Source organism: Proteus sp. HMSC14B05, from assembly GCF_001808035.1.
GTDB lineage: Bacteria > Pseudomonadota > Gammaproteobacteria > Enterobacterales > Enterobacteriaceae > Proteus > Proteus mirabilis.
In genome coordinates this window covers 115,344-173,014 of sequence record NZ_KV792000.1, presented here as the reverse complement: position 1 = coordinate 173,014, position 57,671 = coordinate 115,344, and the positions used below count along the sequence as shown (strand labels likewise).

Here is a 57,671-nt window from a genome sequence, read left to right as displayed (position 1 = left end):
AACAAGGCACTTTCTGCAAGGAATAACCAAGAGAACATATCCCCTTTAGCGATATAACTCAGCTTACCGTTCCAGATCACTTCACCCCAACGTAATACCAAGAAGGTGATCAGAAGTACTTCTATGATTTTAGTTAACTTGGTAAATAGCGGTGTTTCATCGTCATTAATAGTACGGCTCGCTTTTAATAAAGAACCTTCAAAAATAACAATAGTGAAACCGAGGATAAAGGCGGTTAATAAAGAGAATAGCGGTAGCATTTCATAAGATTGCCACAGAGGATGCACCTTCCAACCTGCCGAAATCATTAATGATCCCATGGAGGATTGGTGCATGGTTGGCAATAAGGCGCCTAGACCAATAATAAAGAACATCGCTTTATTAAGGCGTCTTAACGAAACTTTCCAACCTAAACGTTCCAGTAGTGCAGGTAAAAACTCTAATGCCATCACCATAATGTAGATGGTCATACAAGTTGCTGTTTCAAACAACACGGAGTTAACGTTAAAGTATTGAGGCATAAAGAAGTGAGGCATGTTCCAGTAACGACCAATATCGATTGCAATGGATAATCCACCTAACGAATAGCCGAACAAGCTCGCTAATAATGCAGGACGTACTAAGGGATGAAATTCACCTTTATTACAAACATAAACAGCCCATGCCAGTGCCCAACCACCACACGCAAAGCCTGTTCCGATAAGTAAGTCAAAGGCTATCCAAATACCCCAAGGATAACCGCCATTTAGATCGGAAACATCCCCAAGACCCAATACCAAACGCTTACCAATAAGAATAAAACCAAGCACAGCAAGCGGTAAAAACACTCTAACAGCTAAAGTAAATAACTTACCGCCAAGTGGACGAGGATCATGACTCGACATCGTTATCCTCCTTATGGTGTTCCTGCTCTTGTTTTTTACTATTACGGTTAACCAAATAAGTAATGCCCGCAAGCGCTGCTATTGGTAAAACCATACCTTTATACAGCGTATGTTGAATATGTTCAGAACGCGCACCCGTTGATAATGGAGCCACTTCTGGCATACCTAGGTTTTCAAAAGGCACCGCGGAAAGTACCATCACCTGCGTACCACCACCTTCAAACTCACCATAGATATGATCTTGATATTCTGGGATCTTATGTAGATAAGTATCGCCACCATTAATGGTTTGGCGTGGATAGTGATATTCTTCACCCGCTTTTTTCGCTAACCGGCGTTTTGCTTCTTCAAGCAACTCTTCACGAGTACCAAAAATCACAGCACCTGTTGGACAAACCTCAACACAGCCGGGTAATAAGCCTTTATCTAAGCGCTCTACCCCTTTTTGGTTACATAGTTCACATTTATAAAGCTTACCGAAGGGATCATCATAATCGTATTTAGGAATGTTATAAGGACAACCCACCATACAGTAACGACAACCTGTACAGATATCTGCATGATAATGCACAATACCGGTTTTCGGATCTTTGGTTAACGCTGAAACAGGACACACAGAAACACAGTTAGCATCAACGCAATGCATACATTGTTTCTTAATAAAGGCATAACCGTTTTCCAGTTGATCTTTATTTTCACCTGTTCCATCACGCCAAATTTGAATAATGTTATTTGTGTAAGGACTTAGTTTGTCATTGTTTGACCAGATCGGATCACCATTAGCATAAGTATCACCACGCTCCATGGGTTCCGGATGATTAATTTCCTGACATTTTGTCACACATGCTTGACAGCCTACACAGAGTGTAGAGTCATAGAGCATACCGAGAGCCCCAGGAATTGGAGGACGGTTCTGCGCCGCAGCATGACTCGCAGTGGGTGCCATTCCCGCAAGGAGAACCCCACCTGATGCCAGCTTAAAGAAATGACGCCTATTCACCGTTTATCCTCCTGTGAGGCTCCTGTGGTATTTTTGTCACGGCCTAATTGACGCACAGCCATCACACTTACCCCAGCAACAGCACCAACAACTGCACCTAATAAGCCTGCTGCACCATAAGAAACACCACCACCTTCTTTGGCGTTAACATCGGGTACTTGTGCTTTTGGTGTTGGCTGATAAACATTCGCAAGTTGGAAAATACCTTTCGTAAACCCGACACCCTCTTCATTACAGCCATAGCAAGGGTGACCAATACCAACAGGCCAAATTCCTCCACCAATATCGCAAAATTCTAATGTTGGGCAGTTACCGTAAGTTTCAGGTCCTTTACAACCTAAATGGTATAAACACCAGCCTTGGCGGTGTCCTTCATCACCAAATTCTTTAGCAAAACGACCCGCATCAAAATGAGGACGGCGTTCACAGTTTTCATGTATTAGACGCTCATATGCAAATAGCGGTCTGTTTTTGCTATCTAACTTAGGTAATGAATTAAAGGTAATAATATGTGCAACTGTAGCTAAGAAGTTATGTGGGTTTGGTGGACACCCTGGAATATTGATAACTGTTTTACCCGGTAAAATAGCTTCCAGTGATTTAGCGCCAGTAGGGTTACCTCCAGAAGCTGGCACACCACCCCATGCAGAACAAGAACCGATAGCAATAATTGCCGCCGCACCTTCAGCGGCTTCTTTGATATGCTCAAGAATAGGTTTGCCTGCCACCATACAGTAAATACCGCCATCTTTGTCAGGGATAGAACCGTCGACAACAAGGACGTATTTACCTTTGTATTTCTCCATCGCATTATGTTTGTTTTCTTCTGCTTGATAACCAAAAGCGGAAGAGAGCACTTCGTGATATTCAAGTGCGATAACATCCAGAACAAGGTTTTCAAGTGTTGGGTGAGTCGCACGTAATAAAGATTCCGTACAACCTGTACACTCTTGAGCACCAATCCAAATAACAGGTGGACGTTCAGGTGATGTCATTGCTTGTGACATTTGCGCGGCTGCTTTGCCGCTTAATCCCATGGTAGCTGATAACGCTGCGCACAATTTCATAAAATCGCGTCGGTTAATACCATGTTGGGAAAAAACATTATTCCCCAAGGCCATATATCTCTCCTGATATGATGATTTTTAATTGGAATAATTTTAAAACACCGCCTTTTTAACACTCCGACACAATAATGACTTGATCATTATCAAGCGATAATTCATTAAAAAATAAATTATTCTTTTATGCGAGAAAAAACGTTTCAGCTATTTAATGTTTAAGATGGATTTTTAATATATATGGTCAATTTAAAATTAATTATTCTTTATATAGTAATGATAAAATAAGTAGTAATAATTCTTATTATCAAAAAATGAGCTAATTAAAAATAATACAAATCATTTAAAATCAACTAGATACAAAAAACACAAAAAACAATCAATTTATAAGACAATATATTTAAAATAATACAAAAATAATAATTTATTATTTCTAATTTTCAACCCACATTATTAGAAATAACTTAATATATTTTTTTAATTATAAATATGATGGTTATTTTCATATTATCAACCTTTGTATTACATTATATAAATTGTTAAAAACTGGATTTTATAAATAATAAATAATTACATTAATATCTCTAATTTCATTACTAGATTGATTAATCAACAAAGTTATCTTCATTACGCTCTTTATTGATGACTTTATCGTAATCAATACTTAAACCGTCTATATTTTAACCATCAATCAACCTGTTTTTCTCATAATTTTTCATATAGTTATAAGTATATTCGTTTTTGGAATAACAATTTAGTGTCGTAAAAACGACTTGTTAGATAAGTAATCCATTATAACAACCGGTGGTTATCTCCCAGAAATACTCCACAATAGCTAATTAATATTATTTTGAAATTATTACTAATGGTTATTTTATAACATTGCGATTTTGCTAGCTGGATAACGCTAACTCAATTTTGATGTTAAATATTGGTAGCAAATTGATGCTTGATACTGACGAAGACAAAGTAATAATGTGTTTTTGGCACCATAGCAGAAAAATGTGTCACAAAATCTAAAAACGCCTCGCTAAGAGTGTTAACAATTTGTTGGTGTAGCAGGTACTTGCATAGATAGATAGAAAGAAAACAACCGATGGTATAAGCGGGCTCTAGACAAGATGAAACACACATTTGCTGCATAATAAAACAAAAAGCCATAGTACCGCGAAGTACTATGGCTTTTAAATTTATTAAAATAATAAAAATGCTATGTGTAGTTCTCTGCCTTTCTCTTTATATTTTACTCACAACCGACAAAATATCCGTTGCAGTATAGATAAGTAAATAAAATCAACTTATCAGTAATTGAATGACTGAAAACAACGATCTACCTGGTGTAATAAAAAAAGTAAGTAACCAAAACGGAAACTTAGATAATAAATAAATTAGGCGTTGTTACAGGTTACAACATGTTTCAATTTGTAACTTGGGATGCATTATATCCAATAGAATTTTTTGCGCAAGTTTTTTTACACTTAAACCAAATAGCAATAAAAACATTATTAATCATGTGGTTATAGTTATATTTACCATAAGAACAAAAATATTTATCAAATAAAAAGTGAAAAAATATGAATAGTTAACGAATATTGATACTATTGGAACTTTAATAATAGTATCTACTTATTATTAATTGATTCAGCACATAATCACTTAAGTAATTTAATTAATACTGCTATACAAAATTTAATCTAAAGACGATTAATAACATTTAACACTAAAGCTAAATTTTATTTTAGCGCAACTATTAATATACTAGAAAAATAAATAGTACAAAAAGATAACCATATTTATATCTTTGGTGAATAAAAAAAGCACTCTATTAATCATTGCAATATGACTGATAGAGTGCTGATATTTTTAAGTATAATATGAGTAAAAAATTAGTTACCCGATGATACGGTTTCCATCCCCACTAGCCCTACTTTGAGGTATCCCGCCTTCCTTAATGAGTCCATTGCCCCCATTAAAGTTTCATAATCGACCGTTTTATCGGCTTGGAAAAAGATAGTCGTTTCTTTATTCGACTGCGTCATAGAATCCAAGACACTGGCCATCGTCTCATGAGTTACCATCTCTTCACCGATAAAAATCTGTTTATCTGATTTAATCGTCAAATAAACAGGTTTTTCTGGCCGAGGTTGAGGCTTGGCACTCGAAGCAGGTAAATTGACTTTAATATCAACCGTCGCTAAGGGGGCTGCTACCATGAAGATAATCAGCAATACTAACATCACATCAATAAAAGGTGTGACGTTAATATCATGCAATTCATTATCTTCACCTGAATCATTACCAAGATTCATTGCCATAATTCATTACCTTGATTTGCTGTTTTCAATATCTAAGTCACGACTGACTAAGGTCACTACACCTGTTGCAATATCGCCAATTTCACCACGATAACCGGAAATCATACGTGCAAAAATATTGTAAATAATGACCGCAGGGATAGCCGCAATCAAGCCGATGGCGGTTGCTAATAATGCTTCTGCGATACCGGGGGCAACCACCGCTAAGTTGGTAGTTTGAGAATGCGCAATACCAATAAAGCTATTCATGATCCCCCAAACCGTACCAAACAAACCGATAAAAGGAGAAATTGCCCCAATGGTCGCTAAATAACCATTACCACGTCCTAATTCACGAATAATAGCCGCGACACGACGCTCCATGCGCATCTCAACACGCTCTTTAATACCAGATGCAACGTGACTATCTTGAGAGTAAGTACGCTCTAATTCAGCATCATTAAAAAAGTCGGCTGTCGCACTTTTATTGCCAAATTTTTGGCTAATCGCTAATGCCTCTTTGAGGGATTTCGCTTCTACTAATTGCGCACTTTCATTTCTTAAACGACGACGTAATGCTAATAAGTAGCTACCTTTAGCAAAGAACAGCGCCCAAGTGACAATAGAGGCGAGTAGCAAACCGATCATGACACTTTTTACCACGAGATCTGCATTGCGATACATTCCCATAACAGAGAGATCTTCAGCAAATCCCCCTCCAGTGACGATTTCAGGTGTCGCACCTTGCGTGGCATTTTCTGGCTCTAGAGCTGTCTGTGCAGCATCTCCTGTACTCGTCGATGTATTCTCTTCTGCCACTGGTGTTTCAGAAGTTGCCGTTTTGGCTGCTTCCCCCGTTGGCGTTGCCGTATTTTCTGCTGTTGGTGCAATCGTTGTAGTCGCCGTTCCCTGTGTAGAAGCGGTTGAAGAAGTGGCCGTAGTCGCAGGTTGCTCAGTTTGCTTAGCCGGTGTCGTATCCGCAAAAGCAGAGCCTGTCAGACCGATTGCCAATATAATAGAAGCTGTCAAATTACGCATCAGTTGGCCTTTTACTCTCTTTCTTATCTAATTATCTATTCAGTAATGAAGTTTCTATTTCACTACTTACCCAAAATCGTTTATTTACAATCATCCTGTTGCCATCAGGAAAAAGAGAAACGCTCAGATGATATCAAACATGAAGCATTTTGATAGTAATTATCATTACTATTTAGCCATTTTTTTTTCATTTGTCGATTTTTAAGACAATTTTTCGTTATTTCATATAACGTGAAATTTTATCAACTGTCGCGATCCTCTTTTGTACTTCAGTAAAAAATGCATTAACTTGGGGTAAACACATCATTACATAACAAGTAGGTATAAAGGATGACGCAAAAAAAACCAGAAACCTCACTGCTATTAAGTGGTCGATCAAAAAAATATTCACAAGGCGCAGTAAACCCTATTATACAGCGAACTTCATCGGTTATTTTTGATACGGTTGCCCAAAAACGTGAAGCCACCCAAAAACGAGCTGAAGGCGCTCTATTTTATGGGCGAAGAGGTACTACCACGCATTTTGCACTACAAGAGGCACTAACCGAACTAGAACAAGGGACCGGTTGCGCATTATTTCCATCAGGTGCAGCGGCTATTACTCAATCTATTCTTGCGTTTATTGAACAAGGTTGTCATATCCTTGTGACTGGTTCCGCTTACGATCCCACGCAAAATTTTTGTGATCAGATATTAAGTAAATTTTCTGTCACCACAACCTATTTTGATCCCTTAATCGGCACTGAAATTAGTCAATTATTACGCCCTGAAACAAAAATTGTTTTTCTAGAATCACCCGGCTCTATTACGATGGAAGTGCAAGATTTACAAGGTATTATCACTGTGGTAAGACACTATAACCCAAATATTATTATAATGATTGATAATACGTGGGCAGCAGGTTTATTACTTAAACCTCTTACTTTAGGTGCTGATATTTCTATCCAATCAGCGACCAAATATATTATTGGTCACTCAGATGGTATGTTAGGTTTTGCTGTTGCTAATCAACGTTGTTGGCCACAATTACGTGAAAACACGTATTTATTAGGCCAGTGCGCAGATCCGGATACAGCTTATATGGCAGCTCGTGGTTTAAGAACCTTAGCAGTTAGAATGAAACAACATGAGCAAAGTGGATTAGAAATTGCGCGTTGGTTAAAACAGCACCCGCTAGTGGATAATGTCTACCATCCAGCACTCTCTTCTTGTCCGGGGCACACCTATTTTCAACGTGATTTTACTGGAAGTAATGGGTTGTTCTCTTTTAGTCTAAAAAAGATCCTCACCACTGAGGAATTATCACGTTTTCTTGATAACTTATCCCTGTTTAAAATGGCCTTTTCATGGGGTGGATTTGAATCTCTTATTTTAGGCTATCATCCCAATGATATTAAAGCGATGCGACAATATGACACTCAGCCCACTCTCGCAGGAACCTTATTTAGAGTACATATCGGCTTAGAAAATATTGATGATTTAATTGAAGATCTAGAGCAAGCATTTTTACGTATTTCTAACTAATTCATCTCTTTTTTTATTAAAAAAAAGCTATCCCTGTGGTTTCACAGGGATTAAATCAAACGATCATCTTCTTTTTACGTTAGAATAGCTCTCATATAGTTTTTTTGTGATGCGAGTTCGCCGAATGGGTACATTAAAAGAGATAATTCACGCGCTACTGCAACATGATTATATGGTGCTAGCTGATCCAAATATTTTGTGGATTATTTATATTGTTCTTTTTGTTATTATTATGCTGGAAAATGGGGTTCTACCTGCCGCATTTCTACCCGGCGATACATTATTAATTCTCTGTGGTGCATTAATTGCCAAAGATGTTTTACATTTCTTGCCAACCATTATTGTGTTAGGTACTGCCGCGAGTATTGGTAGCTGGCTTGGATTTCTGCAAGGCCGCTGGCTAAGTGATACTAAAGTGGTCAAACGTTGGATGGCTCAATTACCCGAACAATATCACCATAAAGCCAATGATCTTTTCCATCGTCGAGGCCTGTACGCACTATTAATTGGCCGTTTTATCGGTTTTGTACGTACATTACTACCAACTTTGGCCGGTTTATCTGAATTACAACAACGTCGCTTCCAACTATTTAACTGGATTAGTGGCTTCTTATGGGTCGGTCTTATTGTCTCATTAGGTTATATACTGAACCTGATCCCTTTTATTCAAAAACATGAAACATTGGTGATGAATATTCTTATGACATTACCAGTATTACTATTAACTGCCGGTTTAATTGGCTCTATTGTGATGTATATTCGTCATCGTAAAAGTAGCAATAACAGCGCCAAATAAGCCATTTCGAGTAACACCAAAAACGCCATTATTTAAAGTGAAAATAATGGCGTTTTTTATGTATTATTCGATGCTGTGACACACGTTCAGTTGTTCATTTTCTTATCTCCTATCCTATTAAGATATTTATAAAACAGATTTATTATTGTAATGGTAATATTTCAACTAATTGATTTATTATATTTTAATGGCTTTCGAAGCAAGAAATGTTGGAATATAACTATCAATTAAAAAACGAGCCTGAGGAGCAAAATCTTCAACAAAATCTTGTAATAAAAAACCTGCTCTTAATTGCCCACCAATCAAATCTGTCAACGAATGACCAAATACAAGTCCGTCTCCCTTTGCAATTTTTTCTTGCAAAATATCTGAAGGTAATGAATTTTGATCACTATAAGGCAAACGATAAGTCGGTCTCATTAATCCTTGTGCACGCAATGCCTGATTTCTGTCATCAACAAAAACTACAGGGTTATAAAAACTCGCCATAAGAACCCCGTTTTTTCTCAATACACGATAACATTCTTGCCAAACAGGATTAACATCAGGTACATAAAGATTTGAAATTGGATGAAAAACAATATCAAAACTTTCATCAGAAAATACCGATAAATCAGCCATATCCCCTTGTTGAGTAGTTAAAGCTAACTGATGTTTTTGTGCTAATTGGCTATCTTTACTCAGTTGCCCTTCAGATAAATCAAAAACGGTCACAATGCCACCAGCAGCAGCTAAAATAGGTGCTTGTTGCCCACCAGCTGAAGCTAAGCAGAGTATGTTTTTACCTTTAATATCTGCTAACCACTCCTTTTTAACGGGATTCGGCGTTAAATGTACTTTCCAGTTTCCTTTTTTTGCCTCGATAATTTCTTTATCGTCCACGGGTTTAGACCATTGATTTTGCATTGCGGCTTGTTTATCCCAATGAGCTTGGTTTAATGTTAAATAATGACTTTTCATACTACTCCTTATAAATTAACTACAATTAATAACTATAGTTATGAAAAAAAGGGTTTAACACTCGCATTCATAACCCCGCTGTTATAGTCATGTCATATTATCCCGTCTATATACAGTGAAATAATTTTTCCTAATGATTTGTCATGCTACAGCATATCAAGAACATAAAATTAAGGTGGAAACAACCATGCAAAATTTCACTTATTACTCCCCCACTCGAATTCATTTTGGTCAAGGACAAATTGCAAAATTACGTTCTGAAATTGGGAAAAATGAAAGAATTTTATTAACTTATGGCGGCGGAAGTATTAAGCGCAATGGGATACTTGATCAAGTGCATGCGGCCTTACCAGGGTATCAAATTCATGAGTTTGGCGGTATTGAACCCAATCCTTCGTATGAAACGCTAATGAAAGCTGTTGCTTACGCTCGTTATCACGGTATTACTCATTTACTGGCTGTAGGAGGAGGCTCCGTTGTTGATGGAACCAAATTTATTGCGGCTGCAATACCTTATCAAGGAGAGCCTTGGGAGATTGTCACTAGCCGAGGTCAGGCAATTGAAAAAGCACTGCCATTAAGCTGTGTACTAACCCTTCCAGCAACTGGCTCTGAAACCAATTGTTTTTCCGTGATCAGTAAAAAACAAACGATGGATAAACAAAGTTTTGCTAGCCCACATGTTTATCCTCATTGCGCTATTTTAGATCCAACTGCAACGTTTTCTTTACCACCAAGACAAACCGCTAATGGCGTTGTTGACGCATTTATTCATATTTTAGAGCAATATCTCACTTATCCGGTAAATGCGCTTGTACAAGATGAGTATGCAGAAGGCCTATTAAGGATCTTAATCGAAGAAGGACCGAAAGCCCTCACCTCACCACAAGACTACGATATCCGTGCTAATATAATGTGGACAGCATCCCAAGCACTTAATGGTATTCTTGGTGTCGGTGTACCGCAAGATTGGGCAACCCATGCATTAGGCCATGAAATTACTGCATTACACGGGCTTGATCACGCACAAACCCTCGCGATTGTCTTACCCGCGCTATTAAACGAAAAACGTCAGGAGAAATACGCTAAGTTGATCCAATATGCACAAAAAGTGTGGGGAATCCATCAAGGCTCTGATGCATTTAAAATCGATAGCGCCATCAATGAGACTCGTAAATTCTTTGAACGCATGGGACTAAAAACACGGCTGTCTGACTTTAATATCAGTGAAGCGGATATTCCAGCCTTAGTGCAAAAACTGCAACAACATGGACAAACCGCACTCGGTGAACATCAGGATATCACCTTGGAAGTCAGCCAGCGTATCTATATGGCAGCACTCTAAGTACTTAAAGGCAACTGGAGGTATATAATGAGTAATCCTAAATTGATCCAACTATCTGATGGCAACACTATCCCACAACTTGGACTTGGGGTTTGGCAAGCAGATAATGATCAAGTTATTAAAGCGGTACATCATGCTTTCGACACAGGTTATCGTCTGATTGATACCGCCGCTATTTATCATAACGAAGAAGGTGTTGGTAAGGCATTAAAGCAAAGCACTATTCCTCGAGACGAATTATTTATTACCACCAAATTATGGAACAACGATCAATCCCATGCTCGTGGTGCATTACTTGAAAGCCTTGAGCGATTACAACTTGATTATGTTGATCTCTATTTAATGCATTGGCCAGTGCCATCTCGCGAGCTATACCTTGACGCTTGGAAGCAGATGATTGTGTTACAAAAAGAGGGACTGGTTAAAAGTATTGGGGTATGTAATTTTAAAGAAGAGCACCTTGAGCGAATTATTACAGAAACGGGCGTTTCCCCTGTCATTAATCAGATTGAAATTCACCCATTGATGCAACAAGCTTCATTAAGAGCTTGGAATACCACCCATAATATTGTGACAGAATCATGGAGTCCTTTAGCACAAGGTGGTGAAGGCGTGTTTGATCAACCAATTATTCAGAAACTGGCAGAAAAATACCAAAAAACACCGGCACAAATTGTGTTACGTTGGCATTTAGATAGTGGCTTGGTTGTTATTCCTAAATCAGTTACCCCTTCTCGTATTGAAGAAAACTTCCATATCTTTGATTTCAAATTAGAAAAAGAAGAAGTTGCTGAAATAAAACAACTAGATAAAGGAAAGCGGTTGGGGCCTGATCCTGATACTTTTGTTGATATCTAGTATTTCACGCTCTATAAGTAAGCCAATAGTACTCTTGCTATTGGCTTTTTATTAACTATACCAATGATATATATTTTATATCATTACACTTTAAAATAAGACAAAGTAAATTTATTGTTTTTTAATATATGATTAGCGCATGTCTAACTAAGTCAAATTAAATCTTTATTTACATTTAAAATTTTCATCTGCTATTTTTTATATATTGTTAAGTTAGTTACTTAAAGTTCAGTTTCTGATATCTAAAAAAACTATAAATACGAAAATCTCATCATTATTTGTTACGATGAGTTTAAAAATGACGACGTTAAATAATGTACCTTCCCCACGCCCCAGTTCTATTACGAGAAAAGTCGCTTGGCTTAATATTTTTATACAATTAGCATTTCCTATTGTGACAACCATGCCTACGCAGACTTTTGCCAATGAGAATAATTTTAAAAAACATAATATTAGCGATATAAATCAACAAAATACTTATCAAGTCAAAGTGGGTGATACCCCAGAATCTATCGCAAAAAAATTTAATATAAAATTATTTAAATTGATTGAAGCTAATCCACAACATGTATCGTTAACGGGTGAGCTAAAAATAAATGATGGAACTATTCTTAATATTCCTAATGAATATTTATTAAAAAAAAAGTGGCTCAATAATCAAGATGAGGCAATCCCCTCAACAGAGGGCGAAGAGCTCGCTAAAATTATTGTTGATAATTCATTTTTACTCAATAAAGATATCGATGTAACACAATATGCAATTAGCCAAATCTCCAGTAAATCCAATCAGAAAATAGAACAATGGCTTAATCAATTTGGGCATGCGCGAGTTTCACTTTCAGCAGATAAAAATCTCACCTTAAAAAATAGCTCAGCGGAATTGTTAATTCCATTATATGAACAAAAAGAAAAGCTGATCTTTGCTCAAACTAACTATCATCGCAAAGATCTTCGTAGCCAATTTAATTATGGTATTGGTTATCGCTATTTTACTGAAAAATTTATGGTCGGCATTAATGGCTTTTATGATCATGATTTAACGCATCATCATAATCGTTTGGGAATTGGCGCCGAAATTTGGCGAGACTATTTCAAATTAAGTTCTAACCATTATCACCGTCTATCAAGTTGGCGAGCCTCTAATAATATCTTAGATTATAGTGAACGCCCTGCGAATGGTTGGGACATTCGAACAGAAGGCTATTTTCCAGCTTATCCACAATTAGGCACTAAATTAATCTTTGAACAATACTACGGTAAAGAAGTTGGTCTATTTGGCAAAGATAAACGGGACAAAAATCCACATACCTACACATTAGGGATTAATTATACTCCGATACCATTAGTCACATTAAATGCCGAGCGTCGTATTGGCTTACATGATCGTGCTGATAATAACTTGAATATCAGCTTGTCCTACCGCATAGGAGAATCACTCGCTTCACAACTTAATCCTGATAATGTCAAAGCAATACGTACATTAGCAGGAAGTCGTTATGACTTTGTTAATCGTAATAACGATATGATTTTAGAATATAAAAAGGAAACTTTAGTTTTCCTTTCTATGGTTGATTCAATAAATGGTTATGCTAAAGAGGAGCGCGATTTACAAGTTCAAGTAAAAACAAAATATCCGTTAGCCAATATTGAATGGTCCGCAAGTAAGTTAAATGCCCAAGGCGGGCAAATAAAACATCATGGTGGAACTCACTACACCGTGATTTTGCCTCAATATCAAATTGGTGCAATTGAGAAAAATAGCTATATCATTAGTGCTGTTGCCATTGATACCCATGGCAATCGTTCAGCGCCTGTTCAAACAACGGTTATTGTAGATAAATCGTTAATCAATACGCGTAATAGCCTATTTTCACCTAAACAGAGCCAACTATTCGCTAACGGTGAAGCAACCCAAAAGTTAATATTATCCATCGTTGATAATGATAATTTACCCGTTGATATTGATAGTAAAGAAATTACTTTACAGCAACAGTCTGATACAGAAAAAGGCAATAGCCGTATTTCTACTTTCTCTCGTTTAGCTGCTGGGAAATATCAATTAACGGTTACAGCAGGAAGCATACCGGAAAAATTAACCCTAACCCCCGTATTCCGTGATAATACCTTCAACTCAGCAACCGTGACACTTATTGCCGATAATCAAACTGCCCATATTGCAAAAGGCAACCTAACGGTTACAAAAGATAACGCGCCAGCCGACGGTAAAAGTCAAAATAAAATCAAAGTACGAGTCACTGATAGCAACCACAATCCATTGGCTCATTATCCAGTCAACTTTACTGCCAGTAATGGTGCTAATGTCATTAGCTCAAGAAAAACGGATGAACAAGGTGAGATTATTGCTTCAGTGACTAATACTCAAGTAGGGAGTTCGCAGATTGGTGTACAAGTAAAAGGGATAACCTATTCGACTGAAGTCCATTTTAGTGTGGATAATGATAGCGCCTATATTCCACAACAAAACTTCACGATCACACCACCACTTTCTCTAGCCGATGGTAAAACAGAAAAAAACATTTCCTTACAAGTCGTTGATAAGCAAAATAATCCTATACCCGCTACTCATGTGACATTATCGGCAGATAACCAAGCACAATTAAAACAAACCATATTAACCACAGACGAGCAAGGTAAGGCGACCACCACCATGATAAGTAAAGTCGCCGGTACGGTCACCGTGAGGGCCAAAATAAACGACAAGATGACTCACGCGACAACCCAATTTATCGCCAACCAAGCTAAGGGGGTTATTGTCTCCATAACCCCATCCTCTACAACTCATGTCGCAGATGGTCAAACCCCGGTCATCCTTACTGCATTAGTACAAGATCAGTTTGGTAAGCCGCTCCCTCATGCACAAATTAGCTGGGAAACTGAGCACGATAAAAGTATTGTTAACATTGAACATACCACAATGACTAATGAGCAAGGGATCACCACCAACAAGTTAACCAGTACACAAGCACTCAGTGTGCGGGTAACTGCGCGTATAAATAACAATGCCTTTACTGCTGAGCCAATTACTTTTATTGCTAATGGGCAACAAGCTCTGATTAGTGAATTATTGGTTAATAAAAATCAGATTGTTGCAGATAAGCAAGATCCCGCAGAACTTACTGCAATAGTAACAGATAAACTGGGTAATCAACTTCCTGATGCTATTGTTAATTGGCAAGGGAGTGCTGGTACTCAATTTGCTCAGCAACAAACTAAGACCGATGCTCAAGGTATCGCCAAAAATACGCTAACAACATCACAATCAGGTATCACAACCATCACCGCGCGATTAAATAATGGTCAACATGCACAAACTAACTTAGTTGCCGTTGCAGATCTCAAAAGTGCCACTCTCACATTAACGACATTAAATAATAAGCAATCTGCCATAGCAGATAACCAAGATAGCATTACCGTAGTAGCAAACTTAACTGATGTTTATCATAACCCATTGAAAAATACCCCTGTCTATTGGCAATCAAGTATCAATCATATTGATGAAACTACTACTCAAACAGATGAAAAAGGCAGAACGCAAGTTGTCATTTCAGGAACCAAAGCACAGCCAACAACAATTACCGCCTATTTATCAAATAAAGAGAAAAAAAGCATTCAAGTAACCTTTGTTGCGGGGGCGCCAGTGCAACAAAATAGTTATTTGACGATTGAACCACAATCTATCATTGCCGATGGCAATGCCTTTGCTGTGGGTAAAATAGACCTGCGTGATAAATTTGATAATCCGGTAATAGGTCGTAGTAACGATATTGCGTTAATTGGGGATAACAGCACCATCCAATTCAGTAAAATCACAGAAACGGCTAACGGCAATTATCAAGCACATATTAGAGGTACAAAAGCGGGACTCAGTCAAATTACCGCCACTATTGATAGTATTACGGTAACGCAATCTTTAGGATTTTTAACAGATAATAAAACAGTCAAGATCCACTCCGTTAAGGTTATGGCACCTTATACCGTAACAGCGAATGGTAAAGACAAAGTCATTATTCAAGCACAAATCACCGATAAACATAACAATCCAGTATCAAAAGGCGTTACTGTCGGTTGGATAAGTGATCTCGGTAAGCTTGCAGCACCATTAAGCATGACCAATAAGCAAGGAATAGCTGAAATTACCCTCTCAAGTACTCAGGCAGGAAAAGCGAAAGTAACGGCAGTGCTCAATAACCAACAATCTGTCAATGCTGATCACATTGTCACCTTTACGGAAGGTGATATTTCGGCCTCTCTTTCTACTGTTGCCATATTCCCTGACACTATTGTCGCAGGGGCAAATAAAGCGACCGTAACAATAACCTTAAAGGATAAAGAAGGTAATTTATTGCCCAACTTAGCCAATAAAATCACCTTAACGCCACAGGCTAATTTACAAACAACGATTACGCCCTTTAAAGAGAAACAAAAAGGCATTTATCAAGCCCAAGTGAGCGCATTAAAAACCGGAAAAACCTCGTTATCGGCTCACGTTGCTCCATTAGCAATAAAACAATCCGTTTCTTTAACGGTGCTCCCTAATAACACAACAGCAAAGGTGAAAAACTTTACTATTAGCAATATGCAACCACATGCTGGGGAGTCCATTACTTATAAAGCCTATTTGGTTGATAACCACGATAATCCTGTCGGTATAGGTGTACCTGTCGCTTGGTCAACGAATGAAGGTAGTCAACTCGAAACACCATTAACTTTTACAGATGATAATGGTGTAGCAATAGTTGGATTATCTCGACGCTCTGTCGGTGTTGCCAAAGTCAGCGCAATATTAGAAACAGGTACTTATATAGCAGATGATGTTCACTTTTTAACGGGTCACATTGATGAAACGATGTCAGAACTGTCGTTGAACCCGAGTCAAATCATTGCTAATGGCAAAGATAAGGCATTATTGACATTTGTTATTAAAGATAAAAATGGAAATATCATCCCCAACCAACAAGTAAGCGGATTTTCTAAAAATCCAACCATCAAATTTAGTCAAGCACAACAAATATCACCGGGACGCTATGAGATTGAAATAACAGGAACTCAATCGGGCACAGCACAGATTGGTGTTATGGTAAATGGCACCCATTTCAAAAAACAAAAAATATTACAACTTAATGCCGATGTGACGACATGGAAAATACGCGCTGTTGAGGTTGATAGAACAACCATAACCGCAGGAGATAAAGGTGTTAACTACCAAGCAACTGTCGTTGATGCCAATAATAATGTATTACCTAATGTTATTGTGTCATGGAAATTACTCGGATCAGCAGATGATTATCATTACAGCACTTATACTAATGATAAGGGGATAGCAACGAATCGAGTGACTAGTCATGTCGCGGGACGCTTGAAGATGAGCGCTTATCTTGATTCTAATAATTATAAATCAACACAAGATATTACTGTAATACCGGCTGAAATAGATATTCATAAATCAACCTTTAATAGTCATCGTCGTTCTATAAATGCTGATAATAAAGATAGTACGTTATTAAGCGTAAAATTAATGGATAAATACGGTAATACCATTGATGGTAAGAATGTTGAGATTAAAACTATCAGTGGTAAGCCTAATTTTAGTGACAATCCATTAAAGTCAGTGGGCAATGGTGAATATCAAACAAATGTTACAGCAAATACGATGTCCGATATTATCTTAACCGCTCAAGCTGAAACAATAACTATCGCAGAGCCATTGACGATTAAAGTGGCTATCCCTAAATCTGAAATTACCTTTGAGAAACCTATCCAACAGGAAATCTACAAATCAACTGTGATTGATGCGTTAAGTTATAAAGGTGTACCACAAAATATGCAGGTAATATGGTCAAGCTCTGATCCTACTGTTGCTTCCATTGATACAACAAGTGGGCAAATCTCCATGAAAAAGGCTGGTACTACAATTATTACCTTACAAACCTTAGGTAATGAGCAATATCCATCAGCTAAAAATAGCTATCCTTTAGTGATAGAAAAAGCGCCACCCAAACTGAAAGTGATTTCTCCTCACACCATACAATCGATCTGGAATGATGGCATTACCCATCAAATAGCAGCGGAATTTGATAATCCAGAGGCTAAAAATATCCCCATTCATTTCTCTAGTAGCGATACCTTGGTAGCCACCATTGATAGTAAAGGTAACTTAACCGCCATTAAACCAGGAAAAACAAAAATAGTAATACAAAGTGATGCTACAGATAAATTCCTAGCGGATAGCCAAACTGTAGACTATCAGCAAGAAAAAGCCGCACTAAGTTATTATTTTAAAAAGAATTATATTGTATTAACACCTGATTCTGCTGCAGATAAATTATTGATGGCTCAAAGCCCTACGCCAGATGTCCCCGTTGAAGCGAATGCAACTTGGTATAGTAGTCAACCTAACATAGTTGAAATCACCCCAGATGGGATTATCAAAAACCTTAATATTGGGCAAACAACATTAACACTTGAGGTGAAAAATAATAATTATTTTCAAGATCATGAGCAAAGCTATAACGTCATTATACAAGCATCGCCTCGCATCAAAATTAACTCATTTGAGTTTCTATCTGCGGGAGAGAGCAAATCAAATACACATTTGGATGATTTAACTTGGCAACCTTTATACACTTCAGACGATCAGTTTATTGTTAAATGGTCTTCATCAGACACACCTAAAGCGATTAACTTCGAGTTATTTGATGAAAACGGCACTTCTATCGCCTTAGAAGAAAGACAAAACTATGCACCTAAATATAATATACATGACCCAGTAAAAATTCAGGTACCGAAACAATATCTAACCAGTCCAAAACAATTAACACTAGAAGTCACAACCTTTGATAGTAATAATCAGCCTTATGTCGATCCTAAAAAGTATAAAATTAATATTGACTATTTTCCTGCCAATAACGCATATAAAATAATCTCTCTTGATTATAATTCTAAATTTATCTATACAGATACAGGTACCCTTGCTTCATCTTGTCAAAATGGTTGGTCAACCACTACAACACATCTTATTTTAACGCCAAGATTAGTATTTAAAGGTGAGCCGAAAAAGTTACTTTATCCCATTTATATTACTACGGAATTATATGATGTAACATTAAATCCATCGGATAAACTCATCGGACATATTAATGAGAAATTAACTTATCCAGATAAGATTATATTTAGCGAGCATTCTAAAAAAATAGCTGAAATATCGCCGACATCAGCACACTACGCATTAGACGAAGAATGTAGAATTAATGATTCTGGTCATGGTACGTTAAAAGCAAATATAACCATAGGTAACAGATCCAGTTATCTTAAAAAAGAATTTCATTGGGATGGCCAAATAGGGGGATATTTTTAAAGACCGAGTGCTTGTACCACATATCTCACAACTTGAACAAAAATTGGGGGGAGGAAACCTCCCCCATCAAGCTATTGATGACACATCAAAATAGCTTGAACGACCATGTTTCCGTTACTAATGTTAAGCGAACATAATCGTTCACCGACAATTAAAGCAAACATAAGTACCGTCACACAGACAACCGTAATGCCAAATAAGGTTATTTTCGTCAATTTGATTGACTCCTTTTAATAAAGGAGGCAGAATCAAGTTGTTGAGCTTTGAGACTGCCTCGGATTTTATGAAAATAAAATTCGGGGCTTTTGTCTTTTTGGCTCTAGCGCAATGCTTGAACCAAAACGATCCAAGCACCCACCGCTATAGTAGCAGAATTTTCCCTCACCTCTATACCTTACTGGTAGTATTTTTTAAAATTAATCAAATTAAAACAACACGTTACATGAATAACTAATAAATATTCTTGTTGACACTGACATCTAAAAAAGACAAAATCAATCCGCTAAAACAAAGAAATTTACTTATTTTATTTTCTTGCCTCCATTCTTGAAAAAAGATCTGCACCCACCTCTTTGTTTTGCACTCGCCCTACATGTCGTTATGTGGGGCTTTCTTTTTTCTATTACATCGAAAAAAGAAAAATCCCGAATAGGTAATTAATACCTATTCGGGATTGGTATAACAACCACTAAAAAGTTAAGATTTTTTTATCTTTGCATGCATCTCTTGGACTGAAATAACATCAATAGTAGGATCAGCACTCAATGACAGTGTTGTCGCAAATCCCCCATTTAATGTAGTGTCATAGTGAACTTTATATTGTAATGCACTACGGCGGATCAGTTTTGAATCCTCAATAGCTTGGCGACCGGCAGTCGTATTGACAATATAGTCATACTCACCATTTTTAATTCTATCTTGAATATGAGGTCGCCCTTCATGCACTTTATTCACTAGGCGAGGATTGATACCGGCTTCCCCCAAGACAATGGCAGTACCATGTGTTGCATCTAACTCAAAACCATTTTTCAATAGCTTAGTTGCTAAATCAACGACACGTTTTTTATCACCTTCACGAACCGAAAGTAGCGCTCTTCCTTTTTTCTTCATGGTGGAATTGCTACCTAACATCGCTTTAGCAAAAGCTTGTGCAAAAGTAGCACCAACCCCCATCACTTCACCGGTAGATCGCATTTCAGGCCCTAAAATAGGGTCGACACCTGAGAATTTATTAAAGGGAAGTACCACCTCTTTAACCGAGTAGTAAGGAGGGATCACTTCTTTGGTAACGCCTTGCTGTTCAAGACTTTGTCCTATCATCACTCGAGCAGCAACTTTTGCTAATGGCACACCGGTTGCTTTAGAGACAAAAGGCACTGTACGTGCGGCGCGAGGATTCACTTCGATAAGATAAACATCATTACCTTTCACCGCAAACTGTACGTTCATCAACCCTTTAACGCCTAATTCAAAAGCGAGTTCACGTACTTGCTTGCGCATTATATCTTGAATATCTTGGCTTAAAGTATAAGCAGGTAGAGAGCAAGCTGAGTCTCCAGAGTGAACACCCGCTTGTTCGATATGCTCCATAATACCGCCTATCACCACTTGTTGACCGTCACAAATCGCATCAACATCTACTTCAATGGCATCATCTAGGAATCGGTCTAACAGTACGGGTGCATCATTAGAAACACTGACCGCCGTTTGGAAATAACGACGTAAATCAATTTCATCGTAAACAATTTCCATTGCTCGTCCACCAAGGACATAAGATGGACGTACCACCAGCGGGTAACCAATAGATTTTGCCTTCTCTACCGCTTCTTCTAATGTCGTCACTGTGGCATTTTCTGGTTGTTTTAACCCTAACTTATCCACGGCTTTTTGGAAACGTTCTCTGTCTTCTGCCTTATCGATTGCATCAGGACTGGTGCCGATAACAGGCACTCCTTCAGCTTCTAAAGCTCTTGCTAATTTTAATGGCGTTTGACCACCATATTGCACAATCACGCCTTGTGGTTTTTCGATCCGTACTATTTCTAATACATCTTCAAGGGTGACTGGCTCAAAATAAAGTCTATCGGAAGTATCATAATCCGTTGAAACCGTTTCTGGATTACAATTGACCATAATGGTTTCATACCCATCTTCCCGTAATGCTAGAGCGGCATGAACACAACAATAATCAAACTCTATCCCCTGACCGATACGATTTGGACCACCACCTAAGACCATCACTTTAGGTTTGTCTTGATTTGGATCCGACTCACACTCTTCTTCATAAGTGGAGTACATATAAGCGGTATCCGTAGCAAATTCTGCCGCACAAGTATCAACCCGTTTATAAACTGGGTGTAATTGATATTGTTCTCTTAATTGGCGAATGGTTTGCTCTTTCACATTCAAGATATTAGCTAGGCGCGCATCAGCAAAACCTTTACGTTTTAATTGACGCAAGAAATCAGCATTTAGACCAGCTAAACCAAGTTGTGCCACTTGCTCTTCTAGGCGAACAATCTCTTCTATTTGCACTAAGAACCAACGATCGATATTGGTGAGATTAAACACCCCATCAACCGACATTCCAGCGCGGAAAGCATCCGCGATATACCAAATGCGATCCGATCCAGCTTCTTTTAATTCACGACGAATTTTGGTGAGCGCTTCGGGATCGTCGAGGTTTACTTTAGGATCAAACCCAGTTGCACCAACCTCTAGTCCGCGTAATGCTTTTTGCATTGACTCTTGTTGAGTGCGCCCAATAGCCATCACCTCACCAACAGATTTCATTTGCGTGGTTAAACGGTCATTGGTACCAGCAAATTTTTCAAAGTTAAAGCGAGGGATTTTAGTCACTACATAATCAATAGAAGGTTCAAAAGAAGCAGGAGTTCTTCCTCCAGTGATATCATTCATCAACTCATCGAGGGTATAACCTACTGCAAGTTTTGCCGCGACTTTTGCAATTGGGAAACCTGTTGCTTTTGACGCTAATGCTGATGAGCGAGAAACACGGGGGTTCATTTCAATAACAATTAAACGCCCTGTTTTAGGATCAACGGCAAATTGCACATTGGAGCCACCGGTTTCAACCCCAATCTCGCGTAATACGGCCATCGAGGCATTACGCATAATTTGATATTCTTTGTCTGTTAGCGTTTGCGCTGGAGCAACCGTGATAGAGTCACCAGTATGAATACCCATCGCATCAAAGTTTTCAATGGAGCAAACGATAATACAGTTATCATTTTTATCGCGCACCACTTCCATTTCATACTCTTTCCAGCCAATTAATGATTCATCAATTAATAGTTCATTGGTCGGTGATAAATCTAAACCTCGAGTACAAATTTCTTCAAATTCTTCACGATTATAGGCGATCCCCCCCCCTGTTCCCCCCATAGTAAATGAAGGGCGAATAATACAAGGGAAACCCACTTGCTCAGCCACTGCAAATGCTTCGTCCATAGTATGAGCGATGCCTGAACGAGCCGTATCCAGACCAATTTTTTTCATCGCTTTATCAAAGCGTTGTCTATCTTCCGCTTTATCAATAGCATCAGCCGTTGCACCTATCATTGTTACGCCAAATTCAGCTAACACCCCTTGACGCTCTAATTCTAAGGCACAGTTTAATGCCGTTTGTCCGCCCATTGTCGGTAATATGGCATCAGGGCGCTCTTTCTCAATAATTTTTCTGACCACTTGCCAATGAATAGGCTCAATATAAGTGGCATCTGCCATTTCAGGATCTGTCATAATGGTAGCAGGATTTGAATTTACCAAAACAACACGATATCCCTCTTCGCGCAGTGCCTTACACGCTTGTGCGCCTGAATAGTCAAATTCACACGCTTGACCAATCACAATCGGGCCTGCACCTAAAATCAGGATTGTTTTAATATCTGTTCTTTTAGCCATTTTTTTCACTCCTGATTTATTTGTTTGTCACTGATTGCAGGTTTTGACGATATTGCTCAATAAGTTCAATAAAGTGATCAAAAAGCGGCGCCGCATCATGCGGCCCTGGACTCGCTTCTGGGTGACCTTGGAAACTAAATGCAGCTTTATCTGTGCGATGAATACCTTGTAGAGAACCATCAAATAGTGATTTATGTGTCACTCTTAAACAATCAGGTAACGATGCTTCATCAACAGCAAAGCCGTGGTTTTGGGCGGTGATCATCACACTGTTATTATCTAAATCTTTAACGGGATGGTTGCCACCATGATGACCAAATTTCATTTTTACGGTTTTTGCACCACTCGCCAAGGCTAATAATTGGTGCCCTAAGCAGATACCAAATACTGGAATATCGGTAGTTAAGAAAGTTTGGATGGCGTCAATTGCATAATCACAGGGCTCTGGATCCCCCGGACCATTAGAGAGAAAAATGCCATCAGGTGAGAGCGCTAACACTTCTTGGGCTGAGGTTTGTGCTGGAACCACTGTTACTCGACAGCCTCTATCCACCAGCATACGTAAAATATTACGTTTCACACCAAAATCATAGGCCACCACATGTAAAGGGAGATCTTGTGGTGATTGAGTGGCGGGCAACTCCCCTTTTAATGTCCAACTGCCTTGTGTCCATTGATAAGGTTGTTTCACTGTCACCGTTTTCGCCAAATCCATTCCTTTTAATCCTGGAAACGCTTTCGCTTTTTCAAGCGCTTGTTTAGCATCAAGATGAGTGCCTGCGATAATACAACCGTTTTGTGCGCCTTTTTCTCTCAATAATCGCGTCAATTTACGTGTATCAATATCAGCTATCGCCACAATCTGATGACGTTTAAGGTAATCGGCTAAGCTCTCTTCGGCACGATAATTACTCATCACTAGGGGTAAATCGCGAATAATTAACCCTTGAGCATGGATAGTTGCTGATTCTTCATCTGAGGAATTAACGCCAGTATTGCCAATATGAGGATAGGTGAGAGTAACAATTTGTTGGGAGTAAGAAGGGTCGGTTAATATTTCTTGGTAACCGGTCATGGAAGTATTAAAAACGACTTCACCGATAGCAGCGCCTTCTGCGCCTATCGACCTGCCGTGGAATTCGGTCCCATCTTCTAGAACCAGTATAGCTGATTTAATCAAAACGCCCTCCAGAGAATAATAAATCACATTTCATGCATATTAATTCAGATTTAAGACTCTAAATCAATGCCAAAAACATAAATTTGGGCAAATTTTTGGCAAATTGGGCGCATTCTAAAGATCCCATGAGCAGATGTCTAGAAAAAACACTCTTTTAATTAAAAAAATATCAATCATTAGCAATTTAATCAGCTAAGTGACAATTTCCATCACCCATCTTACAAATTTAACCGTTTGCTTACCAAGATATTTTAAAAAGATGATAAAAAAAAGAAAAAAAGAGACTTAAGCGAAATTTTAACTATAAAAACGGAAGAAAACAAAGGAAGTTATTAAAAAATAAAAACAACAAACAAAAAATAGACAAACAACAATAAAAACCCACAGATAATATAAATAATCATGGGTTTTCAATGAATTAAATATAAAAAAAATCATAATTCTTCTAAAGAAAGCACATCTTTCATATTATAAAGACCAGATTTTTTTTCACTTAGCCAAATAGCTGACTTAACCGCGCCATTTGCAAAGGTCATTCGACTCGATGCCTTATGGCTAATCTCTACTCGCTCACCAATATCTGCAAAAATAGCAGTGTGTTCACCCACAATATCCCCTGCACGAATAGTCGCAAAGCCAATACTGCTAGGATCACGTTCTCCTGTATGTCCAACTCGTTGATAAACCGCACAATCTTTCAGATCACGACCTAAAGTCTCTGCAATCGACTCGCCCATCGCTAAGGCCGTACCAGATGGTGCATCAACCTTATGACGATGGTGAGCTTCTACAATTTCAATATCACTATAAGATCCCATCACTTTAGCTGCCTTTTCTAATAATTTAAGCACTAAATTAACGCCAACACTAAAGTTAGCAGCAAAGACAATAGGAATAGTTTGTGCAGCACAATTAATGGCTTTTTTACCTTCTTCATCAAAACCGGTAGTTCCAATAATCATGCCTTTATGATGCTCAACACAAAATGCCAGATGGGACAACGTACCCTCTGGACGCGTAAAATCGATTAAAATATCAAATTGCCCGACTTGAGCTAATAAATTATCAGTAACAGTGATACCGATATGACCAATTCCCGCTAACTCTCCTGCATCAGCCCCTATCAATGAAGAATTAGTACGTTCAAAAGCAGCACCTAATACCACACCTTGTTGCTGATTAATCGCTTGGATCAGCTGGCGCCCCATACGCCCTCCAGCCCCCACTACCGCAAGACGAAGTTCTGTTGCAGACATAATCTATGTTCTCCTTAGTAACACTTATGATCTTTATTAATACTTTACAGATTAACGATGTCATTCGTTTGATGCCAGCATTTAACGACGATAATAAGAAAAACGAACAAAAGGATAGAGATCATCAGCAAAAGCGATGAACCGCATGATTATTCATTAAATTTTACGATTTATAAAAAAGGAGATAAAAAAAGCAGAGCCTTGGCTCTGCTTGGTAAATTAAATGTTTATAGCTATTGTTATTATTCGACTACTTTATAGTCAAGACGTAACTCTTTTGGCACTTCAAAAACAATGTTTTCTTCTCTGCCAGATAGCTCAATCACTTCTTCTGCACCAAAGGCCTTTAATCGTGCTAAGACTTGTTGAACTAAAATATCTGGTGCTGATGCTCCTGCTGTCACCCCAACAATATTGGCATGGCTTACCCATATTTCATCAATATCTTCAGCACTATCGATTAAATAAGAGGGTTTGCCTGCACGTTGTGCAAGCTCTGCTAATCGATTTGAGTTAGATGAGTTTTTAGAGCCAACAACAAACACGACATCGGCACGCTCTGCAAGCTCTCGAGCAGCTTCTTGACGATTGGTTGTCGCATAGCAGATATCATCTTTACGAGGCCCGATGATTTTAGGGAATCGCTTATTTAAGGCATCAATCACTTCGGAAGTATCATCGACGGATAATGTAGTTTGTGTCATAAAGCAAAGATTATCTTCATCTTTCACTTTTAGTTTCCATACATCATCTGGAGATTCAACCAAATACATTCCCCCTTCTGGGTTACTGTATTGCCCCATCGTCCCTTCAACTTCTGGGTGTCCGGCATGGCCAATTAAAATGGCCTCTTTACCTTTACGGCTCGCCCTTGCGACTTCCATATGTACTTTGGTCACTAAAGGACAAGTGGCATCAAAAAGCATCGTTAAATTACGAGAGCGTGCCTCTTGGCGAATAGCTTGAGAAACACCGTGTGCTGAGAAGATCAAAATAGCGTTATCCGGCACTTCGGAGATTTCTTCAATAAAAATAGCACCACGTTCGCGTAAATCATTGACTACATAGCGATTATGAACCACTTCGTGGCGTACATAAATTGGCGCGCCATAGATTTCTAATGCACGTTCAACAATGCTGATAGCTCGGTCAACACCCGCACAAAAGCCTCGTGGGTTAGCCAGCAATATTTGCATTTGTTGTTTCCTCCTGTGGATCAATACTGACGACTTCAATATCAAATGTGACATCTTGTAACGCTAATGGATGATTAAAATCGACAGTAACAGAATCTTCCGTCACTTCCTGCACAATGCCTGGCATTTCATTACCATTCATTGCCGTAAACAGCATAATGGTACCTGTTTCAGGAATACCGGATTGCGCAAAATCAGAAGGCATAAAGTATTGAATAAGATCAGGATTATATTTACCAAAAATATGCTCCCCCGCAAGCGTGAAGGTTTTCTTTTCCCCTTCTTTAAGTCCTACCAACTCTGCTTCTAAAGCAGGCGATAAGCTTTCATCACCAAGATGAAATAACGCCGGTTTTCCATGTGCTTGTGTAGATTCAGCAACAGAGCCGTCTGCCAATTTTAAGGTGAAATTCAGCAATACTGCACTATTATTGAGGATCTGCATACTCATACTAATACCTTCTATTAAGCGTAACCCCCGCCATTAGGCAGGGGTTATTTTAGTTAACTGATCTGTCAGATTACTTCTGCTTGTTGGCTTCTTGTGGGCTGGCATTCTTATCAGGGAAAAAGCTCTCAATGATAATTAAACCTGCACCAAGACAAATAGACACATCAGCAATATTAAAAGTAGGCCAATGCCAATCACCGACATAAAAGTCCAGAAAATCGATGACAAATCCATGGATCAGACGATCAGAAAGATTACCCAATGCTCCGCCTATAATAAGCGCATAAGCAATATTACTTAGCTTGGCACTCGCTTTATTTTTATACATCATCACCACTAAGACAATGCAGATTGCCAGTGCGATTAATGCAAAAAACCAACGTTGCCATCCGCCTTTATCGGCTAAAAAGCTAAAAGCTGCGCCATAGTTATGAGCATAAGTGAAGTTGAAAAAAGGCATGACAGCCACAGATTCATACAGACGGAATGTCTGCATGAAATACTGTTTTGTACCTAAGTCCAACACCACTACAGCAATAGCCAACCAGAGCCAGCGTAAACCTGTAGAGCAAAGTGTTTTCTTCATCAATTAAGCAAACTTACGTTCTTCACCGTTACCGGCTACGTTAGTAACACAGCGACCACATAAATCAGCGTGTTCCGCCACTTGACCAATGTCAGTTGCATAGTGCCAGCAACGTGGACATTTTTCACCTTGCGCTTTACTCAAGACAATTTTCAGCCCCGCCATATCAGATGCTAACGCGTTTTCTGGCGCATCATGAATATCAGCAACGGTCGCTTGAGAGGTAAGTAAAACAAAACGCAATTCGTTTCCTAATGCATTCAGTTTTTCCGCTAAGGCTTTATCCGCATACAGTGTTACTGCCGCTTCTAAAGAGCCACGTAGTTGCTTATCGGTACGAGCTTGCTCTAACACCTTATTGACTTCACTACGAACGGCTAATAATTCCGCCCAGTACTCATCATTTAAGGTTTCAGATGCCTCTAAACCAAATAAATCTGTGTACCATTCTTGAGTGAAAACAAATTTCGCACGCTCACCCGGTAACTGTGCCCAAATCTCATCCGCAGTGAACGACATAATTGGTGCCATCCAACGTACTAATGCTTCGATAATATGGTATAGCGCAGTTTGACAACTACGGCGAGCAACACTGTCGCTTTTCGCAGTGTATTGTCTGTCTTTAATGATATCTAGATAGAAAGATCCCATTTCTACTGAGCAGAACTGCATAAGACGCTGAATAACATTATGGAAATCGTAGTTTTCATAGTGTTTGAGGATATCTTCCTGTGCCGCTTTCGCACGACCGACCGCCCAACGATCAAGTATTACCATCTCTTCAGGTTTAACTTGATGTTTAGCTGGATCAAAGCCATTTAAGTTCGCTAAGAAGAAACGCGCTGTATTACGAATACGACGATAAGTATCAGCAGAACGTTTTAAGATCTCATCGGAAACCGCAATTTCCCCCGTATAATCGGTGGAGGCAACCCATAAACGTAAAATATCCGCACCCAGTTTGTTCATTACATCTTGAGGGCTAACAGTATTACCAATGGATTTCGACATTTTACGGCCTTGTCCATCTACGGTGAAACCGTGTGTTAATACTTCACGATAAGGCGCTTTGCCTTTAATTGCCGTTGAAATCATAAGAGAAGACATAAACCAACCACGATGTTGGTCTGAACCTTCTAAATAGAGATCAGCAGAATTGCCATGGAATTCAGGACGAGCATCAACTACGGTTGAGTGCGTTGATCCTGAATCAAACCAAACATCAAGTGTGTCAGGTGTTTTCATGTAGTCATCAGCTTCATCACCCAGCAGTTCGCGGATATCTAAGTCCCACCAAGCTTGAATACCACTCACTTCTACACGCTTAGCGACTTCTTCCATTAACTCTAGAGTACGAGGATGAGGCTCTTGTGTTTCTTTATGCACAAACAGCGACATTGGTGTTCCCCAAGTACGCTGACGAGAAATACACCAGTCAGGACGGTTTTCCACCATTGACTCAATACGAGCTTGGCCCCAATCAGGGATCCATTTAACACCTTTGATCTCTTTTAAGGATTGTTGACGTAATCCATTTTTATCCATACCGATAAACCATTGTGGAGTGGCACGGAAGATAACTGGTGTTTTATGTCGCCAACAGCAAGGATAACTATGTTGCATTGCTTCATGATGTAATAGAGCACCTTTTTCTTTTAGTAACTCAACAATCACATCATTAGCTTTAAAAACAAACACACCATCTAAGGTCGGATACGTATTAGGAAGATAACAACCATTAGGTCCAACCGGATTAGCCACTTCTAAACCATATTTTTGACCAATAACAAAGTCATCAGGACCATGACCCGGTGCGGTATGAACAGCCCCCGTACCGGCATCTAATGTAACGTGATCGCCTAAAATGGCTGGCACATCAAAGCCCATAAATGGGTGATTGAAGCGCAATAATTCTAAATCACTACCTTTACATTCACCTAAAACAGCCCAGTCTGTGACACCGATACGTTTCATAACGTGTTCAACTAAGTCTGCCGCTAAAATGACGCACTCATCATCAAATGAAACTAATGCGTAATTAAATTCGCCATTTAATGCAATTGCACGGTTAGCAGGTAATGTCCATGGTGTGGTAGTCCAAATAACTAAAGAAATAGGTTTATCAGTGACGACACCAAATTTAGCCGCTACAGCGTTTGAATCAACCGCACGGAAACGCACATCGATAGAAGGAGAGGTTTTATCGTAATATTCCACTTCCGCTTCAGCTAGCGATGAACCACAAGCCGTACACCAGTGAACAGGTTTTGCCCCTTTTAATAGGTGACCATTAGCGATAATACGCGCTAATGCACGAATAGTATTGGCTTCCGTTTTGTAGTCCATAGTGAGATAAGGTTTGTCCCAATCTCCTAGCACACCTAAACGAATAAAATCTTTTTTCTGCGCCTCTATTTGCTCATAAGCATATTTACGGCACTCCTCGCGGAATTGAGCTGCAGAGACTTTTTCTCCTGGTTTACCTACAATTTGTTCAACTTTTAATTCAATAGGTAATCCGTGACAATCCCATCCTGGAATGTACGGAGAATCAAAGCCTGACAGCCCTTTGGATTTAATAATAATATCTTTGAGAATTTTGTTTACTGAGTGACCAATATGAATATTGCCGTTGGCATAAGGAGGGCCATCATGCAAAATAAATGTTTTCTTACCACTTTTAGCTTGACGAATAGCTTGATACAAACCTTCTTTGTACCAACGTGATAACATTTCTGGTTCGCGCTTTGCTAAATCCCCGCGCATAGGGAACCCTGTTTCTGGTAAGTTCAGGGTATTTTTATAGTCACTCATTCGATTCTCAGTTCCAAGTTTCCGCTAGTTTATGACTCCGACCGCTGCAATAAAAAATCCCTAGCAGCAGCCACATCATTTGCGATTTGCTGTTTCAACGCATCCAATGATGCAAATCGCTGTTCATTACGTAATTTCTTTCGTAACACAACATCAATACGACGTCCATATAAATCCATATTAACGTCGATTAAATGAACTTCTAATTGTACACCCTTACCTTTTACGGTAGGACGACTGCCAATATTAGCCACCCCCGCTAAAGGCGATTGATGGTCGGCTAAATAAACATCAACCGCATAAACACCAGCAACAGGTGCCACTAAGCGTTTCATGGGAATATTGGCGGTTGGAAAACCAATAGTTCTGCCTAATTGATTACCATGTACCACGCGTCCACAAACGCTATAAGGGTGTCCAAGCAATGATTCAGCTAATGCTAAATCGTCATTGAATAAGGCTTCTCGTACCGCCGTACTGCTAATACGTAATCCTTTGTCACAATAACTTTCGGTATTTGCCACCTCAAATCCGTATCGAGCACCGGCTTGTTGTAAAAAATGAAAATCACCTGCTCTATTTTTACCAAAACGAAAATCATCGCCAATGGCTAAAAACTTCACACCTAATTTATCAACTAAGAGTGATGAAACAAACTCTTCCGGTGTTTGTGCCGCAAATTGCTTATCAAATTTGACACATAACAGGTAATCAATACCACACTCTGCCAAATATTTTATCTTATCGCGTAGGCGCGTTAGACGAGCAGGTGCTTTCTCTGGCAAAAAAAACTCCAGAGGTTGAGGTTCAAATGTCATCACAACAGTAGGTAGGCCACGACGTGATGCTTCTTGCTTCAAGTGTTTTAATAATGCCTGATGACCGCGATGGACACCATCAAAATTGCCAATTGTTAGAACACAACCATGATGTTGTGCTCGAATATTCTGTATACCGCGAATTAGCTCCATAACTGGCTCAATACCGTGGAAATAATTGGATTATACCTTGTCAAAGGCTCGAGAGTAACCCAATATATCAATGTTTATTGGTGAGTAATATCTTGCTTTGTCAATTCACTATGATTGTTAAATTAACATGCTCACTGCTAACAAAAAATAAACGATTACTCACTTGTTGGTTATAAAATCGCACAAAATCAACCGTAGATCCGCTTAGAATCTATTATTTATTACTCATATACACGATTTTGATGATTTTTTCACTCAAAAGACTGTATTCTACCCGTCTTAACTGATAAAATCTTGCGCCATCACAACGAAACCAGTGTCGCGTACAACGACGCTAATTTTGTATAAATCCATTGACAAACTTAGGTTGAAAAGGCATATTCCTTCACCTTTGTATTGTCCTCGCTAGAATATATTTGGGAGTTGGAACTTGGCTAATATCAAATCAGCTAAGAAACGTGCGGTTCAGTCTGAAAAGCGTCGTCAGCACAACGCAAGCCGTCGTTCAATGATGCGTACTTACATCAAAAAAGTATACGCAGCAGTTGCTTCTGGTGATAAAGAAGCAGCACAAAAAGCATTTAATGACATGCAACCAATTGTTGACCGTCAGGCAACTAAAGGCTTAATTCATAAGAATAAAGCAGCACGTCATAAAGCTAATCTGCAAGCACAAATCAAAGCAATGTAATTATTGTTTTTTGTGTTTAAAAAACCGGCTTAGGCCGGTTTTTTTACATTCTGTCTATGCAAACTCTACGTATTTCATTCGTTATTGGCTTTCTTTTCACCACTAAACAAAGCTGAAAAATCGGTATTACATACACGTTGTACTGCCGGATGCTGGATCATTCGTTCAGCAAAAATAACGTAATACTCTTCTTTTACCGAGTCTAATGTGCCTATTTCCTCAATATTACTTTGGACAAATGTCTCATTGGTATAAATAGAAGGTGCAACAAAGATAGCATTATGATTTAAACCAAATGCTTTCATTAATGCGGCATCATCAAATTCACCTAAAATTTCTACTTGAAGATTTTTATTGCGTATCCAAGTTAACAAATGACGACCTAACATAGAGCGTCGACCAGGGATAAGCAATTTTCTATCTTCTAAACATTCTGGGAATGGCTTTTCTGGTATTGGCTGACTACAGAAAAAACTGACACTACACTCACCCAATTTAACAGAGAACAGCCCCTCTTGTTGTGAGGAATCTACGGGACAATCAGATAAAATCATATCTAACTTATGCTGACTTAATTGCTCTAACAACAATTCGTGAGTCGATTCAAAACAGCGTAAATGTATTTGTTCATGATCAATAACCGCCGTTTCTAATACACGACTAACAAGTTGTTTGGATAGCGCATCGGCAACCCCAACATCAAATAACAGGTTAGATTCTCGACTATAGTTGACAATATCTAGCATCTCTTGGCTCAGCATAAACATTTTATCGGCATAGCGAAAAATAAGCTGACCTAATTCAGAGGGAACTAATCCGCGCCCTTGACGCTTGAATAATTTCCCCCCTAATCTTTCTTCTAATGCTTTAATTTGCCCTGTAATTGTCTGAGGTGTCAGATACAGCGCTTCCGCAGCCCCTACAACAGAGCCTTCTTTACACACATGCCAAAAATAATAAAGATGATTAAAATTGAGATGTGACACACGCATAGTGATTTTCCTTTCAACTTCTGTGATCTCATCACACAGACTTCGTTAACAACGCATTAGCGATTGGTGTTCCTTTCTCCAATCCTCATAAAAACACCTACGGCACAATACAAGGTATTGCGCCGTAGGTTTATGTTTATAGCTCGGTTTTTATTGTGTTTAGAAAACGAGTTCCCTACTCAATTTCGCTATTTTTGCTTCTGCTTCAACTTCGGTAAAACAGAGTTAAGCAATAAATATCCCACAACAGCAGCCATGGTGGAGCCAACTAAAATACCCAGTTTAGAGTATGTATTATAGGCTTCTATGGCACCTTCAAACGCAAGACCTGCGATAAAGATAGACATAGTAAAACCGATACCACATAAAACAGAAACGGCAAATATTTGCTTAAGATTAATCGCATCTGGCAATTTTGCAATCCCTAGTTTTACCGAAACCCAACTAAAGAGAAAAATCCCAATCGGCTTACCTAAGAAAAGCCCTAACGCAATACCAACGGGTAAGGTCGATAACATGCCATCAAGGGTAACGCCATTTAAAGAAACCCCCGCATTACTAAATGCAAATAGCGGTAATATTAAATAGGCAACCCACGGGTGTAAAACATGCTCTAACTCTTCCGACGGTGAAGCCCCCTCTTTATCTCTTAATGGGATCAAGAATCCAACAATCACTCCCGCTATTGTGGCATGTATACCTGATTTCAAAATACACACCCACAAAATAAAGCCTAGGACTAAGTAAACTGCTGTATTACTCACTTTACGCCAATTAAGAATAAACAACATGATGGTGATTAGCGCTGCCAATAATAACGGGACTAATGCCACACTCTTAGAGTAAAAGAGAGCAATAATCACAATGACACCAAGATCATCAATAATGGCTAGCGCTAATAAAAAGACTTTCAATTCCACAGGAACGCGACGCCCTAGTAACGCCATTACACCTAGAGCAAAAGCAATATCTGTTGCTGCCGGAATAGCCCATCCTTGTTGACCAATCGCATCGCCATGATTAAAAAATAGATAAATCAAAGCAGGTGCTAACATTCCTCCTACTGCAGCAATTGCAGGAAAAATAGCGCGATCACGTTGCGCTAAGGAACCTTCTTTTAGCTCCCGTTTGACTTCTAATCCTACCACTAAGAAAAAGATGGCCATGAGTGCATCGTTAACCCATAAGATCAACGGTTTATCTAGCTCTAATGCCCCAAATTTAATCATTATTGGGATAGATAAAAACTCATTATACAAAGCACTAAGAGGTGTATTCGCCATTATTAATGCGATAATAGCAGCAACAATCAGAAGAATACCGCCTGATGCCTCTAATCTTAAAAATTGTCTAATAATTGCTGTCATATTGTTAACCTAAAAATGTCTATTTGTGTTAATAATATGCTAATTATGAATTCGTAAAAAACAGATTATTTAGCAAAAATAATTCGGCTTTTTCGATCTCAATCGCTTATATCAAGAGTAAAGAAGGGATTATGTAAAAAATAATCAATAAGTAATATCACGAAAGATAAAAAACAAAAATAAAAAAAATAAAATACAACCTATTGATACAATTATTTTTTATGATAAACATAAGTAATAATTCACATTTAAAACAAGAATTGATAGAAAATAGGTAAATATTCTATTTTTTATCCATATTATTGTGACTATAGTGTGCTTTTTATTAAGAATAGTTGATAATTCATTCACAAGAATAATAAGAGGTGAAGATAATATTGTTCAACCTTTTTTGTTACCAGAGGATACCTAATGAAATAAGAGGGGAATGACTATTGAAGATAACAGAGGATAAGTTTCTAGGTATTTTTATGAAATTAATAAGAAAAAGCCTGATAGGCAATACATTATCAGGCTTTTTGGGAATGAAGATAACGCAAAAATTATTTGGTTAAATCATCAAAGAATTTCTTTACTCCATCTAAGAAACTCTTAGAGCGCGGTGTATTTTTTTCACCACCTTTACCACCAAATGATTCACCTAGCTGTTCCATAAGCTGCTTTTGTTTTTCATTCAGTTTCACTGGCGTTTCAACAACAACACGACACATTAAATCACCGACACCATGGCTACGTACAGATTTAACACCTTTGCCTTTCATGCGGAACATTTTGCCAGTTTGTGTTTCTGCTGGAATTTTTAGTTTCACACGACCATCCAGAGTTGGCACCTCAATTTCTCCCCCTAATGCTGCAACCGCAAAGTTAATAGGTACTTCGCAATAGAGGTTATTACCATCTCGTTCAAATATATGGTGCTGACGAACATGAACCTGTACATACAGATCGCCCGCCGGTGCGCCTTGCTCACCCGCTTCACCTTCACCACTTAAACGAATACGATCACCGGTATCCACTCCCGCCGGGATTTTAACTGATAAGGTTTTATAACGTTCAACACGGCCATCACCATGACATTTAGAGCAAGGCTCTTTAATTACTTTACCGCGACCATGACAGGTAGGGCATGGTTGTTGAACGGTGAAGAAACCTTGACGTAAATGAACCTGACCTGCCCCATGACATGTTGAGCAAGTTTCCGCTGATGTGCCTTCTTTTGCCCCACTACCGTGGCATTTATCACAGGTTTCTAAGGTTGGAATGCGGATCTCTTTGGTAATACCACGAACAGCTTCTTCTAGCGTTAAGTCCATGTTGTATTGCAAATCTGAGCCGCGTGCAGCACGTTGTTGACGACGACCACCACCAAAAATATCGCCAAATACATCACCAAAGATATCGCTAAAGTCAGCGCCACCAAAGCCGCCACCGCCTTGACCACCAAAACCACCTTGTTCAAAGGCAGCATGACCATATTGATCATAGGCCGCACGTTTTTGTGGATCGCTAAGAACTTCGTAAGCTTCTTTAATTTCTTTAAATTTAGATTCCGAATCTTTATCACCTTGATTACGATCTGGGTGATATTTCATCGCTAAACGCTTATAAGCACGTTTGATCTCTTTTTCATCGGCTGTTTTACTTAACCCGAGTACTTCGTAAAAATCTCTTTTCGCCATTCTGGATTACCCTTGACATAAGCACACGGGCGTAGAGTTGCCTCGACGCCCGTGTTTCGGTATCAGTAACTGTTCATCATTGAGTTACCGCGGCCCGTTAAGGGCATTATTTTTTATCTTTGCCGTCTACTTCTTCAAACTCTGCATCGACAACATCGTCATCTTTCTTCGCACCTGCATCAGTTGCATCGGCAGTATTACCTGCACCCGCTTGAGCTTGTTGTTGTGCAATTTCTAACAGAGGTTTTGAAGCTTCAACTAACGCTTGCAGTTTTGCTTCAATAGCAGCTTTATCTTCACCTTTAGAAGCAATTTCTAATTCGCTTAACGCTTTTTCGATAGCTTCTTTATCGTTAGCCGCTAATTTGTCACCCGCTTCTTCAATTTGTTTACGTGTACCGTGAACTAATTGATCTGCTTGGTTACGTGTTTGCACTAACTCTTCAAATTTACGGTCTGCTTCTGCATTAGCTTCTGCATCACGTACCATTTTTTGGATTTCTTCTTCATTTAAACCTGAAGAAGCTTTAATGGTGATGTTTTGTTCACGACCACTGTTTTTATCTTTTGCAGATACATGCAAGATACCATCAGCATCGATATCAAAAGTCACTTCAATTTGTGGCATACCACGTGGTGCAGGTTGAATACCATCTAAGTTAAATTGACCCAGTGATTTGTTATCACTCGCACGTTTACGCTCACCTTGTAATACGTGAATAGTTACAGCTGATTGATTATCTTCAGCGGTAGAGAATACTTGGCTATGTTTAGTTGGGATAGTGGTATTCTTCGCAATCAGCGAAGTCATCACGCCACCCATAGTTTCAATACCTAAAGACAGTGGAGTCACGTCAAGTAACAGAACATCTTTAACATCACCAGCTAATACACCACCTTGAACAGCAGCACCCATAGCAACAGCTTCATCTGGGTTAACGTCTTTACGTGGTTCTTTACCGAAGAACTCAGCCACAGTTTTTTGTACCATAGGCATACGAGTTTGACCACCAACCAGAATAACGTCGTTTACTTCACTAACTTTCAAGCCCGCATCTTCTAATGCAACTTTTACTGGATCCATTGAACGTTTTACTAAGTCTTCAACTAAAGATTCCAGTTTTGCACGAGTCACTTTGATATTTAAGTGTTTAGGCCCTGTCGCATCAGCAGTAACATAAGGTAAGTTCACATCTGTTTGTTGAGCTGAAGATAATTCAATTTTTGCTTTTTCTGCAGCTTCTTTCAGACGTTGCATTGCCAATGGATCATTACGCAGGTCAATACCTTGTTCTTTCTTAAACTCATCAACTAAGTAGTTAATTAAACGGCTATCGAAGTCTTCACCACCTAAGTGAGTATCACCATTGGTTGACAGAACTTCATAGGTTTTTTCGCCATCAACTTCATCAATTTCGATGATAGAGATATCGAATGTACCACCACCTAAGTCATAAACAGCGATAGTGCGGTTACCCACTTCACGATCTAAACCATAAGCCAATGCCGCAGCTGTTGGTTCGTTAATAATACGTTTAACATCTAAGCCCGCGATACGACCCGCATCTTTAGTTGCTTGACGTTGCGCATCATTAAAGTAAGCAGGAACTGTAATAACAGCTTCTGTAACTGGTTCACCTAAGTAATCTTCCGCTGTTTTTTTCATTTTTTTCAATACTTCAGCAGAAACTTGTGGTGGAGCCATTTTTTCGTTACGTGCTTCAACCCATGCATCACCATTATCAGCTTTAATAATTTTGTAAGGCATGATAGAAACATCACGTTGTACTTCCGCGTCTTCGAAACGACGACCGATTAAACGTTTGATGGCAAATAATGTATTTTGTGGGTTAGTCACAGCCTGACGTTTTGCTGGTTGACCAACTAGAATTTCACCATCTTGTGCATATGCAACAATTGAAGGAGTGGTACGATCGCCTTCACCGTTTTCAATAACCCGGGCATTCTTACCGTCCATTACAGAAACACAAGAGTTAGTTGTACCCAGGTCAATACCAATAATTTTACCCATTTAAACGCCTCCAAAGAGAATTCTTTATCAATTTGATTACCAATCTATATGAGGATGAATATTCATTTTTCAAGTCAAAAAATTAATGGACTCAATATCATCACAAAGCGGATAAACATCAACGCAACTCAATAGTGGTAATTGCAGTTGAAAAATAGATGGGGTCATAAATACATTCATCAAGGGGAAAAATAAAAAAAAATAGTAAAAAGATAAAAAAAAGATCTAGTAAAATAACAATATAAAAAATAAATATTACATATCAATAGGTTATGACAAATATTATCTTTAACCCATTATGATGATGTAAAACAACAACGATAATCCATTAATATAAAAAATAACTAATTGAAATATAACAGTTTCAATCAATTATTACACAAAGCGGGTTATCTCAATGATCAATAAATCATCACTCATAGGTAAAAATAGCAGGTTGTTCTTATTTAATCTTATTAGGTTGCAAAACGTACTCACATTCAATATTAATAACAAAAACAACCGATGCAATGTATTAAGCAGATGTAGAACGGCGTGCTGATTTAGGTCTAAAGGCAACCACAATTTCTTCGTTAGTTTCGATATAAGGGCCATCCAATAATTGAATACAATAAGGAACACTGGCAAAAATACCACTGACAATCACCTGTCCCTCACTGTCTTTTAATCCCTCTAATGTCTCTGCGATTGCTTTAGGCTGTCCCGGTAAATTTAAAATTAAGGCTTGATTACGAATAACTCCCACTTGACGAGATAAAATCGCCGTAGGAACAAATTTCAAACTGATTTGGCGCATTTGCTCACCGAAGCCTGGCATCTCTCTATCAGCAATCGCCAATGTTGCATCAGGCGTAACATCACGACGAGCAGGCCCTGTGCCTCCCGTTGTTAAAACCAAGTGACATCCTGCTTCATCAACCAGTTCACATAATGTTTGTTCAATCATCAGTTGCTCATCGGGGATCAAACGTGATTCGATATGAAAAGGGGTTGTGATTGCTTTTTTTAGCCAAGCTTCTAAAGCGGGCAGGCCTTTATCTTCATAAACACCACTGGATGCACGATCAGAAACAGAAACCAGTCCTATACGTAATTCATTCATATCAACCTCAAATTAATCAATAACTGCCAATTAGCGTGCTGATATTAACACGAGAACACGGGTGAATTAAAAACAATCTCAGTAAAAGCTATTATGTTATTTTAGCTATAAAAAAACGGGAGTTTTATACTCCCGTTTTTTATCACATTAATGATTTAATCTTAGTCATCAAGATATTTAGCAATATAAGAAGCAGCTAAAAGTTTAGCTTCTGCTAATTGAGCAGCATTGAGGGCACGGGCGGTTCGTTTTAGCATAGCCTCATCACCTTCACCATTTTCTACAGCAACAGCAAACCATGCATAGGCTTCTTTCAAGTTACGTTTAACTCCTTTGCCATAATAATAGTTTATTGCAAGGTTATTTTGTGCCAAGCCATTACCTTGTAGCGCAGCTTTTTTATACCATTCATTCGCTTTACGTTGATCTTTTGCTACACCATCACCTTCGTCATACATCACACCAAGGTTATTTTGTGCATCTCGATTACCTTGATTTGCCGCTTTGGTATACCAGAATACCGCTTTGCTACCATCACGCTCGACCCCTTCGCCTTCATCGTAAGAGACAGCTAAGTTGTATTGTGCATCAGCATGACCTTGCTCTGCGGCTTTAGTGTACCAAGTCACCGCTTTTTCATGATCTTGTTCGATACCGATACCTTCATCATATGAAATCGCTAAATTATACTGCGCATCGCTATCACCTTGTTCACCGGCTTTTGTATACCAATACACTGCTTTTTCATGATCTTGCTCTACACCATCCCCTTCATCAAAAGAGACGGCCAAATTGTATTGTGCTAAAGAGAGTCCCTGAACAGCCGCTTTGTTATACCAATAAACCGCTTTTTCAGCATCACGCTCAATATCATCATTCATATCATACATTAACGCTAAATTTAATTGCGCTTCTGCATGACCTTGTTCAGCCGCTTTTGTGTACCACTCCAATGCTTTTTGTGTATTTTGTTCTACACCTTCGCCACCTTCATATTTAACACCAAGTTGATACTGAGAAGCGGCATTCCCTTCTTCCGCACTTTTTTCAATCGCAGGTAAAGAGAAGGCTGTTTTATCTTCTGACATAGCAACACTACTAAAAAAGAGCGATGCCAGTACTGTTGCCAAAACCATCTTTTTCATAATTCACCAATAATAAATAGGATGTTTTTAATAATTAATTTTTATAATTATTACCGGATAAATTATTTATTCAAATCAATTTAATCTTAAAATTATTTTAAATATTATTTTGCAATAAAAAAAAAGACAACACCCCCCTATTTAAAGTGGGTGTTGTCAGTTTTTATAAGAATTAAACGCCAGATTATAATAAATCTGCAATCATTTTTTCTAATTTTTCCTGATCAACCGCAAATTTACGAATACCATCAGATAATTTATCAACAGCCATTGGATCAGCATTATGTTGCCAATAAAATTCAGCTTCAGTGATTGGCGCAGGACGTGATTTAACTTCACCATTAAAGGATAGTTTATGCTCTACTTCACCTTGTGCTTCTGATAACTCTTTTAATAACGCAGGAGAAATAGTTAGGCGATCACAACCTGCTAATTCTAAAATTTCACCAATATTACGGAAGCTAGCTCCCATAACGACGGTGTTATAACCATGCTCTTTATAGTAGTTATAAATTTCAGTTACAGAAATAACACCTGGATCTTCTGCTGGTGCAAACTCTTTTTTATCTGTATTGGCTTTATACCAATCCATAATACGGCCAACGAATGGAGAGATCAGGTATACACCAGCTTCTGCACATGCACGAGCTTGAGCAAAAGAGAACAGTAAAGTTAGGTTACAGTTGATACCTTCTTTTTCTAATTGCTCAGCTGCACGAATACCCTGCCATGTAGAAGCAAGTTTAATCAGGATACGATCGTTACTAATACCCGCTTCGTTATACAGTTTAATTAAACGACGCGCTTTGACGATACAGGCTTCGGTATCATAAGAAAGACGTGCGTCAACTTCTGTTGAAATACGACCTGGGATCAGTTTTAAGATTTCTAAACCGATATTGACAGCAAGTTTATCACACGCATCAACGATTTGTTGCTCGCGAGAATCGCTTTGTGAACGCGCCCATTCAATCGCTTCATCGATTAATTTACGATATTCAGGAATTTGGGCTGCATTTAAAATTAAAGAAGGGTTGGTAGTTGCGTCTTGAGGTTGATACAGTTTCATTGCTGCAATGTCACCTGTATCAGCTACAACTGTAGTCAGTTTACGCAAAGAAGTTAATTTGTTGGTCATTTTGTTTATCTCATCTACTAGGTAAATCTGTTTGCAGTCACCTGCGGATATCTATTGATAATAACATGGACTGCTCACACTACAAGATGCTTAGATTCATCGAAAGCAATTATTTGAATGCCAAACGATTTCGCAAAACAAAAGTAGCAAAAAACAGAATAACAACTCAGGCTGAATCGTTTAATATGTCTATTTTATGGCACATTGGTGAAAGTATTGTTTTTTCCTATTATTATGATTTAACTTATCTACCAAACAATTTGCTATAGTAGAACTAAATCAAAATAACTATTGAGGGAATTATGCTAATTACTATTTCACCAGCTAAAACACTGGATTTCGAATCGCCTTTAGCAACAACGCAGTTCACCCAGCCTGAATTGCTAAAATATTCCCAACAACTTATTACAGAATGTCGAAAACTGTCGTCCAGTGATATCGCAAGCTTAATGAAAATTAGTGATAAATTGGCAGGACTAAATGCGGCTCGCTTTGGTGAATGGCAACCTGACTTTACACCCGATAATGCGCGACAAGCCATTTTAGCGTTCAAAGGTGATGTTTATACCGGAATGCAAGCCGCTGAACTTTTCACAGATGACGACTTTCAATTTGCACAACAGCATTTACGTATCCTTTCCGGTTTATATGGCGTATTGCGCCCACTCGATTTAATGCAACCTTACCGCTTAGAGATGGGCATAAAACTGAACAATAAAAAAGGCAGTGATCTATACCAGTTTTGGGGTAACATAATTACTGAAAAGTTAAATAACGCCCTTGAAGCTCAAGGGGATAATATCTTGGTTAATTTAGCCTCTGATGAATATTTTAAATCAGTCAACCCAAAAAAACTCAATGCGGAAATTATTAAACCTGTTTTTCTTGATGAGAAAAATGGCAAATATAAAGTGATTAGTTTTTATGCTAAAAAAGCAAGAGGTTTAATGAGCCGTTTTATTATTCAAGAAAGATTAAGTGATAAGGCACAACTTAAAGAATTTAATCTAGAGGGTTATCAATTTAATGCCGCCGAGTCTGAAGGCAATACCCTTGTCTTTAAACGTGCAGAACATTTAGCAAAATAAGCCTCATTTTTTGCTATCAAATGATAGTAATTCATAAAAATAGCCCTGAAACTAGGGCTATTTTTATTGGGTCACAAGGGAAATTATAAATGCTTAACGACCACAGCTAAAGGCGACCAGTTTGATGAGGGAATAACATCACTGCCTTGCATCGTCGATAGTTGTTGCTGATTAAATTGAGCCATTTGTTGAATAATTGTCGCAAGCGCTCGTGGTGACAATATTTGCTGCTTTTCCACAACCTTCACCGTATTATTTTCAGCTTTCCCTACCCTTGTTGTTTTAACCGTTAAAATAAACTGATTATCGGTAGTTCGGTACTGCCAATCTTCACCTACTTGGGAAGATATTAACTTTTCATGCTCAGATAACCCTAATACAAAAATATGGCTCATTTCACCTTCATCATACACCGTCACTTCACTATGACGTTTTTGTACTATATAAACATTATTACCACTTCCTCCACTTAGATAATCATTCCCTGAGGTTGAAATAAACAGATCATGTCCACTTCCGCCATTAAGATTATCATTACCTTCCCCAGCAATTAAAATATGGTGCCCTTTATTGACAATAATATGATCATCACCTTTCCCCCCATCAATCACTGAACTACTTTGATTATGATTAACAACAATATCATCACTATCCATTAATTCTATCATTGGTAATAAATCTATGGCTTGAGAGAATATATCTTGTGATCTGTTTGAAAATAGTTTATTGAGAGACAAAATAGAATTAACAGGTTGATTATCATTAACGGCAATATCATCTCTCAGTAATTCTGTTACCTTTAATGGATAAGGCTCTAGTGTTTGAGTGGATATAATACGCTGTAATTGCGTTGAACGTGATGATGGTTCTTCTCTATGAAAATACTGAGGATACAATGATAATGCCTCTTTATTTAAACGTAGGGAGGGTGGGATCATCAGAACATCACTTTGATGACTCAACCTAACATCCAAAGTGATAGTGGGGATCAGTAAACGCTGACCGCTGTCTGGCTTAGGCAAATGAAAAACTCGATTATCTTTATCAATAAATTGAAGTGTCATTCCTGAGTTAAAAATAGCACTAACACTTTCCGTATCGAAAACAAGTTTAATATGAGCATCAGGATTATAGCGATGAGATAAAACGCCATCACTAAACATCAAATCAAATCCACTCACATCGGATAAAAAGAAATGACTAGTACAATCAGATGTTAATTGTTTATCATTATCACTCAGAGAAATAGTGATCTTTTCATTTCTATTTTTAGCTAGCAATGAGCTTATTTGATAATTGTCATAACCGCGACTCAGTTTAATTGATGAATGAGCCGCAATTCCAGCATAATGATTATTCTCGCTATTACCCTGTAGATTAAGCTTTAAATGTTCTCCAGAAGAGAAACCACTGTATTGTAGCTCAGGTAATAATTGAATAAGTTTAGTTTTATTTTCAGATTGAATAGACAATGTGTGTTTATCGTCATTAATAGAAAGCTGTTGAAGCTTCTCTTGCTGATTATACTTTTCTAAATAACTAAAGTTATATGATACCTCTCTTGGTTGATTATTATTTTCATTAATAGTAAGTATAAAACCATCCATAGTCACAATGGTATATCGATGGGCTAATAATTGACTATTTTTATCTTGGTATACATGACTTAATGCAATTAAATGCTCGATAAATTGATCAGGATCTTTATCATTACTAACTTTAAGCGTAAAAACAATATCTGTTTCACGACGAGAAATAGCGGTAATTTCATCAAAAGTATAATTTAACTGGATAAGACTAGCTTCTGTATGCGTCTCTTCATCAATAATAGTTTCAAGTTGTTTAACATTATTATCCGTATTTGATGCTCTTAGAATAGTATAACTATCATTCCCCGCCCCTCCTTGTGCATAACCTTCCCGTAATACCAGCGTATCATCTCCAGCTAATCCATATAATGAATCTACCCCTCCCATGCCATTTAAATAGTTATTTTTTTGGTCACCATAAATAATATCATTACCTATTTCACTGCCTACTACATTTTCAATACTCTCTAAATAGGCAATAACGGATTGTTTTTGTAGTGTTATATTAGGCATTGTATCCGCTAATTTATGAGTATAGATTTGTCCTTGCTCTTGAAAGATAAAAAGTCTGGCATGAAAACTCTGGCTATTGGATTTATTTTCTCCCCCGATAAATTTAATATAATTTTTAGATAGATTAACTTCATACCCTATATATTTTTTTTCTGTCTGAATAATACGTAATGTATCATTACCTTCTCTACCATAAAAACGGCTGGCATAACGAGGAGATTCAGAAGTGAACACATTAAAGGTGTCATCTTTTTCTCCTCCACTTAATCGTTTAGTCCCATTATGAACATCAAATATATTTTGTGTTATTAATGGTGCAGCAATAATATCATCCCCATTATAAGTATTAAAATAAAATAGCTCATTCTCACGCCAACTTGGCTCAAAATATTGTTTTTCAGCTGTTGATTTAATTAAATCATCTGTTAATTCTCCTGATGATAAATTTTGCCATGTTTTTTCTTTTGTTGTTCTTATTTTATCAAAAAAAGAGATATTCACCTCATCCTCAAAAACAGGATTATCATCTTCAAATGCAAAATTAATCGTATAACGATTTAATTGATTAACATAAAAATCCATATCAAAAATGAGAATTTCATCTGTTGCGATGGCTTCTTTAGGAACATAGTATTTATATTCCGTTCTTTCGACACTAAGATAATGAGAAAGCGCAGCTATCTTTTCTGCTTCTTCTTTACTTAAATTTTTCGCCACTCGTTGTACAACAATTTCTCCAAACGGATTAAGTATATTATCTAACGTTTTCCCCAATATACGAGGGATCACTTTATAATAATGATGTTCTTCATAAAGTTGTTTCTCATTCGTATAAAAATAATAACTGTGAGGCTCCTGTTTTTTTATTTCTTTAAGATGTTCTTGCGCATTTTGGTCAATCATGGTTTCTAACTGTGATATTGTCTCTAAATAGACGATTTCATTCTTTTTGCTTGGTAAGATATCCCCCATTAAAAATGCATAAAAACCATTATTAAGTTCTTCTAGTGGTGTAAATCCTATTTTTTCTTTCGCTTCTTCTATCAGTCTTGCGGCATTATAAATTGAAATGGCTAAGGCGATAACAGCGCCCGCGACAATACCAATAGGCCCCGCGACCGTCGAGCCAGCAAGCATTGCGATAGAAACCCCCAAAGTAACCAATCCGGAAACTATAGCTAAAGAGCCATTCACAATATAGTCAATCCGTCGTTTTTCATTTTTTTCTACTGAGATACGACTAAAGTTATCGTAGATATTATAGATATCAAATCCAATAGACAGGATATTAAGCCCGATACCTATTCGAGTGCTGGTTTTACTAATATACTCCAAAGGATTATTACGGTACTTTAATAATCCTTTAGCTAAAGCGATTTCAATGAGTTCAGATAAGCCATTATAGGCCATTTCTGACCATGTTATGGCAAGATTATTGATGGTCTCTCTATGCTCTTGAGGGGTTAATAGCGGATTATTAAGTTGCTCCGCAAGCATAAAGGTTGAATTGATTGATTGCCATATACCGAAGCTAATATTAGCGTAACCAATTTTACTGATAACTCTCATATGTCTGGGAATTTTTAATGAAGGTATTCTTAAATTTTCCCAATCTTGCTGATTATACTGTTTACTACCTAATGCTATTATTTTAATTAATCTTTCATGAGCCGCGACATAATCAGCTCTACTGGCCATATGAGAAAGAAAATATTTAATTTTATCTTGTTTGCTATTTAATAGATAACGTAATAATACAATAACTTCTTTATCTTTTTCATTGCCCGTCACAGATAAAAAATAATCATTAAGATGCTGAGGATCAAAAGTAATTTTTTTATCCCAGTTCTCTATCTGATTAAGATCTATCGCATCGATACTTTCACCATTTATCTTTGCACCTAAATAACAGAGTAATCTTTTGTCAATGACAAGATTATTAATTTCTACTTTAGAAGAAATGGTAGAGCTATCTTCACTTGTGGCTAAGTTAACTTCGCCTTTAAATTCATTGAGTTTATTTAATGCTTCTGTCGGCGATAAAGCGCTAATCTCTTCATCAGACTGACTGATAACAGCGAGTTTTTTTAAATTATTTATGGTCTCTTTATAGAGTTCAAAGCTTGAAATTATGTTCAATAATACTCGTGATAAAATACCTTTATTACCCTCATCAAAAAAAGCATTAAGCCTATTTTTAGATAGTTCACTTAAATTATCTATTAAGTGAGGAGTATCATAAATTGCATGAATAATTTCAATAACTTGATACGTTCTTTCCGTTAAACTATAATTCCCATAGTCTTTATTAGTTATTTCTTGCCACTGTTCAAAGTTCGTTCCATCCATTAAAAATTGGTTAAATTCTTTATTAACAGAGGGATCATAAAGTGATTGAATTAAATTCCTTTTTATTAAACTATTATCTGACGTATTAAATATTGCCGATAATTCAACCAAATATTTCTCAATTGCATTATCAATAAGTAAATCGTGATTTATTATTTTATCACTGAACTCTGCAAGTTTTTCTTTATGATATTTAAGGTTAATTTGATCGACTTTCCTAATAATTGCACCTAATTGAGCATAATTGATCTGATAGCGATTTAACTGAATGTAATTTAAAATATCAGCAATGGTCATATTGTCAGAATAGTCAGGAAAAATAGTGCTAATCTCATTCTGATAACCTAACTTAAACTCTTGATTATCTCTATAATTAGTGTAATTGTGTGAGACGAATTGATAGATTTCTGCAGCATAGTTTTTATTTTCAATATCTACTCTTTGCCTATTAGACATTGTATTAGGCTCATTAGGTACTGTTTCAGTAAGTAGCGTATTAGATGCACCTGTATCAGCAAGTAAAGGGTGACCAATAAACTGACTTTCAGTCGTCGGTTTTACCATAATGTATTCATTTTCAAGTATAACACTGTTATCCGTCACAGTATAAATAGGCATATTTAGCCGCTGAGCAATCCCTTCAATAAATAAATGACCACTTTGATAACTAAATAAAGTCTCCTTATTGGCAAAAACAATTGTTCTTTCACCAACAAATTGATGTTGTAAAATAACATTTTGTAGTGATTCAACACGGCTTTTCTGCTTAACAAGCGCATTGGTGGCAGGAAAGTATTCTTCATTTCCAGCAGCAATCACTCTTATTTCATGTTTTAAACAATAATCAAGAAAACGGCCTATTTCTGGTTTATCTTTTAAGTATTGTGTTAATTGTTCACTTTTTACACCATTATAGAAATAAATGACGATATCATCTTGATAAACGCCACTAATGCTTTCAATAATAATATTATCTACAAAATCTCTAGTAATAAAATTATTATCAACAAATAAAAAATCAAAATTTTCTTTACTTTCATTAAATAACAGATAACTACCATCTATTTCATTTTTGTTCTGATTAAATGACTTTTCTAGTAGGGTAAGAGGATCATTTTCATTAATATAAAAATTACTAGGATGATAGCCATGGTTTCGCTCCTGATAATTATTATTAAAATAACTTTCTAATTGTGCTATTTCATGAATAATCACTCTATTATTAAACTGATGATTGCTAAAAAACTCCAGATATAAATCACGATAAATACCTGCATCATCTGTTTTTTTTATAGAATCAATTTCATCTTCAATCAAATGAAGAAGCTTATTAACATACTTGTTGTTTCTATATTCTGATAATCTTTGATAAGTTAATTTTAAGTGCAGTCTATTTTCATCATCTAAAAGAAAAATATTTTTTATTTCAGAAACATCAATACCATCAATAATTTCTTTTAACGCTTTATAATTATTTTTAAAATTAATCGTATAATCATAACCAACAACCCCGATATTTCTATTTTTATCTAATATTAAAAAAGGGTTATCAATAATTTGCTCATAAATAAAATTACTAATTCCAGTATAACCTTCATTGATTTCATTAACCATCATTCGATAAAAAATTGCTGCTACTAGGCTATTTTTTTGTGCTAATGCAATTAACTTTTCCTTTCCATAAAGGAGATCGCCATAGAATAATTTATCTTCTATTTTCTGTTTCACTTGATTCAGGATATCAACAAGAGAAATATTTTCATTGTTTTGATTAAATAGTATAATTTCATCAATTATAGAAAAACTGGCTGTTATTTTATCAAAATAAATATTCCCCCTTAGTGTATCAATTAATGAAACAATTTTATTCAATGAAAATGATTTTTTACCATTTAATAAATAACTATTAATCTTAATTAAATCTCGATAATAAACATCATTAAATTCCAGATATCCTTTTGGCTTACTCATTTTTTGATGTGCATTAAATTCAGTAAATTGAATATCAATACCATCACTATTACTCATTATAATTACTTTACTGGATTTATTATTCTCAAGAATTTTATCTAAATTATTTTTAACTAAAAATATTCCCTCATCAACAAAAACATTTTTGACCACGACTTCAACTAATTTACTATTTATTTTAAGTTCTAAAATGAGATCACGCTGTTCACTGTAATGAATAACTCGTCCAACAACACCATCTTTAAAAGGCAATGAAAAACCAATTTTTTTTATATTTTCAGCAATACCTTTATGTAACTCGATTTCATTTTGATCCCATAAACTACGATATTTTGTTGTAGGATTTCTTTTATATTCATCAATTATAAAATATTCTTTTCCATCAGCTTTATTTAGAGTATAAGAGCCCATTGTTTTTATTAAAGCGTCTTTTATTGATTCTATATTAGAAAATTCCGTCAATTCAGAATTAGAATCAAATAGCGTAAATTTATAATGATTATTAGAATATCTCTTATAAGCAAGAGCAATGGCATGTGTTTTAAATGCAATAATCGCATAATATTCATTATAATATTGCATTATATATTCTAAGTGATAATTTATTTGTGAGAGACTACTTTCTAGCCTATTTGCATTCGATGCTTTCAAGCCATTTTCTGCTAAAATTTTTCGGTATTCGGTCGCCTTTGTTAAATCAAAAATTGTATAATTTATTTTTTCATATATTCTCTCCATTTGAAAAATCTGTGCGAATTTAATTTCCTTGATCTCTTTAATCAATTTTAATACTTCATATTCTTGTACACTATCAAATATAATTTTTTCAAGCTTATCAGATATCTTTTCTTTTTTGTCCTTGTAAAGGTTAATATTTTCCTTTAGCCAATGTAAATATTTATTCCCTCCTTCTATACCATTATTTCTAACCTCCAATAAATATTTCAAACTTATTCCATAACATACCCCTGAAAGTGGATCAAAATGGCTAAAATTATAATTATTTTCAGCTGAAGCGACAAGATTAATTCTGCCCATTATCTTTTCTAATGGTATTAATAAATCAGAAGTTTGTGAAAAATATTTAACGGATTTATCTTTCATTTTAGTAAAGAACCAATCCTTATTTAATTTATAAAGTAAATGTTCACCATTTTCTTTTAGCTGACGATGTTTAGCTACGGCAATCAAGAATGCTTCATCAATATTATTAAGATATATATGGAGTATTTTTTCTGAGTTTTCATTAGAGTCTCTAACAATAAAAATATTTTTATATGAATAGCTATCTATTAATTCAATAGTTAAATGACTATCAATATGTACCTGTTTTTTTGCCTTAATATCATTAATAACTTCGGCATAAATATCTTTAGGTGTTACTTGCCAATATTTATCGAGAGTAAAGAAATTAAAATATTCGTTCTTAGCGTAAAATCGGTAAGATATAGAGTTATCAGCAACACTGTTTTTAACCATTTGATTAATAGTATGAATAAGGTCATCTTTTTTAGAAAAGAATTCCACTGTACCTTCAAAGTCAATGATTTTAAATAATTGATTGGTATTATCTATCTGTATAAATAAGTTTTTATTTTCTATTTTTAAGTGAAAAAATCCTGATGGGTAATGCTGAAATACTGAATTAATACGTGTTTTATTTAGCTTTTGATAATTTTTGTTTGTAAGATAAGAATTATTAACAAATAAATTTTCTATACTTGCATTAATCTCTTTTACAATAAAATCAATCGCTTTAGTAAATTTATCCCGATTATAAAGAGATAAATTACTTTCTATTTTTATTAGAAAGTCATTAGCAGCATATTCATTTTTATAAGTAAGAATATAAATATAATTCTCAATTAAAACACGTCTTACTGAATCAATATTAAAAGGTAATTCAACACTATGCTCTTTAATATATTTCACTATTTCTAGTGTAATTCTTTCAATATCATCATTGATATTAATTTTCTTAAATCTACCCATAGTCTACCTCTTTATTGTTAATTACATTAAGAGATAAAAACTAGTGTAATTCTCCTTAGCATTAAATGATTATTTTCTTATTTTTATTTGGGTATAAAATTATTTAAAACAATAAAAAAGCTCACCCTTATAGTGAGCTTTTTAATAAAAACAAAATTAATTAATATAAATAATTATATTTATTTAGGTGCTCGTTCTAACAAAAATGCTCTTAATTGAGAAAAATCTGCCGGTAAAAGATGCGATAGTAATTTTTTATCAGCACGCTCAGCTAATTCTTTTGGTAAAGGTAATGTATCACCTAAAATACGCTCGACATTTTCTTTAAATTTCGCCGGATGAGCTGTACCTAAAAATACCCCATATTCTCCTTCTTGTAGCTCATCACGTAATAGACGATAAGCAACCGCCGCATGAGGCTCTGAAATATAGCCTTTTTGTGCCAGTTCACGTACGGTTTCTTCCGTCGTTTCATCGCTCACAGCCCCATGCGAAAGATCAGACAACAGCCAACCTTTGCGATGATATAACTCTTCAATACGAGGCCAATTATTAGGCTGGCTAACATCCATCGCATTTGAAAGTGTTGCTATTGTCCGATGTGGTTCCCATTTACCACTATCTAAATAGCGAGGAACGGTATCATTCACATTGGTCGCTGCAATAAAGCGTTTAACAGGTAATCCCATAGATTTAGCCAGTAATCCTGCAGTGAGATCACCAAAATTACCACTTGGTACAGAAATGACTAATTGTTGACGTTTTTCAGCTGGAATTTGTGCAACCGCTTCAAAGTAATAGCAGATTTGTGCCAGTAGGCGGCTAATATTAATCGAGTTAGCCGAGTTTAAATGCATGGTGTTCTTTAAATATTCATCATCAAATGCCTGTTTGACTAATGCTTGGCAAGCATCAAAGTCATCTTGAATAGCAACAGTATGAATATTTTCCCCTAATGTACAAAATAGTTTTTCTTGTAATGGGCTGATTTTTCCTTGGGGATAGAGGATCACGACTTGGACATTATCTAACTTGTAGAAAGCATGAGCGACCGCTGCTCCTGTATCACCGGATGTCGCCGTTAAAATTGTAACAGGCTGGTCACCCGCGACTTCTGATAACATTTGAGCCATAAAACGGCCACCAAAGTCTTTAAAAGCCAGCGTCGGTCCGTGGAAGAGTTCAAGGCAACTAATATCCTCTTCTACTTGTGTCACTGGCGCAGGAAAAGCAAATGCCGTATTTACACGTTTTGCTAACACATCAGCAGGAATTTCATCACCGATAAAAGCACTTAAAATACGGCTACTGCGTGTTGCAAAGTCTAATTTTAATAGCGCATCAATTTCTGCTTGAGAAAATGAAGGCAAGTCTTTGGGAAAGAAGAGTCCTTGCTGTTTTCCTAAACCTTGTTTAACCGCTTGAGCAAAGCTGACTTGTTCTTGGTTATCTTTTAAATTATATAATTTCATTACTTACCCTATCTCTCTTGCGCCACGAGTATCTAAACGGCAGATGTGTACAAAGCCTTCATCGTTTTGTACATAATGTTGTTGTAACCATTGCGCCACATCTTGGGCAATAGCCAATGAATCAGTAATAGAAAACAGCGTTGGCCCTGAGCCTGAAATACCGCATGCAAGCGCGCCTTTTTGTAATGCAGCCTCTCTCGCTTTATCAAAACCAGGGAGCAACTGTGTTCGATAGGGCTCTGCAATCACATCTTTCATTAAGCTTGCGGCAAGTTTTGGTTGTTGTGTATGACAAGCATGAATAAATCCAGATAAATAACGACCATGATTAATAATATCAGCTTTATCGTATTGTTTAGGGAGGATAGCCCTTGCTTGTGCCGTTGAGACTTTGATCCCCGGATAAGCCATCACCCAATACCAATCGTCAAAAGCTGGCACAGGCTGACAAATAATGTCGTTTTGTTCCAAAATAAGTTGTAGACCACCTAAATAACATGGCGCGACATTATCGTAGTGCACACTACCGGAAATACGGCCTTCCAGCTCTCCCATCATTAATAATAAGTGGCTTTCACTAAATGGTTTGTGAGCAAATTCGTTTAATGCAACGAGTGCAGCCACAACAGAACAAGCACTTGATCCTAATCCTGAGCCTATCGGCATGTTTTTTTCAAGTGTCATCGAGACAGGTAATTGTTTACCTAATTTTTCACAAAATAGCTCCCAACATTGATAAACAATATTTTGCTTAGCATCAGAAGGTAATTTACTAACAAAGCGCCCTTTGCTGTGAAGTTGAAATTCTTGCGCCGCTTCAACGGTTACGCAATCTCCTAATAATTGACCATCAATAGGCGAAACTGCGGCTCCTAACACATCAAAACCGACACTCACATTGCCAATTGACGCCGGTGCATAAACTTTAACCACCTTTAAACTCCTAATTTCCATGATAGTGTACGTAATACATCTGCAAATACCCCAGCAGCAGTGACATCATTTCCTGCACCATATCCACGTAAAACTAAAGGAATTGGTTGATAGTAGCGAGTGTAGAAGGCTAGCGCATTTTCACCATTTTTTACTTTAAAGAGAGGATCGTTAGCATCAACGGCCATTATTTTGACTTGGCATTTCCCTTCATTGATGATCCCCACATAACGTAATACCTTCGCTGACTTTTGGGCTTCTTCGACTTTAGCATCAAACTCAACATCTACTTGAGGTAAGCGGTTTAAGAAACTCTCGACATCACCTGTACTATCAAATGAGCTAGGTAAAACAGGTTCTACATCAATATCACTCAACTCTAATTGATAGCCCGCTTCACGAGCGAGAATAAGCAGTTTACGTGCAACATCCATTCCCGAGAGATCATCTCTTGGATCTGGCTCTGTAAAGCCTTTTTCTTTCGCAGAAAGTGTCGCTTCAGACAAGCTTTTTCCTTCATCTAGCTGACCAAAAATATAAGAGAGTGAGCCAGAAAGAATCCCATTAAATTGCACCAACTCATCGCCAGCATTAAGCAAGTTCTGTAAGTTTTCAATAACAGGTAAACCCGCACCAACATTAGTGTCATATAAGAATTTACGACGTGATGCTTCCGCTGATTGGCGAATTTGATGATAGTAATCCATCGACATCGTATTGGCTTTCTTATTAGGCGTAACAACATTAAAGCCATTTTGTAAGAAATTGGCGTATTGCTGTGCAATCATTTCGTTTGAAGTGCAATCAACAATCACAGGATTGAGGAAGTGGTACTCTTTTTCTAAGCGAATAAGCTGACTAAAGCTAAAAGGCTCTTTAGCTGCTTGTAGCGCTTGTTGCCAATTATCTAAATCGATACCTTGCATATTGGTTAGCATCGCACGTGAATTGGCAATCCCACAAACACGTAGGTCGATATGTTTGTTTTTTAGCCATGCTTGTTGACGATGGATCTGCTCGATTAGCGCGCTGCCAACACCACCGACACCGACAATAAAGACTTCTACGATTTGGTTAGTGTTAAAGAGCATTTGGTGACATAAACGCACCGCATTCGTCGCTGCATCATTGGCAATAACTGCAGAGATAGAACGTTCAGAAGAGCCTTGAGCAATAGCAACAATATTAATATTGCCTCGAGTTAAAGCAGAGAAGAAACGGGCTGAGATCCCTTTAAGGGTGCGCATACCATCACCGACAACCGAGATGATAGCAACATTGTTCATAATATCTAACGGATCAAGTACGCCATCTTTTAACTCTAGATAGAATTCTTCTGACAGTGCTTTTTGCGCTCTAATTAGCTCTTTTTGCGGTACACAAAAACTAATACTGTATTCAGATGAAGATTGAGTAATTAATACTACCGATATTCCTGCTCGCGACATCACGGAAAAGACACGAGCCGCCATACCCACCATTCCCTTCATACCCGGCCCTGATACATTGATCATTGCCATATTATTCAGGTTAGTGATCCCTTTTACCGGCGTGCTGTCATCTTTTTGACCATCACCAATTAACGTACCCGGTGCTTCTGGATTGCCCGTATTTTTAATTAAACAAGGGATTTGAAATTGAGCAATAGGTGCAATAGTGCGTGGATGAAGGACTTTGGCACCAAAGTAAGAAAGTTCCATCGCCTCTTGATAGGACATGCCTTTTAATAGGTGTGCATCTGGGACGAGGCGTGGATCACAGGTGTAAACACCATCAACATCCGTCCAAATTTCACAACATTGTGCACGTAAACACGCGGCTAATACGGCGGCTGAATAATCTGAGCCATTACGACCGAGAACCACAAGCTCATTTTTTTCATTACCGGCAGTGAAACCTGCCATCAAGATCATATGATCTTTCGGAATATTAAGGGCGGAAATACGGCGAGTTGATTCAGGAATATCCACTGTCGATTCGAGATAATGACCTTGAGCAAGGAGATTTTTAACCGGATCAATGACGGTAACGTTATATCCTCTAGCTTGTAACACCGACTCCATAATGGCAATCGAAAGCTTTTCACCACGACAAATCATCGCAGCATTGATGCTATCAGGACATTGCCCTAATAGGGAGATACCATGCAGGATATGTTTAATCTCAGCAAACTCACGCTCAACTTTGTCTTTTAAACCTTGGTAATCAAAACCAGGTTGATTTTCTCTTAAACCTTGCAATAGATTAGCGAAGATTTGCTCTGCTTCTCGTACTTGAGTGAGAGGTTCTTCTCCTTCTGCCGTTTTTTCAATCATTGCCACCAAGTAATTCGTTATCTTGGCAGGTGCTGATAATACCAGAGCGACTTGTCCCTGCTCTCGTTTTTTCTCAGCGATATCAGCAACATTCAGCACCCTTTCTGCATTGGCAACTGAAGTTCCCCCAAATTTTAACACTCGCATACAGCTCTCCTGATTTTTCGCCAAAAAAAAGCCCGCATTTCTCAATGCGGGCTTTTTCGTTTTTTGTTTTTTATATGCGACAGCCCGCCCCGCAATATAAAATTCCGGTGGTGGTGGTGGTAATAATTGTATTCATAGTCACTGGGCTGTAAGTACGCATAACAATCCTGTCTGTCTCAAAATTAGTTTGACCCTATACTGGTTAAAGCAAAGCGAGAGAGATGTCAAATTTTTTCTTTTCTATTGCCTCAATTTACCTACAATTTAAATAAAATTTATTCGAGCATTACTTATATTGTAGTATACATATTACTACTAATAAGGGGGAGTTACAGAAAATAACGCTACCATTTAAGAGTTACTTAGACATTTGTACTTTTACAAATAATAAGGTATTTTATTTCACTTCTTTTTTTGTAACAAAACTGGTAAAAAGATAAAATCTCACTATATTTAACATATATTTTTCTTTTGCATTACATAAATCAAATTATATAGTTAACTATTGAAATCAAGGTTAAGCTGTTATCTTGATTTTGATATGTGTCAACAAAAGTTAGCTTTTTAGATGGTATTTAATACAACAGGTGTTATATTGCTGTTAATAGACTATGGGCATTTTACATTCTGATTTTAACGTCCATTGTCAGTAAAATAGGTCATGTTTGTAATTAATAACGTGATGGTTATTTATCGAATTTTCATCTGGGTCTAATTTTGGCGTGCTAATAACAAAAATGAATAACCACACACCTTGCACACACAGAAGTTACACACAGATATCCTTTTTCTATTTTTGGTAATTTTAGGTAGCAAATATGCAAACCCCGCACATTCTGATTGTTGAAGATGAAGTAGTTACTCGTAATACCCTGAAAAGCATATTCGAAGCTGAAGGGTATATCGTACACGAAGCCACTGATGGCAACGAGATGCATAATATTCTGTCCGACCATGATATCAATCTGGTTATTATGGATATTAATCTTCCTGGTAAAAACGGTCTTCTATTAGCCCGTGAATTACGTGAACAGGTAAGTGTTGCATTAATGTTCCTAACAGGTCGTGATAATGAAGTTGATAAAATCTTAGGCCTTGAAATTGGTGCCGATGATTACATTACTAAACCATTTAATCCTCGTGAATTAACTATCCGTGCTCGTAACTTATTGTCACGCACTATGAATTTAGCGAATGGCACAGAAGAGCGTCGTTTAGTTGAAAGCTATAAATTTAATGGTTGGGAGCTAGATATTAATAGTCGCTCTCTTATTAGCCCTACAGGTGAACAGTATAAATTACCTCGTAGTGAGTTTCGTGCGATGTTACATTTCTGCGAAAACCCAGGAAAAATCCAAACTCGTGCAGAATTACTGAAAAAAATGACGGGTCGTGAATTAAAACCTCATGATCGTACTGTAGACGTTACCATTCGTCGTATTCGTAAACACTTTGAATCAACCCCTGATACACCTGAGATTATCGCCACTATCCATGGTGAAGGTTATCGTTTCTGTGGTGATTTAGACGAGTGATATCAGTGTTACCCTAGTAAAAATAATGCTAAAAACCCCGGATTTCAGTTTCGGGGTTTTTCTTTATTAAAGCATAAAAGATAAAAATTGATCTTAGCGACTATTTTA

34 protein-coding genes and 1 other annotated feature (1 of these 35 only partly in view) are annotated in these 57,671 nt (G+C 37.3%); of the genes, 8 read left to right on the top strand and 26 right to left on the bottom strand.

Features of this window, described 5'->3' with window-relative positions:
• The 5 genes from hybB to exbB all read right to left on the bottom strand — a co-directional run.
• Positions 1–884: the 5' portion of a Ni/Fe-hydrogenase cytochrome b subunit gene (gene hybB / locus HMPREF3129_RS14800; RefSeq protein WP_004245183.1), read on the bottom strand. The gene continues 298 nt to the left of window position 1, outside the view; 884 of the gene's 1,182 nt are visible here — the first part of the coding sequence; its start codon is at positions 882–884; its stop codon lies off the left edge, out of view.
• The gene (gene hybA / locus HMPREF3129_RS14795; protein ID WP_004245184.1) at positions 871–1,884 is read right to left on the bottom strand and encodes a hydrogenase 2 operon protein HybA; all 1,014 of its coding nucleotides are present in this window, start codon (positions 1,882–1,884) and stop codon (positions 871–873) included. The genes hybB and hybA overlap by 14 nt, the downstream gene beginning before the upstream one ends.
• The gene (hybO, locus tag HMPREF3129_RS14790) at positions 1,881–3,005 is read right to left on the bottom strand and encodes a hydrogenase 2 small subunit (RefSeq protein WP_004245185.1); all 1,125 of its coding nucleotides are present in this window, start codon (positions 3,003–3,005) and stop codon (positions 1,881–1,883) included. Before hybO ends, hybA begins: the two co-directional genes overlap by 4 nt.
• Before the next feature lie 1,826 nt (positions 3,006–4,831).
• The gene (gene exbD, locus HMPREF3129_RS14785; protein ID WP_004245188.1) at positions 4,832–5,260 is read right to left on the bottom strand and encodes a TonB system transport protein ExbD; all 429 of its coding nucleotides are present in this window, start codon (positions 5,258–5,260) and stop codon (positions 4,832–4,834) included.
• Positions 5,261–5,266: 6 nt separating this feature from the next.
• Positions 5,267–6,277 (bottom strand): tonB-system energizer ExbB, encoded by a 1,011-nt coding sequence (gene exbB / locus HMPREF3129_RS14780; RefSeq protein WP_004248988.1) that lies wholly within the window; start codon positions 6,275–6,277, stop codon positions 5,267–5,269.
• Between the two features lie 330 nt (positions 6,278–6,607).
• Between exbB and metC the strand changes: the two genes are divergently transcribed.
• Together metC and HMPREF3129_RS14770 are read left to right on the top strand one after the other, a co-directional pair.
• On the top strand, positions 6,608–7,801 hold the full coding sequence (gene metC / locus HMPREF3129_RS14775) for a cystathionine beta-lyase (protein WP_036919741.1): 1,194 nt from the start codon (positions 6,608–6,610) through the stop codon (positions 7,799–7,801).
• 124 nt (positions 7,802–7,925) lie between these two features.
• The gene (locus HMPREF3129_RS14770) at positions 7,926–8,597 is read left to right on the top strand and encodes a DedA family protein (protein WP_004248983.1); all 672 of its coding nucleotides are present in this window, start codon (positions 7,926–7,928) and stop codon (positions 8,595–8,597) included.
• Positions 8,598–8,774: 177 nt separating this feature from the next.
• Here the strand turns inward: HMPREF3129_RS14770 and HMPREF3129_RS14765 are convergent, their stop codons facing one another.
• Positions 8,775–9,557 carry a class I SAM-dependent methyltransferase gene (locus HMPREF3129_RS14765; RefSeq protein ID WP_004245193.1) on the bottom strand — a complete coding sequence of 261 codons (783 nt, stop codon included), beginning with the start codon at positions 9,555–9,557 and terminating at the stop codon, positions 8,775–8,777.
• Positions 9,558–9,744: 187 nt separating this feature from the next.
• On the opposite strand from HMPREF3129_RS14765, the gene HMPREF3129_RS14760 reads away from it, so the two are divergent.
• The 3 genes from HMPREF3129_RS14760 to HMPREF3129_RS14750 all read left to right on the top strand — a co-directional run bounded on the left by HMPREF3129_RS14760 (position 9,745) and on the right by HMPREF3129_RS14750 (position 19,135).
• Positions 9,745–10,902: an iron-containing alcohol dehydrogenase gene (locus HMPREF3129_RS14760; protein WP_004248982.1), complete on the top strand. Its 1,158-nt coding sequence runs from the start codon at positions 9,745–9,747 to the stop codon at positions 10,900–10,902.
• A 27-nt stretch (positions 10,903–10,929) separates the two neighbouring features.
• Positions 10,930–11,760, top strand: coding sequence for a 2,5-didehydrogluconate reductase DkgA (dkgA, locus tag HMPREF3129_RS14755; protein WP_004245195.1), 831 nt, complete (start codon positions 10,930–10,932; stop codon positions 11,758–11,760).
• A 298-nt stretch (positions 11,761–12,058) separates the two neighbouring features.
• Positions 12,059–19,135, top strand: a complete 7,077-nt coding sequence (locus tag HMPREF3129_RS14750; protein WP_036919739.1) for an Ig-like domain-containing protein — start codon at positions 12,059–12,061, stop codon at positions 19,133–19,135.
• 71 nt (positions 19,136–19,206) lie between these two features.
• Here HMPREF3129_RS14750 and HMPREF3129_RS18410 read toward each other — a convergent pair whose 3' ends face one another.
• The 9 genes from HMPREF3129_RS18410 to ribF all read right to left on the bottom strand — a co-directional run bounded on the left by HMPREF3129_RS18410 (position 19,207) and on the right by ribF (position 31,513).
• A complete protein-coding gene (locus HMPREF3129_RS18410) occupies positions 19,207–19,350 on the bottom strand; it encodes a Hok/Gef family protein (RefSeq protein WP_012367444.1) in 144 nt (47 codons plus the stop codon).
• Between the two features lie 481 nt (positions 19,351–19,831).
• A complete protein-coding gene (gene carB / locus HMPREF3129_RS14745; protein ID WP_036919736.1) occupies positions 19,832–23,059 on the bottom strand; it encodes a carbamoyl-phosphate synthase large subunit in 3,228 nt (1,075 codons plus the stop codon).
• A 16-nt stretch (positions 23,060–23,075) separates the two neighbouring features.
• The gene (carA, locus tag HMPREF3129_RS14740; RefSeq protein WP_017628247.1) at positions 23,076–24,239 is read right to left on the bottom strand and encodes a glutamine-hydrolyzing carbamoyl-phosphate synthase small subunit; all 1,164 of its coding nucleotides are present in this window, start codon (positions 24,237–24,239) and stop codon (positions 23,076–23,078) included.
• 434 nt (positions 24,240–24,673) lie between these two features.
• Complete coding sequence (gene dapB, locus HMPREF3129_RS14735) at positions 24,674–25,495, bottom strand: 4-hydroxy-tetrahydrodipicolinate reductase (RefSeq protein ID WP_036919733.1); 822 nt, start codon at positions 25,493–25,495, stop codon at positions 24,674–24,676.
• 242 nt (positions 25,496–25,737) lie between these two features.
• Positions 25,738–26,691 (bottom strand): 4-hydroxy-3-methylbut-2-enyl diphosphate reductase, encoded by a 954-nt coding sequence (gene ispH, locus HMPREF3129_RS14730; protein ID WP_004245204.1) that lies wholly within the window; start codon positions 26,689–26,691, stop codon positions 25,738–25,740.
• Entirely contained in the window at positions 26,672–27,142 is a 471-nt protein-coding gene (gene fkpB / locus HMPREF3129_RS14725) for an FKBP-type peptidyl-prolyl cis-trans isomerase (protein ID WP_036919730.1), read from the bottom strand. Before fkpB ends, ispH begins: the two co-directional genes overlap by 20 nt.
• A gap of 70 nt (positions 27,143–27,212) precedes the next feature.
• Complete coding sequence (gene lspA, locus HMPREF3129_RS14720) at positions 27,213–27,728, bottom strand: signal peptidase II (RefSeq protein WP_026164640.1); 516 nt, start codon at positions 27,726–27,728, stop codon at positions 27,213–27,215.
• Between the two features lie 3 nt (positions 27,729–27,731).
• Positions 27,732–30,542: an isoleucine--tRNA ligase gene (gene ileS, locus HMPREF3129_RS14715; protein ID WP_004248968.1), complete on the bottom strand. Its 2,811-nt coding sequence runs from the start codon at positions 30,540–30,542 to the stop codon at positions 27,732–27,734.
• A gap of 29 nt (positions 30,543–30,571) precedes the next feature.
• Positions 30,572–31,513 carry a bifunctional riboflavin kinase/FAD synthetase gene (ribF, locus tag HMPREF3129_RS14710; protein ID WP_004245208.1) on the bottom strand — a complete coding sequence of 314 codons (942 nt, stop codon included), beginning with the start codon at positions 31,511–31,513 and terminating at the stop codon, positions 30,572–30,574.
• A gap of 430 nt (positions 31,514–31,943) precedes the next feature.
• Between ribF and rpsT the strand changes: the two genes are divergently transcribed.
• Complete coding sequence (gene rpsT / locus HMPREF3129_RS14705) at positions 31,944–32,204, top strand: 30S ribosomal protein S20 (protein ID WP_004248964.1); 261 nt, start codon at positions 31,944–31,946, stop codon at positions 32,202–32,204.
• A 74-nt stretch (positions 32,205–32,278) separates the two neighbouring features.
• Here rpsT and nhaR read toward each other — a convergent pair whose 3' ends face one another.
• The 7 genes from nhaR to tal all read right to left on the bottom strand — a co-directional run bounded on the left by nhaR (position 32,279) and on the right by tal (position 41,659).
• Positions 32,279–33,196 (bottom strand): transcriptional activator NhaR, encoded by a 918-nt coding sequence (gene nhaR, locus HMPREF3129_RS14700; RefSeq protein WP_004245210.1) that lies wholly within the window; start codon positions 33,194–33,196, stop codon positions 32,279–32,281.
• Between the two features lie 188 nt (positions 33,197–33,384).
• Positions 33,385–34,563: a Na+/H+ antiporter NhaA gene (gene nhaA / locus HMPREF3129_RS14695; protein ID WP_004245211.1), complete on the bottom strand. Its 1,179-nt coding sequence runs from the start codon at positions 34,561–34,563 to the stop codon at positions 33,385–33,387.
• 542 nt (positions 34,564–35,105) lie between these two features.
• A complete protein-coding gene (gene dnaJ / locus HMPREF3129_RS14690; protein WP_004245212.1) occupies positions 35,106–36,242 on the bottom strand; it encodes a molecular chaperone DnaJ in 1,137 nt (378 codons plus the stop codon).
• 106 nt (positions 36,243–36,348) lie between these two features.
• Entirely contained in the window at positions 36,349–38,274 is a 1,926-nt protein-coding gene (gene dnaK, locus HMPREF3129_RS14685; protein ID WP_036919727.1) for a molecular chaperone DnaK, read from the bottom strand.
• A 514-nt stretch (positions 38,275–38,788) separates the two neighbouring features.
• Positions 38,789–39,376: a molybdopterin adenylyltransferase gene (mog, locus tag HMPREF3129_RS14680; protein ID WP_004245215.1), complete on the bottom strand. Its 588-nt coding sequence runs from the start codon at positions 39,374–39,376 to the stop codon at positions 38,789–38,791.
• Between the two features lie 161 nt (positions 39,377–39,537).
• Complete coding sequence (locus tag HMPREF3129_RS14675; RefSeq protein ID WP_004245216.1) at positions 39,538–40,521, bottom strand: SEL1-like repeat protein; 984 nt, start codon at positions 40,519–40,521, stop codon at positions 39,538–39,540.
• A gap of 184 nt (positions 40,522–40,705) precedes the next feature.
• The gene (tal, locus tag HMPREF3129_RS14670) at positions 40,706–41,659 is read right to left on the bottom strand and encodes a transaldolase (protein WP_004248961.1); all 954 of its coding nucleotides are present in this window, start codon (positions 41,657–41,659) and stop codon (positions 40,706–40,708) included.
• Positions 41,660–41,961: 302 nt separating this feature from the next.
• Between tal and yaaA the strand changes: the two genes are divergently transcribed.
• Positions 41,962–42,747 (top strand): peroxide stress protein YaaA, encoded by a 786-nt coding sequence (yaaA, locus tag HMPREF3129_RS14665; protein ID WP_004248959.1) that lies wholly within the window; start codon positions 41,962–41,964, stop codon positions 42,745–42,747.
• A gap of 83 nt (positions 42,748–42,830) precedes the next feature.
• On the opposite strand, the gene HMPREF3129_RS14660 is transcribed toward yaaA, so the two are convergent.
• The 4 genes from HMPREF3129_RS14660 to thrA form a co-directional block, all read right to left on the bottom strand.
• The gene (locus HMPREF3129_RS14660; RefSeq protein ID WP_070487107.1) at positions 42,831–51,161 is read right to left on the bottom strand and encodes a calcium-binding protein; all 8,331 of its coding nucleotides are present in this window, start codon (positions 51,159–51,161) and stop codon (positions 42,831–42,833) included.
• A 179-nt stretch (positions 51,162–51,340) separates the two neighbouring features.
• Entirely contained in the window at positions 51,341–52,633 is a 1,293-nt protein-coding gene (gene thrC / locus HMPREF3129_RS14655) for a threonine synthase (protein WP_004248957.1), read from the bottom strand.
• A 3-nt stretch (positions 52,634–52,636) separates the two neighbouring features.
• The gene (gene thrB, locus HMPREF3129_RS14650) at positions 52,637–53,566 is read right to left on the bottom strand and encodes a homoserine kinase (protein WP_004248956.1); all 930 of its coding nucleotides are present in this window, start codon (positions 53,564–53,566) and stop codon (positions 52,637–52,639) included.
• 2 nt (positions 53,567–53,568) lie between these two features.
• Entirely contained in the window at positions 53,569–56,028 is a 2,460-nt protein-coding gene (gene thrA / locus HMPREF3129_RS14645) for a bifunctional aspartate kinase/homoserine dehydrogenase I (RefSeq protein WP_004245224.1), read from the bottom strand.
• Between the two features lie 21 nt (positions 56,029–56,049).
• Positions 56,050–56,168 (bottom strand) — a sequence feature (Thr leader region).
• A 678-nt stretch (positions 56,169–56,846) separates the two neighbouring features.
• On the opposite strand from thrA, the gene arcA reads away from it, so the two are divergent.
• The gene (gene arcA, locus HMPREF3129_RS14640) at positions 56,847–57,563 is read left to right on the top strand and encodes a two-component system response regulator ArcA (RefSeq protein ID WP_004245226.1); all 717 of its coding nucleotides are present in this window, start codon (positions 56,847–56,849) and stop codon (positions 57,561–57,563) included.
• The last annotated feature ends 108 nt before the right edge of the window (positions 57,564–57,671 follow it).

Bases quoted from the DNA above. Each gene is read 5' to 3' on its own strand.
- thrC (WP_004248957.1), bottom strand. From the start codon at position 52,633: ATGAAATTATATAATTTAAAAGATAACCAAGAACAAGTCAGCTTTGCT.
- ileS (WP_004248968.1), bottom strand. From the start codon at position 30,542: ATGAGTGACTATAAAAATACCCTGAACTTACCAGAAACAGGGTTCCCT.
- ispH (WP_004245204.1), bottom strand. From the start codon at position 26,691: ATGCAAATATTGCTGGCTAACCCACGAGGCTTTTGTGCGGGTGTTGAC.
- exbB (WP_004248988.1), bottom strand. From the start codon at position 6,277: ATGCGTAATTTGACAGCTTCTATTATATTGGCAATCGGTCTGACAGGC.
- HMPREF3129_RS14660 (WP_070487107.1), bottom strand. From the start codon at position 51,161: ATGGGTAGATTTAAGAAAATTAATATCAATGATGATATTGAAAGAATT.
- dnaJ (WP_004245212.1), bottom strand. From the start codon at position 36,242: ATGGCGAAAAGAGATTTTTACGAAGTACTCGGGTTAAGTAAAACAGCC.
- hybO (WP_004245185.1), bottom strand. From the start codon at position 3,005: ATGGCCTTGGGGAATAATGTTTTTTCCCAACATGGTATTAACCGACGC.
- exbD (WP_004245188.1), bottom strand. From the start codon at position 5,260: ATGGCAATGAATCTTGGTAATGATTCAGGTGAAGATAATGAATTGCAT.
- tal (WP_004248961.1), bottom strand. From the start codon at position 41,659: ATGACCAACAAATTAACTTCTTTGCGTAAACTGACTACAGTTGTAGCT.
- dapB (WP_036919733.1), bottom strand. From the start codon at position 25,495: ATGTCTGCAACAGAACTTCGTCTTGCGGTAGTGGGGGCTGGAGGGCGT.
- nhaA (WP_004245211.1), bottom strand. From the start codon at position 34,563: ATGACAGCAATTATTAGACAATTTTTAAGATTAGAGGCATCAGGCGGT.
- HMPREF3129_RS14765 (WP_004245193.1), bottom strand. From the start codon at position 9,557: ATGAAAAGTCATTATTTAACATTAAACCAAGCTCATTGGGATAAACAA.
- carB (WP_036919736.1), bottom strand. From the start codon at position 23,059: ATGGCTAAAAGAACAGATATTAAAACAATCCTGATTTTAGGTGCAGGC.
- HMPREF3129_RS14750 (WP_036919739.1), top strand. From the start codon at position 12,059: ATGACGACGTTAAATAATGTACCTTCCCCACGCCCCAGTTCTATTACG.
- HMPREF3129_RS14770 (WP_004248983.1), top strand. From the start codon at position 7,926: ATGGGTACATTAAAAGAGATAATTCACGCGCTACTGCAACATGATTAT.
- metC (WP_036919741.1), top strand. From the start codon at position 6,608: ATGACGCAAAAAAAACCAGAAACCTCACTGCTATTAAGTGGTCGATCA.
- nhaR (WP_004245210.1), bottom strand. From the start codon at position 33,196: ATGCGTGTGTCACATCTCAATTTTAATCATCTTTATTATTTTTGGCAT.
- arcA (WP_004245226.1), top strand. From the start codon at position 56,847: ATGCAAACCCCGCACATTCTGATTGTTGAAGATGAAGTAGTTACTCGT.
- HMPREF3129_RS14675 (WP_004245216.1), bottom strand. From the start codon at position 40,521: ATGAAAAAGATGGTTTTGGCAACAGTACTGGCATCGCTCTTTTTTAGT.
- HMPREF3129_RS14760 (WP_004248982.1), top strand. From the start codon at position 9,745: ATGCAAAATTTCACTTATTACTCCCCCACTCGAATTCATTTTGGTCAA.
- ribF (WP_004245208.1), bottom strand. From the start codon at position 31,513: ATGGAGCTAATTCGCGGTATACAGAATATTCGAGCACAACATCATGGT.
- mog (WP_004245215.1), bottom strand. From the start codon at position 39,376: ATGAATGAATTACGTATAGGACTGGTTTCTGTTTCTGATCGTGCATCC.
- yaaA (WP_004248959.1), top strand. From the start codon at position 41,962: ATGCTAATTACTATTTCACCAGCTAAAACACTGGATTTCGAATCGCCT.
- fkpB (WP_036919730.1), bottom strand. From the start codon at position 27,142: ATGAGTATGCAGATCCTCAATAATAGTGCAGTATTGCTGAATTTCACC.
- thrA (WP_004245224.1), bottom strand. From the start codon at position 56,028: ATGCGAGTGTTAAAATTTGGGGGAACTTCAGTTGCCAATGCAGAAAGG.
- dkgA (WP_004245195.1), top strand. From the start codon at position 10,930: ATGAGTAATCCTAAATTGATCCAACTATCTGATGGCAACACTATCCCA.
- lspA (WP_026164640.1), bottom strand. From the start codon at position 27,728: ATGAAGAAAACACTTTGCTCTACAGGTTTACGCTGGCTCTGGTTGGCT.
- dnaK (WP_036919727.1), bottom strand. From the start codon at position 38,274: ATGGGTAAAATTATTGGTATTGACCTGGGTACAACTAACTCTTGTGTT.